The organism is Alcaligenes endophyticus (assembly GCF_026344035.1).
GTDB classification, from domain to species: domain Bacteria; phylum Pseudomonadota; class Gammaproteobacteria; order Burkholderiales; family Burkholderiaceae_B; genus Alcaligenes; species Alcaligenes endophyticus.
Window position 1 is genome coordinate 1 of sequence record NZ_JAPKND010000002.1, and the last position, 56,915, is coordinate 56,915.

Genomic DNA, 56,915 nt, shown 5'->3' on the forward strand with positions numbered 1-56,915 from the left:
GTAAGACAATGGCGGTTTTGACGCTATGGGCCGCATACAATGAGGGGGCTGGGAGCGATCAGTCTGTGATGGCTATTGGCAGGTGGGGATAGCTACGATTTTTAATAACTTAGCGTTAGACAAAGCGTTGATGAAATCATTTGGGAATACCCAGCCGCCTAGAGCGGTTTTTTTACGTCTACAGCCCCTTACGGGGCTTTTTTATTGGGGGTAGCAAATGCCTCGTAAAGGAAGTTTTATGCGTGACGACATAGCGTTTCCAGTGACAACGGGCTCAGCAGTAGCGCTGTACGGCTGGACGCTTCAAGAGGTAGTGCTAATTCTATGGGCGCTGTATGTGCTGGTACTGATTGTGATCAAGCTGCCAGAGCTGACTATCGCCATGGTGCGTATCCGTGGGTGCGTGCAGCGTCGGTGGATAGAGCTAAAAGGGGTATTTAATCGTGCGAAATAAAATAGCTGGGGGTGTGCTGGCAGCAGCGATAACGCTAGTAGCAGCATGGGAGGGAAGGTCGTTGATAGCGTATGCGGATCCGGTAGGAATACCGACTATCTGTGAGGGCTACACGCATGGCGTCAAACTAGGGGATGTGGCCACCCCTGAAAAGTGCGATCAGTTGACACAGCAAGAGGTGCAAAAGGCGCTAGTCGTTGTGGATCGCTCGGTACCACGACAATTACCTGACGGTATGCGCATCGCGTTTGCAAGCTTTGTCTATAACGTGGGGGCAGGTGCATACCAGCAATCTACTTTATTAAGAAAGGTGCGTGCAGGTGACTACGCGGGCGCGTGTAATGAGCTGCCGCGATGGGTGTATGCAGGAGGTCGAAAGCTACGCGGATTAGAGCGTAGACGTTACGCAGAGAGGGAAGTATGTCTATCAAGTCTGGGGTAATTGGAGTCGCTATCGCAGCGGCTCTTTTTTTTGGTCTGCATATGTACGGAGCCAAGCAGTACAGCAAGGGTTACAAGCTGGCGCAGACGGAACACATGGCCGCTGTGGTGCAGGCAGAAAAGCAGGCGCGCAAGATTGAGCGTGAACTAACTGAAAAAATGGAGGTGTTAGATCGTGAGACTCAACAAAAGCTTGAGCAAGTCGCTATTGCTGAGCGTAGTGCTGCTGATGAGCGCGTGCGCAGCGCAGCCGAAGAATATGCAGCCCGCTATCGTAGAGCCACCGCGCTTGCCACAGCTACAGCAGAGCGCGAGGCAGCCGACACCGCCATCCGAATGTTTGCCGAGCTGCTTGGCGGGCTTGATGAGGCTGCGGAAGTCTACGCAGCAGAGGCTGACAGGCGAAGAATAGCAGGGCTGGCGTGTGAGGCGGCTTATGCTAACGCGCAGACGCAGTAAATATTGCGCAGCAGTACAAAAGCCGTTTCAGTAGCAATAGTATGCATAGATAGATGCAACGCCGATGCGGGTATTACTGCACGTAGAGGCTAAAGCCGATATCTGTGGGAGCCTATGCGTAGCAACTGGCATGCGAAGGATCGGCGGTTTAGCGCGCGAGGCAGCATACAATGAGGTTAAGGGGCGTTGCCGGATGCAGATACATAAAAAATCAAAATACAATCAAAAAATAAAGCTAATGAATTTGAAAGGTAATTACGAAATTTTGCCGCGCGGTCAAAACATAATCAAAAAATAGAATTCTAAAATAATGTTGAAAATCAATAAGATAGTTTTTTTTGAGGGGGGCGTGGAGTGGCTGCTCAAAGTTCGATCAAAAGATTATGAGAGCGGATGAGGGGTGATGCGCAAGAAAAAAGCCGCGCTCAATCAAAACATGATCAAAAAGTGCGCGGCGAGTTGTTTTCTGCTACTGGGGTTACGCCCAGGATGGAATGTAGCCTGCTCGCGGGCGTTCTGGATCAGCGGGTTTGATGAGGCCAGCTGAAACGGCTTTGTTGATCACTTTGCTTGCTTGGGCCGCATTTTGAGGCTGGATGCCGAGTCTTGCGCAGAGAGTATTGTTTTTCATCTTTTCACCGCTGAGGACTTTGAGAACAGCATGGAAGTAGCAGGAGCGAATCCTCTCTTCATCGGTCATTTCGGCAAAACTTCTTGGGCCATAAAGAATTACTCTCGTGGAGTCTTCAGCAGCCAAGAACAGAGGAGCAGGGAGTTGGAAAATCTCAGCTTGTGTTAGAACCTTATCTAATCCGCTGCCCTGTTCTTCGCAGAACTTCATCCTTCGCATCAAAGCAGCCAAGGCCTCATTGCGCGATCTTGGAGGAAGATCCACCATTCTGTCTGCCTGCATAAGAGGAACGCCAGGGTTGCTAATTTCTAGCCTGTCTTCAAAGAGTTCAATCAGTGGGCCTGCCCCCCTAATGGACATGTCTTGGTGAATCAGCGCATTTGCAACCAGTTCACGTATTGCGAGCTCAGGAAATAGTGGATGAGATTCACGTAGGGCTTCGCCAATATGTTCATTAGTGGGAAGGAGGCCGTTTATAAAGCTGACGAGACCTTCAAATCCAACGGCATATCCCTTTTGGCCATCTAGTCTATGACTAACTGTGGCCGCCCTGTTTTTCCCTTTGTATGCAACAAACCGCACTCCCTTTCTTTCTATAGCAGAGCCGAACTTGCTCAGTTGGTAGGCGAATAAAACAGCACCTAGGTTGGTTATATCCCAAGAGTTTTTATTCCCCTTTTTTATCAGGCGGTCTGCATTGAGATGCTCCAATATTGCAGTTCTTCCTTCGGGGAGTCTCTGACCGGTATAGCGGAAGTAGCTGGCATAATCCAAGAAGTCTAAAACGTCATCATCGGAAACTCTAGATATAGCCGGTTCGTTTTCCCATTGGTAAGTGCGTAATTTGTTTAACAGTAGTTGGTAACGCTCACTATAGTCCGTAAGCTTCGGCGTGGCGCTACCTATTCTAATATAAGGGGTTTCTTCAAATAAAACAGGAGATCCAGATGCTGCGGGAATTTCAAGAATTACCACTCGCTTATCTTCATAGGTGACAGTTTTAAACTCAAAAGCGATACTAGGCTTTAGCCTCTGAGCAAGCCACATAGGCAGCACCATTCCGCCAACTTTCTTGGTTTCGGGCTGAAAGGTGGTCCCAACAATTTTCTTGGTTTCGTCTTCGATCCCCCATACCAAGTAGCTGTAATCGGTATCTCTGGAGCGGGCAGCATTCGATAAGGCCGAGCAACGCTTTCCGATCATCGCCGGATCGGTGTTGTTTTGCTTGAACTCCAGCCAAAATGTTTCATCGTGCTGCAGAAGCAGCTCGTTGAGAAGGGTGGTGTCGCGTGCGTTTGTCATATTAAGAAAAGAAAAGCCTATGAAGTCTCATTGTAAGTCATACGCAGAAAGCAGTTAGGCAGATGAGTTTTGAATATGTAAGTAGCCGCTAGCTAAATGTGGTAGTAATGTTGCTTGCTGGGCGGTTGTGAGGTGCATTGAAAATAGATGGAATGGGCAAAAAAGCCCGCTCAATGGCGGGCTATGGTTATCCGAGAAGATCGGCTAATGTAGACGCATGCGGGTTGTAGTAGACCATAGCCATTTTTGGATCTGCCCAGCCGAAAATCTTACACAAATCCAAGACACTTACTTTTTTAGACAGTATCGTTGCCGCTGTGTGTCGCGTGTCGTGCCACGTAAACCCCTCCAGCCCAGCTCGTTGTCTGTACTTCCTGAATAACGCATCTAGGCTAGCGGCTTTGACCCCGAACACTAGTTCTTCATCCCATCCTCGCATCCTGTTTAGTAGTTTTATGGCTTTATTAGAAAGAGGGACGTCACGGGGGCGGTTTGATTTTGTTGTGGGCAAATGCACGTGCCTGTCATGCACTTGGTCCCAGCGCATTGATGTTAATTCACCGGCGCGCATTCCAGTTCGCAATGCAAGCATCATGCACACAGAGACGGCTTGGCCAAATGAGTTTGGTCGCCCTTTAGGCGTGTAGTGCATTTGGCGTAGCATGCGCTTAATTTCCCACCAGAGAAGAACCCGTTCGCGGTGCTTGGGCTCTGAGGGTTTGCGAATGTCGCTGCAGGGATTGTTGTCTGTCCAGCCCCATTCTATTCGAGCGTGAACAAAGACTGCTGATAGTAAGCCTAGCTCGCGCAATACAGTACCAGGGGATACAGTACTAAGGCGGGAATCACGGAAGTCGGCAATATGCTTGTTTGTGACGCTAAGTAGCGGCAGATCAAGCGGTAATTTATAGCCCTCAAAAGCTGATAGACGTAACTTTTCCCAGCGCTCACCTTTTCGCGTGGGCGAGACCTCGGCTGCATAGCGTCTGAGTGCGCAACGTAGAGAGTGCTTAAGCCTTGGGTCTGCCTGTAGCTCGGCCCTGATTTGCTCTTCTCGTTGAACCCCCCATATTTGAGCATCACGCTTTGTTGAAAACGTTTTGCTTTCTCTGATGGTTTGGCCGTTGACGGTGATTTTTATCTGGGCTCGATAGCCAGACTGATGTTTTGTGATGCTTGCCATATCCGTACTTGTGGGGCTTTGTGTGGGGCCTTTATGGGGCTTACACTGTTGATTAAGTGCGGATAGACTACCAAATAGGCGCAAGGCTTAAAAGCTAACCTATTGATATTGCTGATTATTGAGCCTCAACGCTCAATAAGAATAACTAAGGTGGTGCCGCTTGCCGGAATCGAACTGGCGACCTTTTCATTACGAATGAACTGCTCTACCAACTGAGCTAAAGCGGCTTGTAGATGGGGACGCAGTGCTGAGTTTTTGCATCAACTGCAGGTGGACCCAGCGTTACGCTTCCCAAAGAAAAAATTATACTAATGCTAAGCTGGGTGTGTAAATTATTTTTTGGCGCAAGGAGTAGTTATGTTGTTAGTGAAAGTGTGTTTGCTATTGGCGGCCTTTGTGCCTTTATTGTCGGCTGTCGCGGCGAAAGCGGGGGCTAAGGGTTTTACAAATAAAGAGCCTCGTCCCTGGTTAGCCAGTTTAGGCGGATGGCGGGCTAGAGCTCACGCGGCGCAAGCGAATGCTTTTGAGGCCTTACCTTTTTTTTATGGGGCGGTATTGTTAGCGTTATGGAGTGGGGCGCAGGCCGCTACTCTGGCAGGCTTAATGGTGGCGTGGCTGATATTGCGAGTGTTGTATTTGTTGGCGTATATCGCTGATAAAGATCGGATACGTTCGTTGATTTGGTTCTTGTCCTTAGTGGTCACGATCAGAATTTTATTTTTGGGCGCTTGACGGTAAGCGGATGACGCACCAGCAGCGAGTGTGTCATCCGGCTTTGCTTAACGCTCGTGCTCAGAGTGATTGAGTTCGGCTCGAGCTCGGATGGCTGAGGGAAAAAGATCCCAGCAAGCCATAAAAATGGCAGCAATCAGTGGGCCTATGACAAAACCATTAAGACCAAAAATAGATAGACCACCTAAGGTTGAAATTAAAATAATGTAGTCAGGAATTTTGGTGTCTTTGCCGACAAGCAAAGGGCGCAATACGTTATCGACCAGACCGATAACAAAGATGCCAAACGAGGTCAGCACGATACCTTCAAACAATTGTCCGGCTACAAAAAAGTAAATAGCGACGGGTGCCCAGATAAGAGAGGCGCCCACGGCGGGTAGTAGCGAGAGTATGGCCATGAGTACCCCCCAGAATAATGCTCCTTGGATATCTAAGAACCAAAAAATTATTCCCCCTAGAGCCCCTTGCGTGGCTGCAACGGCGATATTTCCTTTAATGGTAGCGCGTACTACTGTGGTGAGTTTACGAAATAGATGTGTTTTGTGATCTTCTCCCAAGGGGATGAGCTCACGGCAGTGACGCCCAAGCTCCACGCCGTCACGCAAAAGAAAGAACAGCATGTACAGCATGATGCCTAAGCTAACAATAAATTGAAACGTATTTTGCCCAAGATTCAACGCTTGTTTGGTCAGTGCTTGACCGCTTTCTAAGACAAAACGAGAGAATTTTTGTTGGAGATCGCTGAGGCTTTCTACCCCAATATGTTGCAACAAAGTATGCGCGCTTTGCGGTAAGGCATTGAGAATTTGTTGCAGATAAGCGCCAGGGTTAAGTTGCCCGCTGTCTATTTCTTGATAGAGCTCGGCAATTTGTTGGATAACCGAGCCTGTAATCAAAATAACGGGAATGATGACGATTAAGATAATGATGAGTAAGGTGATGAGTGCTGACAGAGAGCGTCTGCCTTGGGTTTTCGCCAGCAGGTGGCGCTGTACAGGGGCAAATAAAATCGCCAATACGACTCCCCAAAATACTGCGCCATAGAAAGGCAGCAGTATCCAGGCAAAGGCCAGTGACACTAAGGTAAGAAGAATGAGAAAGCTACGAAATTGCAAAATGGCTTTAGTGTTCATGACCATTCCTACATAAACAGGTGTGGGCAGATTGTAAGGTGATTCTGGGCTGGCGGAACGTTACTTACAACTTGTTTTGCTTCTCGGAGTAGGTGGCAGTGGACGGATGTACATGCTGTCACGGGAAGTCGATTTGGTAGGGTGTAGGTCTTTTCTTTGAAAAACAGTGGACTCAGATGAGGATTTCCATCAAAAATCAGTGAGCAGACTGTAACGAAGAGAGTTGTGACGCTGTAAGGCTTAGAGCTTTGCAGCACCTGTACATTGTGGGAAGACGATTCATAACAGTATTCAAATGATCACGTTTACAGAATAAGCCATGAAAGCAGATTACCCACACCAAAGTATAAGGCAACAATTATGACAAGGGAGAGGGCGACCACCATAATGTAATACATGGCTTTAAAGAGCAGTTTTTTTAGAAAGATCATCATGCAATCAAAATCAAATAGTACTAATGTAGACGTGATGTGACTGTTACGCAGCTTGAAGGAGGGGCGTTGTCAGATTGGATATGGTGTGTAACTATACACATGTTAATGCCAGTCCTCGTGTGAAGTAGATCAATCATGGCACGCTGCTTAGCACTTAAAAAAAAAGCCCAGCTAACTAATTAGCTGGGCTTTAGAATTTTGGCTCCCCGAACAGGGCTCGAACCTGTGACCTGCGGATTAACAGTCCGTCGCTCTACCGACTGAGCTATCGGGGAAAGAAGACCGTAACTATAGCAAGTACTTTTTTTCGTGTCAAGAGTAAGTTGCGCTGTAATTCCCCCTGCGCGGGGAAGCCGTATAGAGAACAAGCCTCAGGCTCGGTATATTTGACACGACACTATACTAATGGAGCCGTTTGTAGCGATCGTGGCACTGGTTTTGGGTACTGTTGTTTTGTTTAAGATGAAAAGAGGCCGTTATGCATGGGTAACCGCGGTGCTCACTATCTGGTTACTGCTTTGTTGCTCTGAGCATGGTGGTGTTTGTCGTGTGAGCTATTTTGAAAACCCGTCAAAATAAGATGGATACAACAGCAGAGACTCTTTTTGAGCTTATGCCTGAGCAAGCTTTAGTAGGATCGAAATAAACATGCTTTCGTTATGTGCTGCTAAGTCTTCGTCATGGCACACAGAGTCAGTCTTGAAAAATTCTGTGTTCTTGTAGTGCTTCCACGCGCGAGAGAAAAAACAGTCAGCTATATAGCAAAATAGGCTCTTGGTGCTACGGCGCTAAGGGTCTTTTCTCTTATTAGTTAATGGATTTATTGGACGTTCTTTGAGGATGAATCGTAAACCGACACCCGGTTCGGTAGCGATATAACGCGGATTAGACGCATCGTCTCCTAGCTTGTTTCGCAACTTGCTGACAAGAATACGTAAGTAATGAGCATCTTCTTGATGCGTTGGTCCCCACATCTCTTTGAGGATTGTCGTTTGAGTCACCAATCGCCCAGGTTGCTGGACCAGCAGGGAGAGCAAGGAAAACTCCTTGCGGGCCAGTGAAACGCTGTGTCCATGTAGGCTAACTTCGCGTAATGCGAGGTCGATTTTCAGTTCACCATCATCATAGATGGGGCCATCCGCTTCGGTGCGGGCTGCGCTACGCAAGAAAGCGCGTATGCGAGCCATAAGTTCATCGATACCGAAGGGTTTGGTGACATAGTCGTTAGCTCCCGCGTCAAGTAAAGCTACTTTCTCGTCTTCGCAAGATCTAACGGTCAATACAATGACAGGCACTCGCGACCACTGGCGAAGCTCTTTGAGCACTTCTTTGCCATCCTTATCCGGCAGACCTAAGTCAAGAACGATGATATCTGCTCCTTTACTGGCCAGTAGTGTCAGCCCTTCGGTACCTGTGGCGGCTAAAAGAGTCGTGTAGCCTTGAGACCGTAAGCTGATATCGATAAACTTGCGGATCTGGGGCTCGTCATCGATGACCAGCACGCGTGCGCTTGATGCAGCGACGTGGGTGTCGTTAGTGAGTTCCATTTATGCTCGCCTCGTTGTTGCTGTGCTCGCGCCAGGGTAAGGTGATACGAATAGTAGAGCCGCGCCCCTCTGGGCCAGGTAATGCGGCGACGCTGCCCATGTGGGCTCCTACAATGCCTTGTACAATTGTTAGCCCTAAGCCAGTGCCCTGTTTCCCCCGATCGCCGCGCTCCACACTGTAGAACATGTCGAAGATACGCTGTCGTTCCGCCGCGGGGATACCCGGCCCGCTATCGGTAACGTCAATCTGTACGTGACGCTCTTCTGTTTGACTGACTTTTATCTGTACACATTCTCCGTTGGGGGTGAACTTCGCGGCATTTTCCATCACATTGAATAGCGCCTGCTCAAGCAGTGCTGGATGAACGTGGATGGGCGGCAGATCAGGGGCAATTTTATGTTTAATACGTACATTGGGTTCATAACGCTGTAAGCGCCTAGATGCCGAGCCCACTAGCTCGTCGACACCAATCCAATCGCGCTTCAGGGGCAATCCTTGGTGGCCCAGTCGGGTCATATCCAAGAGGTTCTGAATGTAGCGGTCGAGTCGTTCGCCTTCCATGCGGATGGTTTCCAGTAAATGTTGCTGATCCTCGGGCCCCATGTCTTTGCTGTACCGCGCTAGGCTGTCTGCCGCACCTATCATTGATGAGAGCGGAGAACGCAGATCGTGCGAAACGGAAGACAGCAGTGCGGATCGAAGGCGTTCCGTTTCTCCAGTGACGCGCGCCACTTCAAGCTCGGATACCAAGTGTGTGCGTAGTGCCGTTTGGCCAATATCCTCTACCATGCTTTCCGCCAAGCGCCGCTGTTCGAAGGTGAGTCGCTCCGTATCAGAGGGAAACTTCAAGCCCACTACGCCTAATATATTTTTGTCTGAACAGATTGGTAGAAACCACCATGCAGAGCTGGTCAAGGTGTCGGTATAACGCCCGCTGGCCTGGCCATGTTGCTGCGTCCAGTTGGCAGCCATGACGTCCTTCTCGGTGAGTTCGTCCGCGGTATTGTAGGGGCCAGCCTGAGCTTTAAAGCGTATCCATGCTTGAGCATGTAGTGTGGATTGTAGGACGGTTGACCCCGCTGAGATGACCTGCCCAAGGTCAGCCGCTTGAGCAAGCCGTTGCCCCAGCTTTTGCATTGCTCTGGCATGAGAGTTTGCCGAGCGTAAGGCAACTACCTGCATTCGAAGCCGTGAGGCTAATCGTCCAGCAATCAAGGCTGCGGCCAGAAATAGCAATACGGTAGCTACGCCTCGATGGGCGCTAATCATAAAGGTAAGTCGTGGATCAATAAAGAAAAAGTCATAAGCTAAAAAGCAAAGAGCTGCCGTGATCACAGCTGACATCATCCGTGTGCGGGAGGCGACAAGCATGACTGCAATGAGAAAAATTAGGGATAGATCCTGCAAACCAAGCATTTTTTCCGCCAGGGCAGCTACCCCGACAGCACTTCCGCTGGCTAACATAATCAGCATGATTTCCCGTTTTGGTACATGGTTGCCAGCCATCTGCGTCAGCTTGATAGTTTGTTGTCTAGTTTTAGGCGTGCTGACAATAGTGAGTTCGTATTGTTCACCGCGTTGCAGTAGTTGTTGCGTTAAGGTGCGATTGAAAAATCGGGCAATAGGGCGCTTGCGGGTACGCCCGATGATGATAGAACGTGCGTCGCGCGCGGCAGCCGCATCAAGTAGGGCCTGAGTGACATCAGCGTTGTGGAGCACTTCCGTTTCACCGCCAAGGCGGCGCGCCAGGGCGAACGCTTTGTCGATTTCCAGCACTCGTTGCTGTACATCGCATAGCCTTTTTTTGCATGTGGAGAACGTGCGGACTCGATTTTTTTCGGTCGTGGTTTTTGCGGTTGGGCGACCGGTCTCGACGGTGACCACTGACCAGGGGGCACCGCGTCGCTCCGCTGCCCTAGCACCGGCTCTGACCAGATAGTCGGAGTGACCTTGGCCGTCGATCGCGATGAGCACATGTCGCTGAATGGAAATGCCCCCAAGCCCACGGGCCGTGCGCTTTTCGCGTAGGTCGCTGTCAACATGCTCAGCGACGGTCTGCATCGCTAGTTCGCGCAGTGCCGTCAGGTTAGAGGGGGAAAAAAACGCTTGTAATGCTTGAGTTGCTTGTTCCGGCTGGTACACTTTGCCTTGATTTAGCCGCTCGATGAGTTCCCCAGCGGGCAGATCCACCAAGCGAATGTCACGCAGGCGTTCAAACACGGAATCGGGTACCGTTTCATTGACCCTGACCCCAGTGATTTGGTACACCACATCGTTCAGACTTTCTAGGTGTTGAATATTGATCGTGGTATAGACGTCTATACCGGCGTCTAGTAGCTCCTCGACATCTTGCCAACGTCGTTCGTGGCGAGATCCCCGCAGATTTCGGTGCGCAAGCTCATCAACCAGAGCAATGGTTGGCTTGCGCGCCAGCAAACCGTCCAGATCCATTTCACCGCATTGACGTCCTCGGTAGTCCATCATTTTTCGGGCGAGGATGGGGATTCCTTCGGCCATAGCTTGAGTTTCGCTACGTCCATGGGTTTCGACAATGCCGATCACCACGTCTACCCCTTGCTGGCGGAGTTCGCGTGCGCGTGCGAGCATAGCGTAGGTTTTGCCTACGCCCGGGGCCGCACCTAAAAACACCGTTAGTCGTCCTGCTGTCTGACGCTTCAGTTCGCCAAGCAAGGCGTCAGCTTTAATGGGCTGACTTATTGCCATAGGCTCTCCTTTTGATCGAAGTCATTTCAACGAGTGTAAGGCTAGGTAGTGTGTTGTGGCGCATCGGTCTAAGATTAAGCATGCTCAGAAGAACGGCGTCAGGAGCATGTCGATAAGTTTAATGCCAATAAAAGGGGTAATGAGACCACCGAGGCCGTAGATCAACAAGTTGCGCCGGAGTAAATACGAGGCAGGTTCGGCCCGATATTTCACGCCACGAAGGGCGAGTGGGACTAAGGCGACGATGATCAAGGCATTGAAGATCACAGCAGAGAGAATGGCTGAGCTTGGACTGTGTAGATCCATCACGTTCAGAGCCCCCAATACAGGATAGGTGGCAACGAACGCGGCAGGAATGATAGCAAAGTATTTCGCTAGATCGTTGGCGACACTGAAGGTGGTGAGTGCACCGCGAGTCATGATCATCTGCTTACCCACCTCGACAACACGTAAAAGCTTGGTGGGGTTGCTGTCCAAATCCACCATGTTAGCAGCCTCTTTGGCAGCTTGCGTCCCACTATTCATGGCTACCGCGACGTCAGCTTGAGCAAGTGCTGGGGCATCGTTGGTGCCGTCCCCAGTCATCGCAACCAGGTGGCCCTCGGCCTGATATTTACGGATCAGACGCAACTTGTCTTCAGGTGTGGCCTCAGCCAAGAAGTCGTCCACGCCTGCGTCAGCGGCAATCGCCGCAGCAGTCAAGCTGTTGTCGCCTGTAATCATGACTGTCTTGATCCCCATGGAGCGTAGTTCGCCAAAGCGCTCTTTGATTCCATGCTTGATGATGTCTTTGAGCTCGACAACGCCGATAACTCGCGGTCCCTCAGCCACAACCAATGGCGTGCTACCGAGACGAGAAATATTCATGACAGTCCTGCTCACTGCTTCGGGGAAAGTGCCGCCTGCCTCTTCAACATACGAGCGAATTGCCGAGGCTGCTCCTTTGCGTAATTGCCTATCCTTCATATCGATGCCGCTCATGCGTGTCGTAGCGCTAAAGGCAATGGCGTGCACTCCATCTAGGGTCGGCGGCTCGATAGTGAACCCCCTTTGGGCGAGCAGGACAATGGAGCGTCCTTCTGGAGTCTGGTCAGCCAAGGAAGCTAAGTAGGCTGACTGGGCGACTGCAGACTCTGATAAGCCAGGAGCGGGAATAAACCTTACAGCTTCGCGATTGCCAAGAGTGATGGTGCCAGTCTTGTCGAGCAGCAGTACATCTACGTCACCAGCAGCTTCAATCGCGCGACCGGAGGTTGCCAGCACATTCGCTTTCATCATCCGACTCATTCCTGCAATGCCTACGGTTGAAAGCAATGCACCAATGGTGGTGGGAATTAGACATACCAACAGGGCTATGAGCACTGGGATGCTGATGGGTTGTCCCGCGCCATTGACTTGAACGCTAAAAATAGAGAATGGCAACAGGGTCATGCATACCAGCAGGAATATCAGTGTTAGTGCTACCAGTAAAATGCTTAACGCCAGTTCGTTTGGTGTTTTGCCTCGTTTGGCGCCTTCGACCATCGCGATCATACGGTCAAGAAATGCCTCGCCTGGCTTAGCCGTAACGCGCATGATGATCCAGTCCGAGAGTACGCGTGTGCCCCCAGTCACCGAGCTGAGGTCACCACCTGCTTCACGGATCACGGGCGCTGACTCGCCCGTGATGGCCGACTCATCCACCGACGCACCTCCTACCAAGATCTCTCCGTCCGCGGGTATGCTCTCTCCGGCATTCACCTGAACATAGGCGCCGAGCGGGAGTTCGTCGCTAGGAACAGTCCAGATTGGGCTACCCAATTTAGGCTCTTGCAACACTCGGGCCAGTACAGACTGACGGCAGGCGCGTAGCGAATGGGCGTGAGCTTTACCCCGGCCTTCGGCTAAGGCTTCCGCTGCATTGGCAAAGAGTACGGTGAACCACAGCCAGGCGGCCACTGCAAAGATGAAACCCGCTTGGTCACTGCTATGGTCTTGCCACGCCTGAACGCCCAGGACAGTTGCTAGGATGCTGCCAACGTACACGACGAACATGACAGGATTCTTCATTTGTACTCGTGGAGACAGCTTACGGAACGCTTCGGTCATTATGGTGAACCATGGCAGAGCAGTGGACCGCGGCTTAGACGGTTTTCCGGCGGGCGCAACGTGGTTGGGAGTAGCGATACCTTCTGTTTGGGACATAATCATCTCCTGTCTTATTCAGTTACTGGTTGATCCCTAAGGGCTTTATCCAGAGCGAGATTGAGTTCCAGCACATGAATGCGTGGTTCGCCTAAAACGCCAAACTGACGCTGCACTGTATTTTTTTCTAACAGGGCTAGGACTTCTTGCTCTGTTGCATGACGCTGCTTTGCAACGCGAGGCACTTGCAGGCGGGCATTGGCTACAGATATATGTGGATCAAGGCCGGAGGCAGAAGCTGTGACGGCGTCAACGGGCACCTTTGCATCGGCCGCTAATTCGTTTTCCTCGCGATATAGCTTTACTCGTTGAGCCACTGCCTGCAGCAAGCTCTTGCTGAGGACGCCCTGGTTACTGGCGCCACTGCTTGCTGCGTTGTAGGGCAGTTCAACAGATTGAGATGGCTCATTGGGGTCGGTGCCGAAAGTGGCGCTAGGACGACCATGGAAATACTGCGGTTGTCGGAACCACTGGCCGATGAGGGTAGAGCCGACGGTCTGCCCATCGCGAGTAATCAGACTGCCTTGTGCTTGGTCGTGGAACAGAAGTTGGGCCGCACCGGTGGTTAACAGGGGATACAGCAGACCGGTCACCAGCATGAAAAATACCGCAGAGGCAATTACGGGGCGCGTAATACGATGGAATGCCGATGTCATTGCTGGGTTGACCTGGGTTTTCATTGTCGTCATAGCGACTCCTTAAAAGGTCTGGCCCGTGAGGGTTAGCAGGTGCTTCACGATGGGCCCCAAAGCAAGGGCGGGCAAGAATGTGAGTCCACCCACGATGAGAATGATAAAAACCAGCAGCCCTGTAAACAGTGGCGTAGCGGTGGAGAGCGTTCCAGCGCTGGTTGGCACGCGTTTTTTGGCAGCCATCACGCCAGCGACAGCCAGCATGGGGAGCAAGGTGAAGTAGCGCCCCACGAGCATGGCTAAGCCGATGGTCGTGTTAAAGAAAAGCGTGTTTGCATTGAGCCCCGCGAATGCAGAGCCGTTATTAGCCGTGCCAGAGGTATAGGCGTAAAGCACTTCACTGAAGCTATGAGGTCCAAGGTTGGCCAGGCTTTCCATGGTGGCGGGGGCTAGGCATGCGATGGCTGTGAAGCCAAGGATACTTAAAGGATGGGCAAGCACAGCGAGCATCACGTACTTCATCTCTCGTACTTCCACTTTTTTGCCTAAAAACTCCGGAGTGCGGCCGATCATCATGCCTACTAGAAACACCGTTAAAATGGCGTATGTCATTAGGTTGATCAAGCCCACGCCACCCCCTCCGAATACATTATTGAGCATCATCTGTGCCAAGGGTACGAAACCGCCCATCGGGGTGTAAGAGGAGTGCATCGAGTCTACCGAGCCGGTGGTGGCGGCCGTGGTCACTGCGGCGAACATACTGCTTTGCGCCACGCCAAAGCGCATTTCCTTGCCCTCCATGTTACCGCCTCCTTGGAGCGCGGTCTGCGTCTGGTCTACCCCCAAAGACGTGAGCATCGGGTTGCCCTGATGCTCAGCACTGTAAATCAGCACTAGGAAGCCCATAAACATGACAAGAAAGGCGCTAAAGAACGCCCAGCCTTGAGCACGGCGCGCGATCATGGATCCGAACGTGTAAGTGAGTGCTGATGGAATGAGCAGCATGCTAAGCATGTGTAAGGTGTTGCTGAGCGGGGTAGGGTTTTCGAATGGATGAGCGGCATTCATGGCAAAGAAGCCACCCCCGTTGGTGCCAATGTGTTTGATGGTTTCAAAGCTTGCGATGGGGCCCATGATGATTTGCTGCATGCCACCTTCGAGCGTGGTGGCCATCGCATCGGCGTCTAGCGTTTGAGGTATGCCTTGCCAGACGTAGACTAGCGCCATGACAAAACACAAGGGCAACAAGAGTCGATAGAGTACGCGGGTGAAATCCACCCAATAGTTTCCGATGTCGCCCGTAGATTCACGGCTTAGACCCCGAATAAATCCTCCGGCTGCCGCCACGCCGGTTGTTGCACTGACCGACATTAGGAAGGTGATGACGGCCATCTGCGAGAAGTTGGAGAGGCTGCTTTCGCCTGAGTAAGCCTGCCAGTTAGTGTTCGTGATGAACGATGCGGCAGTGTTGAATGCGAGGTCCGGCGTTTGAGATGCTCGTTGAAGGGAGTCACCGGGCAAGTACTGCTGAACTCTTAGCAGCACGTAGCCCAGCAGCATCATGGCAGCATTACTCAGTACGAGTACTATCCCATACCTTTTCCATGACATTTTCTCGGCAGGGTCGACACCAAGTATGCGGTAGGTCCCAAGCTCAAGGAATGTATGCGTAGAACTGGTGAAAAGACGAGCCATCCATTTTCCAAGCACGACAACCAGAGCTGTCATGATGGAGATGATGAGGATAAATTGAAGAGTGTCGCTAGTCATCGTGGACTCCGATCAGATTTTTTCGAGGCCCACGATGAGCCACGCTACGACGGCAAAGAATCCGCACGTTAATGCTAAAAATAAAACATCACCCATAACTATCTCTCGATTTATTACTACGAGTTGCGTGATCAAAAGCTCTCAGGTTTGATGAGGGCATAAAACAAATACCCCAGTAGCCCGAATGCTATCCATCCGACAATAATGGTCATCATCCACCTTTGTTAAAAATGCTTTGCTACAGGCAAGTTACTAATCCTTGAGCATTCACGTCAGGCATGTTTTTAGCCGTGTGAACAAAGCTCGAAATAGCTTGAGCTTATTATTCTCTTGGAGCCCGTAAATTCTCTATTCCATAACGTCCTTTACGCATAAATTCTGCATAAATTCTTCTCAGACTATGGCTATGGTTGTCGTGAAAATGCAGGTAACAGAGCGGGTGTTGCGATGGATAGCAACCATGAAAGATGGGAGTAGATGGGCTTAACACGGAGGGGGCGCGTAAGGGGTGTTGATGCTTCAGTCGCCGCGGGTACATGATTTTTTTATTATCTTGCGGGAAATTCCGGGCACAAGCATATCACTTGTTAAAACAAAAAGGCCCTTAACGCAATTGCGCTAAGGGCCTTATGTATTCTGGCTCCCCGAACAGGGCTCGAACCTGTGACCTGCGGATTAACAGTCCGTCGCTCTACCGACTGAGCTATCAGGGAATAAGCAAAGACTATAGCATGTATTTTCTATTGATGGCAAGGTTTTACCAAAAATAGTTTAAGCATTGACGTCCACCACGACTTGGCCACGTTTTCTGCGCATGATTTGCAGGCTAGTCTACGCCAAGCGCGCTTACCGATTGTGAGTGCTTAAGGTAGGGGGGCGTAGCCTGAAATAAACTTTTTTATTTCTCCGCTTTCAGGAATGTAAACATGGCGTGATACTTTACCTATGTCAGCGCCGTAAATATGGATGCTGATAGAACTACGGTCAGCGTAAGCATTAGTCACTTTGTGTATGTCTCCAATCGTTGGGGAAACACATTCTGTCATGCCTGCTTCTAAGCGGTTTTCACTAACGGGGGCATATTGGCCATTTGCCAGACGTTCGTATCGTGTACCGATTTCAGCCCCGCGTAGCATGCCAATCACTCCCCAGACGGTGTGGTCATGTACCGGTGTATGTTGCCCAGGGCCCCATACGAAGCTGACAACTGAAAAATGGTTTTCTGGGCAAATATACAGACAATATTGTTGGTAGTAGTCGGGGTGTGTTTGGGTATATTTTTCTTCTAACCAGTCGTCATGTTTTACTAAGTCGGCCACTAAAGGCTCGATTCGAGCCAAGATGGCTGCCTCATCGTTTTGCGCCTCGCGTAAAGCATGGTGGATATGTTCAATAAAACGAGAAAAGCGTAGTTTGTTCATGATGTGTGGTTGGATTGTTCGTTGTAATGGAGGCCTGACTAGCCGCATTGTCAGATTGGGTATAAGATCAATCGCTTATAGAATCTGCTGTCTGTTAACGGTTTTTCATGTCTAGTTCTCATCGTACCCCTGCCGCGGCTACCGACTCTAAAAGCTCACGCTCTTTTTATGTGGGCTTTTGCTTAGCAGGTTTAGGGTCTGTTTTGTTCTCAGCGAAAGCGGTGGTGGCTAAGCTGACGTATCAGTATGGTGTAGACGCCTTGACGGTAATTGGCTTTCGCATGTTGCTGTCATTGCCTTTCTTTTTGTTGATATCCTTATGGCAAATGCATAAGGTGCGCAAAAAAGAAATTCCTGCCTTAACACGACGCCAAGTCGCAGAACTTGTTTTACTAGGTTTTATAGGCTACTACCTAGCTAGTTTATTAGATTTTATCGGGCTCCAGTACATCACTGCTGGATTAGAGCGCTTAATTCTGTTCTTATCGCCCACCTTTGTGTTGTTATTGTCTACGGTATATTTAAAGAAAGAGATTTTTCCACGTCAGTGGGTAGCGCTTGCGCTGTCGTATTTAGGGGTGGCCTTAGTTTTCTTTCAAGACCTCTCTTTTTCGGGCAGTAATGTTTTGCTGGGCTCTGTATGTGTACTAGGGTCGGCCATATCTTATGCGATATATTTAATCCGCTCTGGGGAGTTGATTCAAAAAATAGGTTCTACGCGTTTGGTGGCCTATGCAATGAGTATTTCGGCTGTTTATACCTTGGCACATTTTCTCTTCATACAAGGTTGGGATGGCTTGGTGCAACCTATGCCGGTATATACGTTATCGGTTATTCACGCTATTTTGAATACAGTTTTGCCCACTTTTATGATTATGTGGGCGGTTGAGCGTGTGGGCGCCTCCATGAGTGCTCAGTTGGGCCTGTTAGGACCGGTATCGGTTCTGTTTCTAGCGAGCTGGTTTTTACATGAGCCTATTACCGCAGTGCAGCTTGTAGGAACGGCATTTGTGCTGGCGGGCGCCATGGTGTTGAGTCGACGCCGCTAAGTGCGTAAAAACACACGTAGATTTAACGTTGGTTTTTTTGCTCTAGTTCATCTCTATGAACATCATAGGTAGAAAAGCCTGTCAGATTGTCTGGCATGGCTAGGCGATCACTGTGTTTGAGCGTGTTACGTATATCTTCTAGACCAGACTCCCAGTGCTCCTTCATGGTTAAGGGGCCAAATTGATGATCTTTATAGTGTTGCTCGTAAGGGCGGTTGCGATAGATAAGGTGAATAACGTTATAGCGCTTACTGCTGGCCATTTCTTCGGCCAGCCTGCAGGCTAACTGGCTACTACGCTCTGACTCGGGAATGCGTTCTAGCAAGCTGGAAATAATGTGGCGCATATACTGCAAACGGCGCATTTGTTCGGTGACGTTACGGGTGCGACTAGAATAGCGTACCTCGTTAATTCGGTCGCTGACCTCACCCATATTAGTGGGCACGTTGCCGCGGGCACTCCATAAGTCTACCTGAAAGGCTAAGGTATCTTTGCGTGGTGTTTGCTCCAAAACATATGCCAAAGGTGTATTTGAAACCAAACCGCCATCCCAGTAGAACTGGCCGTCAATTTCTACGGGCGCGAAAGCAGGTGGTAGCGCGCCTGAGGCCATAAAGTGTTCCGCCCTTAGGGTCGTTTTAGTGTTGTCAAAGTAAACAAAATTGCCTGAGGTCAGATTAACGGCCCCCACCGCGATGCGCATAGCGCCATCATTGATGCGGTCAAAATCGCATAGCTCATGCAAGGTGTCGCGTAAGGCAGAGGTATCGTAGTAACTGGCTGCTTCGGGTAAGCCCGGTGAAAACTGCGGCGGAGGAGGAAAACGGGGGCGAAAAAAGCCTGCTTGGCCTTGCAAAACAGCATTGCTCGCGTTAAAGGCACTGATTGCTTCGCGGGTCATGTCGTTAACCTGAAATAAAGCCGCCTGCAGCATATAAGGCATCGTAATGCCGAAGTAAGGCTGGCATATAGTGTCCCAGAACTGGCGTAATTTAGGTACTCGATCAGCTGGTTTGTTGCCAGCGATAATGGCAGTGTTAAGGGCACCAATAGAAATACCCGCAAGGCAGTCTGGTTCTATGCCCGCCTCTTGCAAGCCTTCGTATACGCCAGCTTGGTAGGCTCCTAGAGCTCCACCACCCTGTAGCACTAGAGCGATAGTTTCGTACGGAGGGAGCTCTGTTTTTACTCCGTTTTTGGGCTGAAAGGTTGGCGCTTGAGTCATAGCTAGTCCGAAGTGGGGGCGTCGTATTGATAAAAAGGCGAACCTATTTGCCGCGATGCAGCATTTATAACAGGCCTATCAAGCATATCATTAAGAAATGTCCGCTGTGTGGTGGGAGGGGTGGGCTGCATTGCTTTGCAAATTTTTAATAAAAGCATCCAAAATGGCACCACGGTAACGGTTTTTGTGTATCACCACCGAGAGGCGTCGTTTAAGCTGTAGAAAAGGCGTCTCAAGTACGGTTAAACGTCCATTGGCAACGGCGTCTATAGTGGCTGCCTGCGGTAAGCAGGCGATACCTAAACCTGCAATAACGGCCTGTTTGATGGCTTCGATTTGCCCCATTTCCATCAGGACATGGCCGCTCGGTAAGCTGTTTAGGGCTTGCTCGGTTAAGGCGCGTGATGCAGAGCCACGTTCGCGCATGATCCATGCTGCGCCTGCAAAGTCTTGTTTAGCTAAAGGTCTCACTTGTGCCAGAGGGTGAGTAGGCGCGGCGCAAACGACTAGGGCATCATCGCGCCAGTGCCAGACCTCTAATTGAGCATGATTAACTGGGCCCTCAACGCACGCAATATCACAACGATGTTCCAGTAAGTCTGACACGATATCGTGTGTATTGGCCACACTAACTCGTATCGAAACGGCAGGGTAGTGGGCAATGAAGTCTTTGAGCAGGTCGCCGGCCAAATAATTGCCTACTGTATTGCTCGCTCCTATTCGCAACTCTCCGGCTAGCTCCTTTGTCGCGCCCCGGTCAGGACGAGCTTGAATTTCTCTCAGACGCTCCAGTATTTCCCGTGCATTGGCTAGCAGTTCTTTACCTCGGCCAGTCAACACCATGCGTCCAGGTAAACGATCGAATAACTGCGCTCCCAGCTGTTTTTCCAGCTCGCCTAGGGCCATGCTAGCAGCGGGTTGAGTCATATGTAAGTGGTCTGCGCAGGCGCGTACTGTGCCATGCTCAGCAATACCCACAAAGACTTCGAGCTGCCTTATGCTGATGTGGTTCATGATCAATAATATTTATACTTACGATAAGTAATAATGAATTTTCTTCTTATGACTGAAACTTTACAATAACTTCAAATCATAAGCTCAAGAGAAAAAGTAATGAAAGCCCCGATATCTGCTAGTTTGCCTGCCAGTTTGCATAGCTTTTTTTCCAGCAAGACGCAGACCCACGCGGGCGAGCCGCGTACGCCTTCACGTTTATGGGGCTTGCTGCTTGCTGCAATCGTGGCAGTATGCGCACTGTACTTAGGTGAGCGGTGGCCCATTATAGGCGGCCCGGTCTTTGGTATTGTGGTGGGAATGTTAGTGCGCAATACAGTAGGTTTGGGGCCGTTGTTTAAACCTGGCACACAATATGCCTCTAAGGCTATGTTGCAATGGTCCATTATTGCTCTGGGTTTTGGTTTGAGCTTGCCGCAAATCCTGCATACTGGGGCAGACTCTTTGGTGGTGACCCTGATTACCATCACGGTGGCTTTTGTCTCTGCTTATCTATTAGGCAGGTTATTGCGTATTCCTGAAAAGCTTGGGACGTTGATTGGTGTGGGGACAGCCATTTGCGGAGGGTCGGCGATCGCGGCAGTTACTCCTATCCTGGAGCCAGAAGAGCATGAAATCGCTTTAGCTATCTCGACCATTTTTATTTTTAATATTGTAGCTGTACTGACGTTTCCTTTTTTGGGTCACCTGATGCATATGTCTGACGCCGGTTTTGGTGTTTGGGCGGGCACGGCAATTAATGATACATCCTCTGTTGTGGCGGCAGGTTTTAGCTACAGCAATCAGGCTGGCGATCACGCCACTATTGTTAAGCTAACGCGCGCCACCTTAATTATTCCTATTTGCTTGGTGTTAGCGGGCTTACAGGTTTGGCGACACAAAAAGTCGGGGCGAAAAGTGCAGCTAATGCGCCTTATCCCTTGGTTTATTCTTTGGTTTGTTTTAGCCTCGGCAGTGCGCTCGGCGGGTTTAGTACCTGTGCAATGGTTAGAGCCTTTGCGTTTCGTTGCGCAAAGTTTAATGGTATTGGCCTTGTCGGCTATAGGCTTGTCATCAGACTTACAGGTGATACGGCGTGCTGGACTGCGTCCTGCGCTGCTTGGCTTAGGGGTGTGGTTGGCAGTGGCGCTCAGCAGTTTGGCAGTCCAGCAATGGATAGGCGTTTGGTAAGCAGTTTAGGCAAACCATCCAGCGGGGCTACGGGTAAACGCAACGCCCAAAATATAGACAAACACCAGCACAGCTAATATTGCCGCTATTGCGCGGCTTCGTGCTGTTTTGCCGCGTTTTATCGCATACAGCCCCAAAATAATGTACACCACCAGCAAAACAATTTTGGTCGCCAACCAAGGTTGACCGGCTGCAGCCCCTAACTGCGCTGCCAATGCTAACCCACAGACTAAAAATATAGTATCAATGATATGTGGGGTGATCCGTACAAATTTGAGTTGTAAAGTAGGTGAACCTATAACAGACCAATACGCACGCACAATAAAAAATAGCAAACTTAAACAGGCGGCGGTGACGTGCAGGTGTTTAAGGGCAATATAGCTCATGGAAGACTCCGAGGTAGTTGATCTGCAGTAGGCATCCTGCCGCTTTCAACTCACTCGGTCAAGCCTATAGATGATTACCGGTTTAAATCATAAGGTATTAAGAGGTAATTTTAGATAGCGTCTGCCGAGCGCGTCGGGATCAGGCTCATGGCCAGCACGGATATTAATTTGTATAGCCGGCAAAATAAGGCGTGGCATGCTAAGCCCCTGGTCGCGTGTTTCGCGCATAGTCACAAACTCTTCTTTGCTGACGCCTTGGTGGACGTGGATATTGTGCGCTTTCTGATCTGCGACGGTGCAGTGGTACGTAGCCTCGCGTGATTCTGGCGGGTAGTCGTGGCACATATAAAGCACGGTGTGGTCTGGTAGGCTTAATAGTTGCTGTATGGAATCATATAAGGTGCTCGCGTCACCACCAGGGAAGTCGCATCGAGCAGTTCCTACATCGGGTTGAAAGAGTGTGTCCCCGACAAAGACACCAAGCGATTCTACAAAATAGGCCATATCCGCAGGAGTGTGCCCTGGTACGTGTAAGGCTTGTACTGGAATGCGCCCAATGTAGAAAACTTCTTTGTCTGCGAATAAGTAATCGAAGGGAGTGCCGTCTGTCCGCAACTCGTGCTCTAGCCCAAAAATACGGCTAAAACAGGCTTGAACTTGGGTTATATGTTGGCCTATGGCTATTTTTCCCCCTAGTTGACGTTGTAACCATACAGCGGCTGAGAGGTGATCAGCATGCGCATGGGTCTCCAGTATCCATTCTGTTTTTAGCCCTTGTGCTTGTATAAACGCGACTATCTTAGAGGCTGAGCGCGTATCGGTGCGTGCTGCGGCCGCATCGTAATCCAAAACGGAATCGATAATGGCACATTCTTCTTGCTCAGGGCTATATACCACGTAGCTAAACGTAGAGCTGTCAGGATCGAAAAATGGCTGTACTAGTACTTCAGGCATAGATGACCTCTATCAAGTGCGGTTTTTATAATATATAATATCATATATTGTATTTTGTTTAATTGTTTGAGTGATGGGAGCAATGAATCCAGAAGCACTACAACTGGCCAGCAGCGAGGCAAGTTCCTTGTTGCGTAAATTGGCTAACCCCGATCGACTGCTTATTTTGTGTGCGTTGGCCAAGCAAGAACTAAATGTGGGTCAGCTATTTGAACTATGTCAAATTGCTCAGCCTACTTTATCCCAACAATTGGCGGTCTTGCGCAACGAAGGCTTAGTTCAAGTTCGGCGTGAAGGTAAGTATATGTTTTACAGCCTGCATCATCCCGACGTTTTATTTTTGATGCAAACTTTGTATCAAATTTATTGTGCGCCGAAGGAGGCACAGGATGAGTATTAATTGGTTGGCTTTTACCCCCTGGACTGCGTTGCTAGGTGGCGTACTTATTGGTGTGGCTGCCAGTATGTTGCTCTGGCTAAATGGCCGTATTTTAGGCGTGAGCGGCATTGTGGGAAACCTCATGGCCTCTCAGCAAAAAGATGGTGCCTGGCGTTGGGCATGGTTGGTGGGGGTGCTACTCAGCCCGTATGTGTTTCAGGCGCTAGGAGGCCAAGTGCCGGTACCTGAAATACCTAACTGGATTTGGGTGGTGGTAGCAGGGCTGATCGTAGGGGTAGGGACGAGCATGGGCTCGGGGTGTACTAGCGGCCACGGGGTCTGTGGTTTGGCGCGTTTGTCACGGCGCTCTTTAGTAGCCGTGCTCTGCTTCATGACGAGCGGCTTTGTAACGGTTTATGTGCTTAGGCACGTGTTGTAGCGAGAAAGCATTATGCAAACTATTTTTTTTGCGTCGTTAAGTGGACTGATTTTTGGTTTGGGCCTTCTATTATCGGGCTTAGCCAATCCAGTGAAAGTACAAAACTTTTTGGATCTAGCGGGGCAGTGGGATCCCTCATTGGCGTTGGTTATGGGGGGTGCTATTGCTGTAGCCCTAGTGCCGTTTACGCTGGCGCGTCGGCAGCCCCTAACTTTGGGCACGCATAAGCAAATTATTCAGTTACCCACCTCACAGAAAATTGATCGCCCTTTGTTGCTGGGCGCAGCCTTGTTTGGCGTGGGCTGGGGACTATTAGGAATATGTCCCGGGCCTGCTTTGGTGCTAATGGGCTCGGGGTCGCTCAGTGCGTTATTGTTTGTGGTAGCGATGCTGGCAGGAATACGTCTACAGCAAATGCTGCGACATAAAGTTGCCTAAGTAATATGTGTATAGGGGTGGGTGGTGCTGGACTCTGTGTCCATTAACCTTAGGCTTTGGACAATCCCGCACTGCTCAAGCCCGCCAGGCCGGTGGCAGCTTTGACGCAGCTCACTTAACTGATGGCGTAATAACTGGAGTTCCTGTAAGCGCGTATCGACATGTCGCATGTGTTCTTCAATGAGTGCATTGACAGGGGCGCAATCGCTAGGAGGGTGATCGATATATTCGAGCAAACCGCGAATTTCCTCATGGGTCATATCTAAACTGCGGCAGTTACGAATAAAGCGTAAGCGCTCAAGGTGAGCGGCTGTATAGACACGATAATTGGCTTGCGTGCGTTGGGGCGAAAACATTAACCCTGATTTTTCGTAGTAGCGTATCGTTTCGGGCGTGCAATGAGCTGCTTGCGCTAATTCACCAATTTTCATTCCGGGTTCCTGTTTTAATAGGCTTGACCTTATAGTGGCTTCAGGCTTTCTACTGTCTAACAGTTAAGTAAACCAACGTAGAGACTGACAGTATGAAAACAACTAGTCAAGTGACATCCTCACCTCAGACGCCTGAGCCAAATGTTGCCCAGAGCTCGCACGAGCACGATCATAGCCACGATCATGGTCACAGTTGTCAGCCTACGAATGTTTGTGGCGCGGCGGCATGTGGTGCGGGCGTGGCTGATGGCAGTACGGTACCGCCTAGTACGGATAAGCGACTTTATGTTTATGTCCCCGAGATGGACTGTCCTGCTGAAGAGCAAATGATACGTAATAAGCTCAGTAAACTCAGTGAGGTTCGTGATATAGAGTTTGACTTAATGCAGCGTCAGTTGCTGGTGCATCATGACGAGGGGGCTCGTGACAACATACTAAGCAATCTGCGTGCATTGGGTTTCAACCCAGTGCAGCATAATGAGTCGGTAACGGCTAAACCGCCTGCAGGTGTGTCTGTGTGGCGGATTGCCGCTTCAGTAGGGTTAGCGCTTACAGCGGAGGGGCTAGGTTGGCTAGGCTTGAGTGAGCTGGGTGTTATTGCTGTATCTTTGGTTGCTATTTTATTGAGCGGATTGTCTGTTTATCGCAAAGGATTTGTTGCGCTCAAGAATGGCCAACTGAATATTAATGCCTTAATGAGTATTGCCGTGACGGGAGCGGTATTGTTGCGCCAATGGCCCGAGGCGGCAATGGTCATGTCTCTGTTTACCTTGGCCGAATGGTTAGAGGCTCGAGCACTGGATAAAGCCCGTGTGGCCGTGGATAGTCTGATGCAGCTTAGCCCTGATACCGTGATGGCAAGCCAAGATGGTCAACAATGGCAAAGCATGCCCGCTCAAACGGTGCAAGTGGGTACTTGGCTACGCGTGGCGCCGGGTGAGCGTTTAGCCCTTGATGGCTATTTGCTTGAAGGCTTAGCTATCGTGAATCAGGCGCATATTACCGGAGAGAGTGCGCCAGTTGAAAAAACGCCTGGCCAACAGTTGTATGCGGGTTCGATTAACGGTATGTCTGAATTACGTTATCAGGCCAGCGCAGCTTTTGATCAAACTCTTTTGGCGCGTATCGCTCGCTCGGTTCAACAGGCGCAAGCGAACAAGGCTCCTGTGCAGCGCATGGTGGACCAATTTGCGCGTTACTACACCCCCATTGTTGTACTGCTCGCTGTAGGGGTGGCGCTTTTGCTCCCATTACTTGCCAGTTGGAGCTGGTACGATGCTATTTATAAGGCCTTGGTCTTATTAGTGATTGCTTGTCCTTGCGCTTTGGTTATTTCAACGCCTATTGCTGTGGTGAGCGCACTAGCTCAAGCGGCTCGTATGGGAATCCTCGTCAAAGGAGGAGCGTATTTAGAAAAGGCGCGTCATATACGTTACTTGGCTCTTGATAAGACCGGCACGATAACCAAAGGACAGCCCAGCTTGCAGCATCGTTATGTATTGGCGGAGCCGCTTAGGCAAGCGGTATACCAGCAATGGGCCAAAATGCTGGCGGAACGTTCCGATCATCCTGCCTCTCAAGCAGTTGCTCAAGGGTTAGATGATGCAACACCAAACGCGCAAGATATCGGTGAATTTGAGGCGATACCTGGAGCAGGGGTGCAGGCTAGGTATCAGGGTCAAACCTTGCGTCTGGGCAAGCGCAGTTGGGTGGCCGAGCTTGCTACGACGCCGCAGCCTTTGCTAGCAGCCGATCACGAGGCGGCAAAAATGGGGGCGAGCTTGGTCTATTTGGGGAGTAGTGATGGCTTGTTGATGCTATTTGCCGTGATGGATCAATTGAAAGAGGATGCTCCAGCGGTGATCAAGCAGTTGCACCGCTTAGGCATAGAAACTGCCGTATTATCCGGAGACCATCCTGCCGCTGTGCAATACATGGCGGAGCGTGCGGGGGTTAAGGAGTACCAAGCAAGCTTGTTGCCGCAAGATAAATTAGATTGGGTGACGGAGAAAAGTACTCAAGGTGCGGTGGCGATGGTGGGGGATGGGATTAATGATGCCCCTGCCTTAGCGCGTGCCGACATCGGTATCGCGATGGGGGCCCTAGGTTCAGATATGGCCATAGAGACGGCAGACATTGCGTTAATGGATGATGAACTGCACAAGTTGCCTGCCCTGATTCTATTGTCTCACCGCTTACATCGCGTGCTAGTAGAAAACATTAGTGTGGCATTAGGTATCAAGCTGCTGTTTTTGGTGTTGGCGTTAATGGGCATGGCGAGCATGTGGATGGCGGTATTTGCTGATGTGGGTGCCAGTCTTCTCGTTGTGGTAAATAGTTTGCGTTTGTTAGGCAAAGGCGGCTTGCGACAGGCCTAAACTTAGACAGCTTTGGCGGTAGGGCGTGGACGCCGAGCGCGTGCTATGTCATGATCAAGTATAAATTATTAACGTTCTGACATTATTGCTAAACATGATCGCTCTGTTGCAAGCACAGAAAGCGGGCCTGTTGGCCCCCAAGCACTGGCTCCCCAATATTATTGCTGGCCTGATTGTAGGCATTGTCGCCTTACCATTGGCGATGGCGTTTGCTATTGCCTCGGGGGTGAAACCAGAGCAAGGTATTTATACCGCCATTATTGCTGGACTCGCTGTTTCGGTTTTGGGCGGCAGTAAAGTACAAATAGCTGGGCCCACGGGGGCTTTTATTGTCATTTTGGCCGGGATAGTGGCGCAGTATGGCATTGAGGGTCTGCAAATTGCTACCTTAATGGCAGGTGTGATTTTATTGCTACTGGGCTTATTGCGCCTAGGGGCTGTGATTCGCTATATTCCAGATCCCGTCATCATCGGTTTTACCGCTGGAATAGGCGTCATTATCTGGGTGGGCCAATGGCGTGATTTTTTTGGCCTGCCACAAGTTCAAGGGACGCATTTTCATCAGAAGTTATGGTTTCTGTTGAGTCACATAGGGCAGCTTAATATTGCGACGACGGTTTTAGGAGTATTAGCCCTAGCAATTCTAATTATGGCGCCGCGTGTACGGTGGCTTGCTCGTATCCCCGGGCCTCTGATTGCGCTTATTGTTGTGACCTTGCTACAAGCTTTGTTTCAGTTTAAAGGCGTTAGCACCATAGGCAGCGCCTTTGGTGAAATACCACGCGGCTTGCCTGCCTTTCAGTTGCCTGATATACGTTTAAGTAAGGTGATTGAGCTGATTGGACCGGCTTTTGCGATTGCCATGTTAGGGGCGATAGAGTCTTTACTTTCTGCTGTGGTGGCGGACAACATGACGGGCGATCGTCATGACTCTAACCAAGAGTTGGTCGGGCAGGGGGTCGCTAATATCCTAGCGCCGATGTTTGGTGGTATTGCCGCCACCGGAGCTATCGCACGCACTGCTACGAATATACGCAATGGGGGCACTAGCCCTATCGCTGGGATAGTGCATTGTCTGGTGCTAGTGCTGATTTTAATGGTCTTGGCGCCGCTGGCTTCGTACATACCTTTAACTAGCTTGGCTGCTATCTTGTTTATGGTGGCTTGGAATATGAGTCAGGTGCGTATACTGATTCAGATGCAAAAACGTGCGCCGTGGATAGACCTGCTAATTTTGTGGGTAACATTTGCTTTGACGGTGCTTGCGGACCTAGTCGTAGCTGTCAACATAGGTGTGGTGTTGGCAATGCTGTATGTATTGAAACGCACGGCAGATAGTGTGCAAGTGCGTTTGCAGTCCGAGCGTGAGGTGCGACGTGCGGCTGACTGGCCTAGCACTACTCCTTTACCTGCCCATACTGCCGTGTATAGCATCGAGGGGCCTATGTTTTTTGCCGCAGTGGAGGCTTTTCAGCAAGCAATGGAGAATTTGCCCCAGGATGCACGCTACATCGTATTAAGGCTGAATTACGTGCCGTTTTTAGACGTTACAGCGCTACAGGTTATTGAAGGGGCATTGCAACAGTTGCATGCCCAAAAGCGCCAACTGCTACTTTCCGAGGCGAATGACAAGGTGCGCAATAAGCTTAAGAGAATGGGGGTCATGGGCTTGGTATTTGAGCGTAATGTATATCCCAATCTAGAAGACGCTTTGTGTGCTGTCCAGCGAGCGCAAGTGCAGGCGATGGACGAGTAGGCGTGATGACTTATCACGCGCTATGAGTCTAGTGCTTGATTTTGAACGCTTGCTCACTCATAAAAGCATAACGGACAGCATCAATTAATGAGATAAACACGACGAGTGGTGCGTACACCATAAATAGAATTAAATACAGGATACCTAAGCCTACTTGGCCCAGATAGAAGCGGTGAGCGCCCAGCCATCCCAGTAGCACGGCCAGTATGATAGCGATTTTTTTATGATTGCTTTCTTGACTTAAGCTGTCTTGGCGATTCTTGCTGACCCACATCAAGGCAAGGCCAGCAATGATGGCGGCCACGATGACCTTTAACCAATTATGGCTTAAATAGGCGTGCACCAACTGTATTAGATGAGAAAAGTCTTGTACAAAGTAACCTGTTAACCAGCTAAACCAAGAGGCGAATTGAAGGAAAATGACTTCGCCGAAGGTTAGAGCAAGTAAGGCCGCAATAAAAAAAGCGATGGCTAATACGGTTTTTTGCAACATGGTTTATATCCTGATTATTGAGTTCGTGCTTGGCGTACGGCACGTTCCCATTGATTCATTAGGTGATCCGCTTGATCGCGCGACAGCTTGGGTTCAAAAATACGCTCGGCTTGCCAAGTTTTCTCGATATCAGCACGATCACGATAAATACCTGCTCCTAGTCCCGCTAAATAGGCAGCTCCCATCACTGTCGTCTCAGTGATCTTTGGGCGAACTACGGGAATCCCAAGCAAGTCTGCTTGAAACTGCATCAATAGGTTGTTTTGGCTGGCCCCCCCGTCGACGCGTAGTTGTTGTATGGGGCTATGCTGGCTGTGAGCATTATCATTTTGCATAGCTTGAAGTAACACAGCGCTTTGATAGGCGATGCTCTCCAGAGCGGCGCGAGCAATATGCGCCATAGTGGTTCCCCGACTTAAGCCAGTTAAGGTGCCACGGGCCTGGGCATCCCAGTAAGGAGCACCGAGTCCTGTAAAGGCGGGTACAAATAACACACCGTCACTATGAGGCACACTTGCTGCCAGTGCTTCTACTTGGGGGCTATGCTCGAAAGCGCCCAAGCCGTCACGCAGCCACTGCACAACGGCCCCTCCGATGAATATGCTACCCTCAAGCGCATACTCAGGCTGCTCAAGGGTTTGTGCCGCACTGGTGCTGAGCAAGCCGTGATGAGAAGTTTGGCAGTGGTGGCCAGTTTGCATCAGCATAAAACAGCCGGTGCCGTAGGTATTCTTAACCATGCCAGGGTGAAAACATGCTTGCCCAAATAGTGCGCTTTGCTGATCGCCTGCGACACCACGTATGGGAATAGCGTGTCCAAGATGCTCGGCTGAGCACTGGCCAAAGTCGGCGCTCGATGCTAGTACCTGGGGAAGTAAATTAGCAGGGATAGAGAACAACTCTAACAGTTCTTGATCCCATTGGTTAGTATGAATATTGAAGAGCAAAGTACGAGAGGCGTTACTACGATCGCTTAAATGCGAGGCCCCGTTGGTCAGCTTCCAAAGTAGCCAGCTATCTATGGTGCCACAAGCCAGTTGACCTTGCTTGGCACGGTGTCGAGCACCGGGAATCGTCTCTAAAAGCCAACGCAGCTTAGAGGCGGAGAAGTAAGCGTCCAGAACCAAACCCGTGCGCTGTTTGATAAGGTCTGCTTTACCTTGCGAGCGTAAGGTTTCGCAGAATGCTTCCGCTCGTCTATCTTGCCAGACTATAGCGTTATGCAAGGGCTGGCCTGTTGATTTATCCCATAGCACCGTGGTTTCGCGCTGATTCGTAATGCCAATAGCGGCGATGTCTTGTGGCCGCAGCCCTGCTTGCTGTAATGCTTGTTTGGCCGTTTCGAGCTGGCTATGCCAGATCTCTAGGGGGCAGTGTTCAACCCACCCTGATTGGGGAAAGTGTTGTGTTAGCTCTTGCTGAGCCAAACTAATGATTTCTCCTTGTGGATTGACGACAACGCTGCGAGAGCTAGAGGTGCCTTGATCGAGTGCGAGGATGAAAGTCATAAATAAGAGACAGCTCAGAGAGAGTGGTGGGTAGAGGTGCCATGGTTCAATAAAAGCTAGCGATGTGCACGATCATAAAATTTACCCGCCATAAGGCAGTTATTGTTGACTTAAGGCGGTAAAATGTAGGTAATTACACTTAGGTTGCTACGATTATAAGCCCCCTCTCGGGACTTATACTCTCGCTGTGCGCTATACATCATGACAACACGTAACTCCCCCTTAGTCACTGAACGCTCGCGTTTGTTCTCTGCTCTAGAGCGCAAACAGCAGGTTGATTTGATCATCATCGGTGGCGGAGCCACAGGTCTAGGCCTTGCCTTAGATGCCGTTTTGCGTGGGCTAACGGTAGTTTTACTTGAGGCCTATGATTTAGCTAAAGGCACTTCCTCTCGTGCTACTAAATTAGTTCACGGAGGTGTCCGTTATCTGGCTCAAGGGGATATTTGCTTAGTTCGTGAAGCCTTGCGCGAGCGTAAACAGTTGCTCCGTAACGCGTCTCACCTAGCACAGCCTTTAGCTTTTGTGATGCCCAGTTATAGCCGCCTTGAGATCCCTTTTTACGCGGTGGGGCTCAATGCCTATGATTTACTCGCTGGCCCTAATGGCCTGGGGCACACTCAGGTACTTGCTAGCCGCCGAGTCCAAGAGCTTTTACCTGGCGTGCGTACTGCTGGACTAAAAGGTGGCATTAAGTATTGGGACGGGCAGTTTGATGATGCGCGACTGGCGCTGGCGCTGGCACGTAGTGCGGCCGCGCAGGGGGCGCTCATCCTGAATTATGCACCGGTTATGGACATCCTTCATGATAATGGGCGAGTCACTGGGGTGCGCTGCAAAGATAGTGAAACCGAGCGTGAATACGATATTTATAGTCCCTGTGTAATTAACGCCACCGGAGTATGGGTAGACGACATTCGACAAATGGATGGAAAGTCTGCAGGACGTGAATCACAAGCCATGGTTTCTCCAAGCCAAGGCGTGCATCTAGTGGTGGAGCAACATTTTTTAAATAGTGAACATGCTTTATTAGTACCCAAAACCCGCGATGGTCGAGTCCTGTTCGCGGTGCCTTGGTTAGGAAAGCTGATTTTGGGCACCACAGATACCGCCGTACAACAGCTAGATATAGAGCCTCGCCCCTTGCGTGCCGAAGTTGATTTCATTTTGAGCGAGGCCGGCAAATACTTGCAACGTGCTCCTCAGCGTTCGGATGTGCTAAGTGTTTGGGCTGGCTTGCGACCTTTGGTGAAGCCGCCTAGCAACGAAGGCGGAGATACGAAAAAGCTCAGCCGAGAGCACACGGTTCTTGTCAGCCCCAGTGGATTGGTGTCTGTCACAGGAGGCAAATGGACAACGTATCGCTCTATGGCTGAGAATGTGTTGGAGAAGTGCGTGCATGCAGGGTTGCTGCCGTCTTTACCTGCCAGTCGTACCGCTGACTTTCGTTTAATTGGGTCTCCCCTAGAGAATCGCCACCACTCTATGGCGCATGCTCCCAATCTGGAGGTCTATGGTAGCGAAGCCGATTGGGTGCAAAGTCTGCCCGGCGCAGATATTGAGCTATATCCAGGATTAAGTGTAGCGATGATAAGGTTTGCCTGTCGTTACGAATATGCTCGTAATCTTGAAGATATGCTGGCCCGCCGGTTTCGTTTATTGTTTTTAGACGCGCGTCAAGCTGCTCGCATTGCGCCAGAGGTAGCTAATGTGATGCAAGAAGAACTAGCCTGTGATCCTCAACTGGAGGCTTTTTTACAGCTCTGTGAACAGTACTCGACTGTTCCTTAAGCCATTGTTTACTAACGTTATAGCTCAAAAAAACGTCGCGCTGCAGTAAAGCGTTGCTTAAAATACGGGTTATGTAAAGAGTCTATACGCACGTGCCCTCCACTTGAAGGCGCATTAATGAAGTTGCCGTCTCCTATATATATGCCGACATGCGAGTTCGCCTTCCCTAGCGTATTAAAAAAAATCAAATCGCCTGCTTCTAGCTGATTAAGCGCAATGGCTCTCCCTAGCCGTGCCTGTTCGCCGCTTTGTCGCGGTATCGGCGTAGCGGTTTGGGGTTGAAACACATAGAAGACTAAACCACTGCAATCGAACCCTGTACTCGGGTGTGCACCGCCATAGCGGTAGGGGCTATCGAGCAAGGCGAGCGCATTAAGTGCCACGTCAGCACCTCGGTGGCTAGCAGGCATTGATGAGCGCATCTCGGTAGTACCGCGAGGCCCACCACAGCCAGCGATAAGCATAGTGCTGACCAAGATAATTACGTAATTTACATACAGCAATATATAGCGCCTGTGGGTGAGTACATTAAGTTGCGATATTGAAACTTAATGTGTAAGTCGATGAGTAGGCCAGTGCACCGGTATTTTTGTTCAATCGCGCGCTAGCTAACGCTTATTGGATGATAATAGGTTTGCTGAGGTAGTGGCTTGTCGTTTACCTTTTGTAGGGTTTAGGGTACGTTTTTCGTTTCTTTTGCACCGACTTTGATGCACATCATGTAACAAATGGGTGTTTAAGGCTACATTTCACTCTGTTTCTGTTAACATTTCTGCCTATGTTGATACTATTGATACATAAAAATCGTTGCTTGTATGTTGATTTTGCATGTTTTAAGCGACAAAAAGAATTTTTATGTTAATTAACGTATCTATTGCGGTTTTTTGTGTGGTGCTGGCATAGGGATGTAACAAAACAGCTGTTAAATGTGTTTGTGTTACGCGTTCTATATTAAGAAACAGCTTTTACAAGGAGGGCATCATGCCCGTAACGGATAACTCATTGCTCAATGACATTCGAGAAGTCAACTTGTCGTATTTAATGCTGGCCCAGCGTCTGTTGCAAGAAAATTTTGCAGCAGGAATGTTCAGATTAGGATTTGATGTGGATGTTGCTGAAACCATCGTGCGCTTGTCGCCAGCACAGCTAGTGAAGTTGGCGGGGTCGAACTCTTTAATTTGTGCTTTTCGTTTCAACGACTATCAATTACTGAGTGCGTTGACTCAAGATGTGTTGGGCGGGGTGTTGCAGCAAGCGCACTCTACCATTTTATTATCGCAAAAGTCGTTTGCTGAGTCAGCTGTCTAAAGGCATTACATCGTTGCTATGAGTACAAAAAGCGTCGCTAAAGAGGCACAAGAGATACAGCTTGCCAGCGATATGATCGTTTTGGGAGCCCGCCTGCAGGTATTACAGGCCGAAACTTCCTTAAGTTACGACCGCCTGGCGCGTTTGTATCGCGAGATCCGTGGCTGTTCACCGCCTAAAGGAATGTTGCCGTTTTCTGTCGATTGGTTTATGACATGGCTACCCAATATTCACTCCAGTTTGTTTTACAGTGTTTTTCGTTATTTGGAAAAGCATGCGCAGTGTGAACGGCCGCAAGCACTGATCCAAGCATATCGCTTGTATCTAGAGCAATCAGAAGCTGGGCGTATAGATAGTTCTGAAGAGCCGGTTTTGAGCTTTACACGGGCTTGGATGCTATTGCGTTTTTTTGATAGTGGCATGGTGCAGTTGTCATGTTGTGAGCGCTGTAGTGGCGCGTTTGTCTCTCATGCTCATGATCCTCACGTGGGTTTTATTTGTGCTATATGTCGTCCTCCTCCAAGGGCAGGTAAAACTCGTAGAACCAGCCGAGCTAAGCCTAGTCCACGTAATGAGTTGCCCCCGAAAGAAGCTAAGCAGCTTAAAAAAAGTGGGTCTGGAGCGATGCCAATGGAGTCTGTGCCGGTGTTAGCAGCCCTCCCAAGTAGTAAGGCTGAGGTCTAGGCTTGGCGTAGCGCCGCTGGTTGCTATAGAGCAAGCTGTTTTATTTATAAGCCTTAATCTAACGGTGAAAAGGCCGCTTAAAGGGCTTTTCTAGTGGTTGCGAAACCGGTCATTATTAGTGTGTGTACGTACAACTAGGGCATAGCAGTGCTATTACTGATTGGTTACCTTATTGTTTTTGTGTCTGTGTTCGGCAGTTTTGTCGGATTAGGCGGACATTTAGGGGCTTTATTTCAGCCTCTGGAGTTCACGTTAATTGCTGGTGCAGCGCTAGGTGCTTACTTCGCTTCTAATAGTGGCAAGTCGGTTAAAGCACTGGCAACGGCGATTCCTAAAGCTCTAAAAAGCTCACCCTATAACAAAGCGCTTTATATGCAACTGATGGGCTTGTTATACGTGCTGCTTAATAAGGCACGGCGCGATGGCATGATGTCTATCGAAAGTGATATTGAAGACCCCGCCAATAGCCCCATCTTCGCCGAGCACACCAATGTGCTGAAAGACCCTGTGCTAATGAACTTTATCCGGGATTATCTGCGGCTTATGATTAGCGGCAACATGAGTTCTTTAGAAATAGAGACACTCATGGATCAGGATATAGAAACCTATCAGCACGAATGTAACGTACCTGCTCGCGCTTTACGAGAGGTTGCCGATGCCTTACCTGCGTTTGGTATTGTGGCGGCGGTGTTGGGGGTAGTGAAAGCATTGGCCTCAGTTGATCAGCCACCTGCTATTTTGGCAGACTTAATTTCCAAGGCGATGGTGGGTACTTTCTTGGGTATTTTGTTGGCCTATGGCTTTGTGGCACCTTTGGCAGCGACGGTAGAGCGTCGTAGTGCCGATGCCACTAAGGTACTCGAATGCATAAAAGTGACCTTGCTCGCCAATATGAATGGTTACCCGCCTCAGCTCGCTATTGAATTTGGACGGAAAGTGTTGTTCTCGACTGAGCGCCCCTCCTTCGAGGAGCTGGAAGGACATGTCCGTCAGGCTCGTGCTTTGGGTAAGCGAGAATAAGGCTGCTTTATGAGTCGCTATCCAGATAGGGTCGTTATCCGGCGTAAAAAGAAAGTTGAGGCGCCTCATCACGGAGGAAGCTGGAAAATTGCTTACGCCGACTTCATGACAGCCATGATGGCTTTTTTCTTGGTGATGTGGATACTGACACTTGTACCCAAACAAGAACTCAAAGAAATTGCCGATTATTTTCGTATGCCTCTCGTTGATGCCGTGACCGGGGGCACACGGGCAGAGCATTCACGCAGTGTGATTCCCGGCGGCAACCCTAGTGTAGTACCACAAAAACATCCGGGCCAAAATTTCGGTGATGTCTATGGTGACCGCCAAGATGCTGAACGTCTGGAAGATTTAAAACATGCTCTAGAAGAGCTGATTGAATCTGATCCAATACTACGCGAATTTCGACCGCAATTGGTATTGGATATGACCGAAGATGGTTTGCGTATACAAATTGTTGATCATCAAAAGCGGCCTATGTTCGCCACAGGTAGCGCCATGGTGCAACCTTACATGCGGGTTATTTTACGGTCACTAAGTAAACCTGTGAACGATTTGCCCAATCCCATACAAATTAGCGGGCATACCGATTCCTCTCAGTATGCAAGCGGCGAGCGTTTATACAGCAACTGGGAGCTCTCAGCCGACAGGGCTAATGCGGCACGGCAAGAAATGGTGGCGGGTGGTCTGAATGAAGAGAAGGTAAAACGAATTTTAGGCCTAGCTGATACGGTCAGTTTAATTAAAGATAATCCTGCAGCAGCCGTAAATCGGCGTATTAGCATTTTAGTGCTCAATCAACGAGCTCAGCGCAGAATTGATGCTGAGGCCAGTCACGAGGTTGGTGATACAGACTGGCGTGATACAAGTCATGACGGGGCTATAAATGTAAATATACCAGGCTTGCCGCAGTTGCCTGAGCTACCACCTCTTATACCGGTGCAATAGTAATCGCTGATGGACTGGGTGCTAGAGCCTCGACTCGTTTGCGAGCTTGTTTATCAATAAGGATATGTGCATGAGCACTGGCGTAGACCTAAGTCAGTTTTATGAGACTTTTTTCGATGAAGCTGATGAACTATTGGCCGACATGGAAAGCCTGCTTTTAGAGCTTGATCTTGAAGCGCCTGATAGTGATCAGCTGAACGCGATTTTTCGTGCCGCCCACTCGATCAAAGGAGGGGCCAGCACTTTTGGGTGTTTTGGAAAGCTGGCAGAAACCACGCATCTATTGGAAAACCTGCTTGACCTGGTGCGCAATGGCGAAATGAGCCTGCGTAAAGACATGATTGATCTCTTCTTGGAAACCAAAGATGTGTTGACGGAGCAAGTAAGCTCTTATCGCGAGGGTGGAGACCCCGACGAAGATGCCTACCAGCGTATTTGTGAGCAGCTACGTCAGTTGGCGCTCGAGCAAAAAGGCATATTGAGTACCGCAGACGGTTCCGTTGACCTGGCTGTTGTCCAGCAGCAAACGGCGCAGCAAGCCCCGCTTGTTGCAGAGCCAAACACGCCTACAGGTACGTCTACACTTCATATTGCCTTGCGTGCAATCAGTAAAGCTGATCAAAAAGTCTTACTGGAAGAAATGGAACTTATGGGGGATGTGTTAAAAAGCAACCAGAGCGACGATAGCTTAGACATTTGGCTTAGCTCCACCGTAAGCTCCGAAGATATTCAAGCGGTATGTTGCTTTGTGGTCAACGCAGATCAGTTAACGGTCCAGCCTGTGCAGAATTTACCAGCTGGCGCAGCGTTGTTAACCCCGCCCCCTCAAGTGGCGTCAGAAGTGTCACCCGAGTCGATGGCTCCGGCCGTAGTCGCTGAAAAAGCAAGTGGTGCTCCAGTCAAAGCTAAAGCTAATGACAAGGCTCCCGCAGCGAAAGAGTCGAGCACGATACGAGTGGGTGTAGAAAAGGTTGATCAAATTATCAACCTAGTTGGGGAACTGGTGATCACGCAAGCGATGCTGGTGCAAACCGCCTCGACGCTAGACCCTGTAGTACATGACCGTTTACTGAATGGTATTGAGCAATTCGAACGAAATGCACGTGACCTCCAAGAGGCTGTCATGTCGATTCGCATGATGCCTATGGACTACGTGTTTAGTCGCTTTCCGCGCGTAGTGCGTGAAAGTGCAGCCCGCTTAGATAAGCAGATCAAGTTGGTGACCAAAGGGCAAGCAACCGAACTAGATAAAAGTCTCATTGAGCGCATTATTGATCCCTTAACCCACTTAGTGCGCAATAGTATTGATCACGGCATTGAAACGCCAGAGCAGCGCGTTGCAAAAGGAAAAGACCCAGAAGGTGTGCTCACCCTTTCTGCGCAGCATCAAGGCGGGCATATTATTATCGAGGTCATTGATGACGGGGCAGGTCTAAATCGCGACAAAATTTTGTCTAAAGCCCTCGCGAATGGTTTAGTTGCTAATGAAAATATTAGCGATGATGAAGTGTGGCAGTTGATTTTTGCCCCAGGCTTTTCCACTGCAGACAAAGTCACCGAGATATCAGGTCGAGGTGTAGGGATGGATGTGGTGCGGCGAAACATCCAAAGCATGGGTGGGCATGTGCAGTTGTACTCACGCCCTGCGGCAGGGACGACGACGCGTATTGTATTGCCGCTGACTTTAGCTATTTTAGATGGCATGTCGGTGCAGGTGGGCCAAGAAGTCTTTATCCTGCCTTTAGCCCATGTTACGGAGTCTATGCAGCCCACCCCCGCGCAGTTAAAGCGTGTGTCTGAAACCGATAGGGTCATGTTGGTACGGGGGGAGTATCTGCCCCTGATCTCCTTGCGGGAAGTGTTTTCCGTTGAAAACGGTGAAGTAGACGAGACCAAGGCTATCGCCGTCATTTTGCAAGCGGAGGACATGCGCTTTGCTCTGCTGGTGGACCATTTAATTGGTCAGCATCAAGTGGTGGTGAAAAACTTAGAAGCGAATTATCGCAAAATTCCAGGTGTTTCTGCCGCCACTATTTTAGGCGATGGCAGTGTGGCGCTTATTGTTGATGTGTTTGCATTACAGCGTTTGGCACGTGATCGTGCTGTAGCGTCGAACTGAATATTCGGAGAACTTCATGTCCTATGATAATTATCAAAATCCAGATCTAGCTGAGGGTTCGGGTAAAGAGTACCTGGTTTTTACCTTAGCCGAACAAGAATATGGCATCGATATTCTGAAAGTTCAGGAAATTCGCGGCTACGACACCCAAACTGTGACACGGATTGCAAATGTGCCCAGCTTTATAAAAGGGGTAACAAATCTACGTGGGGTAATCGTACCTATCGTTGATCTGCGTGTACGTTTCAATATGCAAAACGTGGAATACAACCACCAAACCGTCGTAGTGATCTTGAACTTACACGAACGAGTAGTGGGGATTGTCGTTGATGGTGTCTCTGATGTGTTGGTGCTTCAAAACTCACAAATTAGCGCCGCACCAAGTTTTGGGGCCGCATTTTCTACAGAGTACTTAACGGGAATTGGTACCTTAGGAGAGCGGATGTTGATCTTGGTCGATATAGAAAAGCTCATGACTAGTGAAGAAATGGCCTTGGTTGATGGTGCCATTGCGTAGTGTGAAAACAGGTGTAGCCAATAGCCACGCCTGAGCCTCGGGTTTCTATCAATAACAAGGTGTGTCTTATGTTTGGTGGATTACGTTTGGTGAATCTTAAAGTCAGAACCAGCCTGATTCTTGTATTAGTGTTTTTTCTGTGCATGCTTTTGGCAGGGGCGGCTCTAGGCATATTGTCGCTGCGTGCTAATAATTTAGCGTTAGAAAACTTAGTGAGTAATCAACGCATAGCGAATCAACTCACTAAAGCTGTGGAAAGCTATAAAGATACGCAAATTCAATTGGGCAGGGCAGCAGTCAGTTTTGTGGTTAATAGTGATCAGCAAAACCAAGATGTTATGCAAGAGTGGGGGGCAACGTTGGCCCGTGAGGAGCTGCTTAGTACAGATACGCAAGAACTCTTAACCTTAGTGCGAGAGTCATTAGCGACAGCCCGCTCAGATTTTTCGATTTACCAGCGTGAGGCAAACAGCCTAAGTAAACGGCATGAGGCCATAGATAGAGTAGACAGCGCTTATGTCTCATTACTTAATAGCGGTATTGCTCCCTTAATTGACTATTTAGAGCAGGGGCAAATTTCGGACTTTCGCACCTATTTGACTGGCACGACGAAATTGCTTGAAGACGATATGTACAGCGCCCTAGGGAGCTTATCGCGCCTGCAGCAAAGTCTCATTGAGCAAGAGTACCAAAAAGAAGCTAAACAGTATCAGCTTGTCATTAGCCTAGTGGGCTTTGCGATGGCTCTATGTTTACTTATCGCCTTCTTAGTGTATGTGTTTCTTAACCGTATGGTTCTGCGCCCTTTGCGGGTAGCGGGTGAACATTTTGATCGTATTGCCAGCGGAGACCTGACCAAACGTATTGATGTGTTTTCCAGCAATGAAATTGGTGTGTTGTACGAAGCAGTGCGGCGTATGCAATTGAGTTTGCAACGTATGGTGCAAACAGTACGTGAGGGCGTAGAGGAGATTAGTCTTGGCTCCCAAGAGATTTTTGCCGGAAACACCGATTTAAGCAGTCGCACTGAAGATCAAGCCGCCTCTTTGCAAGAAACGGCAGCGAGCATGGAAGAGTTGTCTAGCACAGTGCGACAAAATACCGACAATGCGCACGAGGCTGATCGAGTCGCCAAAGGCGCGGCAGCGGTGGCGCAGCGTGGTGGTGAAGCCGTTACCAAGGTGATAGATACCATGGAAGAACTCTCCGCTAGCTCTGGGCAAATCTCGCAGATTGTGAGTGTGATTGACGGCATCGCTTTTCAGACCAATATTCTGGCTTTAAATGCGGCCGTAGAGGCCGCCCGCGCAGGTGAGCAAGGCAAAGGGTTTGCTGTGGTGGCAGGAGAGGTACGGTCTTTGGCACAGCGCAGCGCCCAGGCAGCGCGGGAAATAAAAGGGCTCATCGAAGAGTCTCTTTCTAAAGTTCAGGCAGGGACGCGTCAGGTCGACGAGGCAGGTGAAATTATGCAAGATGTCGTGTCTGCCGTTCAGGGCGTAACGACCATCATGGCCGAAATCTCTAGTGCCTCCAGTGAGCAGTCAGAAGGTATTGATCAAGTTAACCGCGCAGTCATACAAATGGATGGAGGGGTGCAACAAAATGCTGCATTAGTACAGCAGGCGGCTGCGGCGGCGGGCTCCTTACAAGAGCAGGCCAGTCGGCTAGCCTCAGCGGTAGCGGTTTTTCGTATCAATGGTAACGAAGTCATAGATGTACCGTTCGATGATGAGCAATTGGATCATGGTTCAGGTTCACACACTGTGCCCTTGACGTCTTATAGCGGAGCTTTAGCCAGCTCTTGATTTATGAATAATTCTGTAAGTTCTTATGCTTACGCTTTGCCGGTACTGCCTCTAGCGTCTAAGGCTGATTCTGATCGAGCGGCACGCCTACTAAAACAAAATACGGGTATTGTTTTAGGCGCTCACAAAGAGGACATGATGGCGCGCACTTTGGGAACGCGTACCTTAGCCTGTGGTTTAGATCGAGTTGATCATTACTTGGATTATTTGGAAAACTCAGGTGAAGAGCCTGAGTGGACCAATTTTGTTAATGCTTTCACGATTAACCATACTGCTTTTTTTCGCGAGCAACATCATTTTGATATTTTGGCCGATTTCATTAGTGCTAGGCCTAAGCCTATAGATATTTGGTGTAGTGCGGCGTCCACTGGTGAGGAGGCCTACTCTATAGCAATGACAGTACGTGAGTCGTGCGTTGCGCCCGATAGTAACGTTAGTATTCTGGCTACAGATATCGATACTGAGGCTATTCAGAAGGCCAAACTGGGCATTTATACGCACGAGCGTATTGAGCCCGTTGAGCAGGCATTTAAGCAAAAATATTTTCTGCGAGGCAAGGGTAAACAAGAGGGCTTTGTGCGAGTAAAACCCGTGTTGCGTAATATGTTGCAGTTTGGAGTAGTGAACTTAAATGGATCGAACTGGCCTAGCAACAATAGTTTTGACGTGATTTTTTGCCGAAATACCATGATTTATTTCGATAAAAATGCTCAGGTTCGTCTGTTAGAGCGTTTTGCTGCCGCCATGAAACCTGGCGGTCTATTGTTCGTAGGGCACTCTGAAAATTTCTCCCATTTAACTAAGGCATTCCGCCTGCGCGGGCAGACGGTTTACGTGCGTAACTGAAGCAGCGATATTTTAAAAGGTTGTTTTTGTGGCGATGAAGAAGATTGGTGTGTTATGCGTTGATGATTCTGCTTTAGTGCGCAGTCTAATGCTGGAAATTATTAATAATCAGCCTGATATGGAAGTGCTAGCGGTTGCTCCCGATCCATTGGTTGCTAGGGAGCTAATAAAACAGCACAATCCTGATGTCTTGACTCTGGATGTGGAAATGCCTCGCATGGATGGCCTTGATTTCTTAGAGCGTCTGATGCGTTTGCGGCCTATGCCCGTGGTCATGGTGTCCTCCTTAACAGAGCGCAATTCTGAAGTGACGCTCAAAGCCTTGGAATTAGGGGCGGTGGATTTTGTCACCAAGCCCAGGCTAGGATTACGGGATGGCTTGCTAGAGTATTCGGAGCTGATAGCGGATAAAATTCGTGCCGCGGCCATGTCAAAGCCTAAGCGTATTGAACGCCATGCTGCCCCTGTTGCTCGTGCGAAAAGCTTGTCTGGTCATTTTTCCACTACTGAAAAGCTGATTATGATTGGAGCCTCCACAGGGGGCACCGAGGCGATACGCCAAGTGTTAGAGCCTATGCCTGCGAATTGTCCAGCCATCATGATTACGCAACATATGCCAGCAGGTTTCACACGCTCTTTCGTCAATCGATTAGATGGCTTATGCGCCATGCAGGTGCATGAGGCTGAGGACGGACAACGTGTGCTACCAGGCCACGTTTACTTGGCTCCTGGTGGTGTGGCACATATGAAACTAGCTCGTTCGGGTGCGAATTACGTAGTTAAATTAGTCGATTCCGAACCGGTGAATCGCCATCGACCTTCCGTAGACGTATTGTTTAAATCCGCAGCAGAAGTGGCCGGGCGTAACGCGGTAGGGGTAATCTTGACAGGCATGGGCAAAGACGGTGCGCAAGGTTTGTTAGCCATGAAAAATGCAGGTGCAGCCACCTTTGCGCAAGACGAAGCAAGTAGTGTCGTATTTGGTATGCCCAGAGAAGCCTTGCTAGTGGGGGCTACCGATATTGCTTTGCCGTTAACGCAAATTAGCGAACGTTTATTAGCGAGTGTTGGGGGCTATGGACACCGCGTGTAAGGCTAGACAGGCTTAGCTATTAATTCTATGGAGCGTAATAAATGGTACAAAAAAATATAAAAATTCTGGTAGTGGACGATTTCCCCACCATGCGTCGCATTATCAAGAATTTGCTCAAAGACTTGGGCTACGAGAATGTAGACGAAGCAGAAGACGGGCAAATAGGGCTTGAGAAGTTGCGTAACGGCAACTTTGATTTCGTGGTGTCTGACTGGAATATGCCAAATCTCGATGGCCTCGAGATGCTAAAGCAAATTCGTGCTGATGCGGCTTTGAGTAAATTGCCCGTGCTGATGGTGACAGCGGAAGCTAAAAAGGAAAATATCATTGCCGCTGCCCAGGCAGGGGCGAGTGGTTATGTGGTGAAGCCTTTCACCGCCGCCACGCTAGAGGAAAAGCTAAATAAAATATTTGAGAAGATGGGCAATTAAAGGAGAGTAGACATGACGGATGATAAGGCTGTGGAGCCGCAATCTACTTCCCCTGATCTGGTTTACCGTATCGCTAATTTAACGCGCCTGCTGCGTGATAGCATGCGGGAACTGGGACTAGATCAAGCCATTAAAGATGCAGCTCATGCTATACCCGACGCACGCGACCGCTTGCATTATGTGGCCTGCATGACTGAGCAGGCGGCCAATCGAGTACTCAACGCAGCAGAGCAAACGCAACCCTTACAGGACGGCTTGCAAGAGCAAGCCAAGTATTTAGATCAGCAATGGCAAGCATGGTTTGATGAGCCCAAAGACATTAACGAGGCTCGTGACTTAGTGCAGCAAACACGCAGTTATCTGCAAGAGGTACCGGTGGTTACCCAACAAACTCAGGAAAATTTGTTGGAAATTATCATGGCGCAAGATTTCCAAGACCTAACCGGACAAGTCATTACTGGCATGTTAGGGGTCGTCAGAACCATAGAGACCGAACTCTTACAAGTATTGATGGAAAGTGTGCCCGCTGAACGTCGCGAAGAAGCTAATAGTTTATTAAATGGTCCGGTTGTATCCAGTAAAGCGGTAGAAGTGGTGACCAGTCAGGATCAAGTCGATGACTTATTGGCCAATCTAGGGTTTTAAAGTTTGCCACCAGGGGCATGCGCATCTGTTCCCCGTGTAGTTAGGGCTGTTTGCCTTTAGCAGCCCTTGAATAGCCCTGCTTTCATCCCTTTACTCACGGGATAGCTAGGGTTGCTTGTTCAGTAGAATAACTGGCATGACAAGCTGCGTCTGTAGGGTTTATTCGGCCTAGGCGTTGCGGCCTGTAACTTCGATTCCTGCTCAAGCGCAATGGCTGAAGATAGCGATTTAGAAAAAACAGAACCGGCCTCTCCTCGACGCATTGAGAAAGCGCGTGAAGAGGGGCAGATCGCTCGTTCCAGAGAGCTTAATACCTTTCTGTTACTGGCTGTTGGAGTGGCCATACTCTGGTTGGGGGGCGGCTATTTCTATCATAATTTGCGTCTGCTGATGCGCAATAGCATGTGGTTTGATCCTAGGGTGGGCACTGATACTGACGCAATGGTAATTGTCGCGGTAGAGGGAGCTTTTCACGCCTTATTAAGCATGAGTCCTTTATTTGCAGCCTTAGTGGTGGTGGCCGTATTGGCCTCTGTCGCCTTAGGTGGCATGATGTTTTCATTGAAGTCCCTAGAGCCCAAATTTGAGCGCTTGAGTCCTCTCAAAGGTATAACGCGCATGTTCTCGGCGCAAACCGTGATCGAGCTGGTCAAAACTTTGGCCAAGGCGGGCCTGATAGGCAGTGTCTCGGTGTATGTGATTTGGGCTCAACGAGAACAAATGACCAGCTTGATGTTTGTCGAGCCGCGTGAGGCCTTAGCTGTTGGTATAGGGTTGGTAGCTCGGTGTTGCGCACTGATTGTGGCGAGCTTACTTATTATTGTGTTAATCGACGTGCCCTGGCAGTTGTGGTCCTATTACAAAAAGCTGCGCATGTCGCGGCAAGATGTAAAAGAAGAACATAAAGAAAGCGAAGGGGATCCACACGTTAAAGGACGTATTCGGCAACAGCAGCGAGCCATGGCGCGTTCGCGCATGATGGCGCAAGTGCCAACGGCGGACGTGGTGATTACAAACCCTACTCACTACGCCGTAGCCTTGAAGTATGAACAACAAAGCGGTGGGGCCCCTAAAGTTGTCGCTAAAGGTTCGGGCTTTATCGCTTTACGTATACGTGAATTAGCCGCTGAGCATCGCATTCCACAACTTGAGGCCGCACCACTTGCTAGAGCACTCTACTTTAACGTGGAGCTCAAGCAGGAAATTCCGGATCAGTTGTATTCAGCCGTGGCAGAAGTTCTTGCCTGGGTGTATCAGCTCAACAATTGGCAGCGTCAGGGTGGCGCTAGGCCTGCGCAACCCGATCATTTAACTGTGCCGCCTGGAATGGATCAGCGCGTCACGGCTAACCGTACTACTAGTAACCATGAATAATTTTCTGGCTTTATTGAAAAACCACAGCGGTCACCATGCTCGTCTTCTAGCAGGGCCGGTACTTATTCTCATGGTCATGGCCATGATGATATTGCCTTTGCCACCCATGCTATTGGACTTATTGTTCACGTTTAATATTTCCTTGGCCGTGATGATATTGCTAGTGGCTATGTTTACAAAAAAGCCATTGGATTTCTCCGCTTTTCCTTCTGTATTGCTGTTTGCCACCTTGTTACGTTTAGCGTTAAACGTGGCCTCGACACGGGTTGTATTGCTGCATGGGCACGAGGGTCCAGACGCTGCAGGCCGTGTGATCGAGGCGTTTGGCCATTTTTTGGTGGGCGGAAACTTTACGGTGGGTTTAATTGTTTTCATTATTTTGGTGATTATTAATTTCATTGTGATTACCAAAGGGGCAGGGCGCATTGCCGAGGTGGGAGCCAGATTCACCCTTGATGCCTTGCCGGGTAAACAAATGGCAATTGATGCAGACTTAAACGCAGGCCTTATAGGTGAAGAGGAGGCTCGCAGCCGCCGTAAAGAGGTGTCCCAAGAGGCTGAGTTCTACGGTTCCATGGATGGTGCCAGTAAGTTTGTGCGCGGTGATGCGGTAGCAGGCCTGCTGGTTATGGTGATTAATATTATCGGTGGCCTTGTTATCGGTGTGGCACAGCATGATATGTCGTTTGCAGCAGCCGGTAAGACCTACACCTTGCTCACTATTGGTGATGGCTTAGTAGCTCAAATTCCTGCATTGATTATTTCTACGGCGGCGGGTGTCGTGGTGTCGCGTGTTGCGACTGACGAAGACGTTGGGCAGCAAATGGTTAGCCAGTTGTTTCGCAACCCTACTGTCTTGTTTATTACTGCCGGCATCTTGGCGTTAATGGGCATGATACCCGGCATGCCTAATTTTGCTTTTTTAAGCTTAGCATTGTTGCTCGCCGGTTTGGGCTGGATGCTACATAAGCAACAGCTAGAGCGTGTACAGGCGCAACAAGAACCCGATGAGCTACAGCAAAATACGGCGGATGCCGCTGCTTCTGAGGCGAGTTGGGATGATGTGTCCATGATGGATCCACTAGGCTTACAGGTGGGCTACCGTTTAATCCCTTTGGTGGATCATACTCAAGGGGGCGAGCTATTGCACCGCATTCGCAGTTTGCGTAAAAAATTCGCTCAAGATATCGGATTTCTGCCGCCGGTAGTGCATATCCGTGACAACCTAGAGTTAAAGCCTAATGATTACCGCATCTTGTTGTATGGCGTAGAGGTAGGGCAGGGGACGGCGAGTCCGGGGCAATGGCTGGCTATTAATCCAGGTGGGGTCACTCTAGAATTACCCGGTACGGTCACTACTGACCCTGCTTTTGGCTTGCCTGCAGTGTGGGTGGATGTTGAACTGCGCGAGCAAGCACAGATCTCCGGCTATACAGTGGTTGATGCTAGCACTGTAGTGGCGACGCATTTGAATCATTTATTGCATCGTCATGCAGGCGAACTGCTAGGCCGCCAAGAGGTTCAGCAGTTGTTGGAGCATCTAGGCCGCGAGGCGCCGAAGATGATCGAAGATCTGGTGCCGCAGGTCATTGGTTTGGGGCAGTTGCTGAAAGTGTTACGTGGTTTACTCGAGGAAGAAGTACCCATTCGCGATATGCGTACGATTTTGGAAACCTTGGCTGAGCACGTGCCACGTTTGCAATCCCAAACGGCAGCGGGAGTTATGTTAAACGAGAGCGCTGAGCTTTTAGCTGCCGTGCGGGTGGCCCTAGGTCGTGCGATTAGTCAACAATGGTTCCCCGGCGAGGGGGAGATGCGCGTGATTGGATTGGATGCACGTCTAGAGCGTGTATTGACGCAAGCGATTAGTAGCAGCGGGGCGTTGGAGCCCGGTCTGGCCGATACGGTACTCAATGAGGCAGCACAGGCGTGTACCTACCAAGAGCAACATGGAGACCCCGCTGTGTTGGTGGTGCCACCCATGCTGAGAGCCTCTTTATCGCGCTTTTTGCGCCATCATTTGCCTCAGTTAGGCGTCTTATCGAATACCGAAATCCCTGATGATCGTATGGTCAGAGTAACAACAATAATTGGTCAATCTGCATGAATATAAGCCGTTTTTTTGGTATTACCAGCCGTGAAGCGATGCGTCAGGTGCGCATGGCCCTGGGTCCCGATGCGTTAATTGTCTCCAATCGTAGAGTGGGGGGAGGGGTAGAGATCCTTGCCGCTGATGCGAGCGGCGTACCGCCAAATGCTTCAGCTCCTGTTACCCCTACAGTTGCCATAGAACCTTCGCATGGTTCGTTAAAAAGCACCCCTGGGAGACAACCGGACTATGGTAACGCTTCTGAAGCAGGTGTTTTACACGCCATAGGTACGTTGCAGGGGGCCTTGGAAGGTAGGCTGGATGAGCTGCTGTGGAGCCATCAAATGCGCCACACGCCTGTTGCCTTAAGCTTGTTTCAGCAATTGCTGGCTAGTGGTTTTAGTATTACTTTATTACGTGCGCTCTTGCGTCGTTTGCCCGAAACCCTCGGCGAACGAGCGGCTATGCAATGGGTGCGCGCTGAGCTAGAGCAGCGTTTGCCTATGCTGCGGAGCGAAGAGCAGTTGTGGCAACCGGGGCTGGCGCTAGCCTTAGTTGGGCCGACAGGGGTTGGCAAAACCACTACCTTGGCTAAGCTTGCCGCTCGCGCTGTCCGTCGCTTTGGTCCAGAACAAGTAGTGCTGATCACGACAGATACTTATCGCATTGGTGCACATGAACAGCTCAAAATTTATGGTGACCTACTGCGCATACCGGTTCACGTTGTGCAAGATGCACAGCAGTTACGCCAGGTCTTACTGGCACAGCGTCCGGATCAACTGATTTTGATTGATAACGTGGGGATCAGCCAGCGTGACCAGTATGTACTAGAACAAGCCAGCTTACTGGCTAATACAGGTCGACGAATTCAGCGTTTACTGGTGTTAAACGCGGGCAGTCAGGGTGATACCTTAGATGAGGTCGCACGTAGCTACAGCAAAGACGGAGGCACGCCCTTAATAGGTTGCATTATTTCTAAGCTCGATGAGGCGATACGTCTAGGAGCCACCTTGGATACTGCAATACGTTTTAAGTTACCAGTGCATTATGTGTCGGATGGGCAAAAGGTGCCCGAGAATTTACGTTATCCCAGTGCTGCCGACTTAGTAGGCCTAAGCTTACAAAGCAGGCATCACAATGCCGCCTTGTTCACGCCCAGCCAAGCCGACTTAGCAGCTATGCTTAATCATGACAGCCGGGTTGATGTGCAGTATTTACAACGCGAACACGAGCGTCGAGTGGCGCTATTGCCTAAGTTGTTGGCGGCAGCAACGCCCACTGATTTTGGGATGCTATCGGTTGAGCAAACGAGCGCGGCCTTAGGCATGTTAGATGATAGTGCGCTTTTTACCGAGGCTTTTGATCTTTGGCGTGCGGCTTCAGACCTATCGGCGCAAGGTGCTACTGAGCACAATGCTTCAGTTTCGCAGCGCTTGCTACAGACGGCCTTACAAGAGCTCAGTGAGCCGCTGCAGCAGCCTGCATTGGTCTCACATGTTCTGCGTGCTTCAGCACCAGGGCAGGCCGAGCAACAGCTATTTAGTACCGTATTCACTCCTACAGGCCAAGTTTTATGCACACCTTATTATCAAACATTGGGTGCTGCGAGTTGGTCAAATTCGTTGGGTGAGCAAGCATTAGAGCAGCGTTTGCCTATGCAGGCTATCTGTGCTGCCATGAATGACATTCAAGCGCTGAGTGCAGCACATACGATTTGGCATTTGTGTAGTGCAGGTACGCCAACCCAAGTGCGTTTACTATTGGCGCAGCCTTGCAATTGGATTGCCCATATATCACCCACGCAAAAAATCTGGCATAAGGGCATAGCGACCTTGCCTTCTGCAATCGCCAAAGAGGTAGTGTTTGATGCCGTGCCGGACTTGGCCTCCAGTATACGGCTACAGGGCTGGGAAGATATGTTCTTGGGTGAGCTAAGTTTGTGGTACGCCAGTACTCCTGTGCAATATAAAGCGCGGGGCCAAGAAGATGTAGCGCTACATATGTTAACGCTCAGAGTAGTCCGACGCTCTGACGGGCAACTGCTTAAAAGTTTTTACGCTTTGTACCATCATCAGTACGGGCCTATTTTAAGTTTTCCGCAGATGGCAGCAGGTGTCTTAGCGTCAATTACCTATCAGGAAAGTTTGCGTTGGCACAACGCCATGCAGACTCATTTACAGGGGCTAGGAGTTCAAGAGCCTCACCCTCTATTAGTGGCGCAGTTGAGCTTGGCTGCTGCTAATGTGGTGTATGGTGCAGATAATCAGCTTGTGTGTCGTGTGGCGGCTGCTTTATTAGGCACAAAACAATTAAAAAAATCGCAAGCAGTGCCTGCCTTGCTAAAATTGTTGATATTAAAAGAGGCAATAAGCTAGCCCAGTGAGTAAAAAGGCTCACAGAGTGTGTCTTTTTGCAGTAGCGCTAGTGGATTACGCTTTGAATGATGTGTTGCCTAAAGCGGCGCTAGTGGGGCGGCCATGAGCAGTATAAAAACTGTTTTTCCCCGTGATGGCTGCTAGCGTGTCTAACGCTTGTTGGTTGTTATTGAGAAAAATATGAATTAACGCCCCGTTATTTTCATTTTGTTGGCGGGCGGTTGCACTTAGGCTAATCAAGGTTTGGACGGCGTCAGCGAGTTCGGGCACTTGTAGGGCTAAGGCCTGCAAGCCTTCCGCATCAGGACCTAGTTCAAAAGACTGCAAATATTGGTGACGTTCGTGATCTAACTTAATAATGTCGGCAAGCAGTAGGTTTTTTTGTTGAGTAATGCTGGCCAACGCTTCGGGCTCAAAAGAACGTAGTAATAGCTCGTGTTCAGTTTGGGCGACATGCAAAAATTCGTGCAATGTTGCAATGTGACGTTCTAGGCAGTGAGCGAGATCAGAGTGCGGGGGCATAGTGGATAGGTAGGCGCGGGCCTGTTATTTCATGAGGTCTCGTGCAGTGGCTAGTAAGCTATCTGCAATGTTACTGGTATCAATTTTTAGTTCGCCTTTCGCAATGGCAAGCTTAATAGCGGATACTTTTTCCATATCGATGTCGTGACTGGGCGACTGCAATTGTGCCAGCTGACGACCCGCTGCGCTGAGATCAACAGCGTGGCTACTTTGCTGGGGCGTTGTGTACTTGGCCGCCTGCTTGGCGCTGTTTGTAGTGCTGCCAACGCTGGTGCGTTCGACGACTGTTTTGCTGGGCGTTGGGCTGATTTTCAAGGTGTTCTCCAATAGGGGCAGTGGCTTGCTCTCATTGTAACGGCATCTAAATAAATTACTTTAGCGTTCGGGATGGGCGTTGTAATCATTCTAATTACATCAGTACCTGAACGGTGCTTGAATCTAGCACGGTGGCCGAAATAACCTGCCCAGAGCTTACTCGCACTTGAATTTGGCTCCCTGGTGATCCAGTTTGTAGGGCTTGACCTTCACCGCTGATCACAAAACCGATTCCGCGTGCAATGGTACGCACGGCTTGACCGCGCACAATCGCTTGCGGGTCACGTAGTGTATTTTGACGAATTAGACTGCCTGAGTTGATGCGTTGGCTAGCCACAAAGCCGATGATTTGGCTGGGGTCTGACAGCGCGCCATTAGGAAGGCGTAAAAGATCTCCTTCGCGTGCCACTAAATCGTCTAGGCTAATTGTCTCGCCTAGGGCGATAGTGCGATTACTGACATAATAAAAGCCTTGAATGCTTAACGTGGCGGGCACGGAGGTAGTCCAAGGGCTAGTAGGATTTAAGCAACGCAAGCCTATGCTCATGCGTGTGCGCAAACGCGTACCACTGGTAAAAAAAGCTTGAATATCGGAGCAAGCTGCCTGTTCGCGTAAACGACTGCTGTCTATGTGCACTTGTGCTTGGCCCGGGATGGTTTGGGCTTGCTCAAGCAGAAAGTCGTGAGCCACTTTGCTTAGGGTGGTGATATCTGTTGTCGCACCGACCATGCTGCTAACAAGTAGGCAAGTGATTGAAGCAAAGAGAGTACAAAGGCGCTTGATGGTCAGCATGGGGGTTATTGTAAACAGTGGATTCAGGCTTCAAGGCTTGAACTGGCGCTAAAATCACTCGCTGTTTTCCACTTTGTTAAGTACTAAGGCTGACTAAGATATTGCTACGGTGGGCAAAGGATTGTGCGTGCGCATATTTCTTGCCCAGTTTTGATACATCAGCCCAGAGTACAGCATGATTGATCGCATCAGCGCCGATTTGCAATTTTATCAAACTGCCTTGTCTGTTCGGCAGGAGCGCCAAGAAATATTGGCCTCTAATATTGCTAATGCCGACACCCCTCATTACAAGGCTCGTGATCTCGATTTTTCCACGGCTATGAAGCACGCCCTGAATGAGCGTAAGCGTTTAGCTGACACCTCCTTAACACTAACTTCCGCTCAGCATATTCCGGCCCAGGCGCATAGCCCAGCTCCTACTCAGTTGCTGTATCGCGTGCCTGTGCAGGCCAGCATGGACGGAAATACGGTCGAAATGGATGTAGAGCGTATGCAGTTCGCCGATAACACCATGCATTATCAAAGCTCTATCAATATTTTGTCGCAACGCATTAAAGGCCTTATGGCTGCTTTGCAACAATAACCAGGATAGCTCATGAGTTCACTTTCTATTTTCCAAATAGCAGGCTCGGCCCTAAATGCGCAGTCACAGCGTATGAACGTGGCCGCAAGCAATATTGCTAATGCTGATAGCGTGGTGGGTCCTGATGGACAGCCCTATCGTGCACGTCAGGTGGTATTCCAGGTCGCACCATTGGGCCAAAGTGATCAAGTGGGTGGTGTCCGCGTAGCGGCAGTGACACAAAGCGATGCGCCTATGCGCCTACAGTACGACCCTAAAAGCCCTTATGCGGATGAGCATGGTTATGTACACATGCCTAATGTCGATGTGGTAGCCGAAACGGTCAATATGTTGTCCGCCTCTCGCTCTTATCAAGCCAATGTGGAAGTAGTGAACACCGCTAAAAGTTTAATGATGCGCACCTTAACGATAGGGCAATAAAGGAACGGCATATGTCTATGGTGAATGGCACGACCAATCAGGCCACCACGTCAATGGGTGCCAATAGCTTGCGCTCGCAAGATTTGATGGCAGACACGCAGGATCGTTTTTTAACTTTATTAGTCACTCAACTGCAAAATCAAGACCCGCTAAACCCGCTGGATAATGCACAAGTCACGTCGCAAATTGCGCAAATGTCTACGGTCAGTGGGATTAAGCAATTGAATAATACTCTGCTCGCTATTACAGGCCAAATGGATGTCACACAGTCCATGCAGGCAGCAGGCTTAATAGGCAAAGAGGTACTAGTGCCGGGTAACAAGATATCACTCGGCGGGGGCGAGGGCAATAAAGTGGCGACACCGTTTGGTATTGATTTGTATAAGCCGTCCACCAGTACCGATGTACAAATTTTGGATAGCAGCGGAAAAGTGGTACGTACTCTTGAGCAAGGGCCTATGGCAGCTGGTGTGTACTCCATCAGTTGGGATGGCTTAGACGATAACGGTCAGCCCTTAGCAGATGGCTCTTATCGGGCACAGGTGGTGGCGACTAATGACGGCGAGTCTGTCATGGCCGAACCGCTAACGTATGGCAAGGTGGGTAGCGTGGCCTATACCTCGTCTGGGTTGCAGCTAGATCTAGGTTTGGCAGGTAGCCATTCCTTATTAGATATACGAAAAATTATGTAGCGTGAGCCTAAAAGCTTTAGGCACCGTCAGTATAAAGATAAAGGATGAACAGCAATGAGTTTTGGGCAAGGCTTAAGCGGCTTAAATGCTGCCTCACAGAATCTGGATGTTATTGGTAATAATATTGCAAACGCTGGAACGATAGGGTTCAAGTCGTCTACGGTATCGTTTGCCGACGTCTATGCCAACTCTCGTGTTGGTTTAGGGGTTCAAGTATCCGGCGTTAATCAACGCTTTTCTATTGGTAATGTGTCGACCACCGGGAATCAGTTCGACATGGCCATAGATGGCGCTAAGGGCTTGTTTCGCCTAGAGCAGCCTAATGGAGCGGTGGTGTATTCACGCAATGGTGAGTTTGGCCCTAATAAAGAGGGTTACTTAGTCAACGCCCAAGGTTTCTACTTGACCGGCTACGGGCCAGGCACCAACACCGTGCAGCGGATACGCGTGCCTGAAGGTAATATTGCCCCGAAAGCTACTGAGAATATGCGTCTGCAGATGAATATGCCAGCCAATGCGGTGGCAATTGATGCAACGACGCGCCCTTTTGATCGTAACGACGAAGCCAGTTACACCCAAGCGTTTAACTACAACGTGTATGATTCATTAGGGAATTCGCACATCGTTACTCAGTATTATATAAAGCGCGAGGCTAACGCGGCGGGTAATAGTGAGTGGGACATTCATTATTACATGGGTGATAATGCGATTTCTGTGTCTAATCCCGCCGATCCCAACACGCCACTCACAAGTCATAAAATGGAGTTTGATACCGCAGGTCGTATCTTACCCGCCTCAGAACTTGCGAAGTTCGTTATCGCTCAGCCTGGCGGCGCGAACTCCCCAGCAGCATCGTTAGAGTTTGAGATTAACTACCAAGGCAGCACCCAGTTTGGTGGAGGCTTTAATAGTGGTAGCCCCTTTCAGGACGGCTATGGCACGGGGGAGTACGCGGGGATGTCCGTGACTAGCGAGGGCACCATCGTCGCTGCGTATACGAATGGCGAAAATATGAACATGGGTGCCATTGTTCTGGCGAATTTTACCAATTTGCAAGGCTTGCAAAATATAGGCGGCAATGCGTGGGTAGAAACGGGCAGCTCTGGCCAGCCTGTTTTAGGGCGCCCCGGCGAAAGTGGTTTGGCCACCATCAAAGGTCAGGCGGTGGAAGAGTCCAACGTTGATATGGGGCAAGAGCTAGTCAATATGATTGTTGCTCAACGCACTTATCAGGCTAACGCGCAAACCATTAAAACCCAAGATCAGATGCTCCAGACTCTGGTCACCCTGCGCTAGGTTTACTAACCATGGATAGGTTAATTTACACCGCCATGAATGGCGCCCAGCGCATTCTAGAGCAGCAGTCGGCCATTACGAATAATTTGGCGAATGTGAACACAAGCGGATTCCGCGAGCAACTGGCGATTTATCGCTCGGTGCCGGTGGAAAGCCCCGATACTAGGACGACCCGGGTGGCAACGGTAGCTGCTACACCAGGCAGTAGTTTTGAAGCTGGGGCGATGGCCGAAACAGGTCATGCCTTGGACGTCGCGATACGGGGTGAGGGGTGGTTCGCCGTGCGCACTTCCCAGGGAGAGGCTTATACCCGCGCTGGAGACCTGGCGGTGAATGCGGACAATCTGCTCGTGACCCAGGCAGGCTTACCCGTGCTATCGCTGGATGGTGCTGAAATTCAAATACCTAACCAAGGAACGGTGACTTTTTCTAGCGATGGTCAAATAACGGCTCTAGGTGCGGGCGATAACCCGCGTGATATCCAGGTGGTAGCGCAGTTGAAACTGGTGAATCCTCCTACGGGAGATTTACGACGCGGGGATGACGGTTTGTTTCGATTGGCTCAAGGGGGCGCAGCGCAAGCTGATCCCAGCGTGAGCATGGTGTCTGGTTTTATAGAAAAAAGTAACGTCAACCCAGCAGAGGCGATGGTGGGCATGATAGCTAATGCACGCCGCTTCGAGATGCAAATGAAAGTCATACAAGACGCTAATACCAATGAAGAGCGTGCCAACTCCATTCTTTCGTTTAATAGTTAATGTTGCTCCGACCCAATAGTAAGGAAGTTAAATGATACGTTCATTATGGATTGCCAAAACAGGTCTGGAATCGCAGCAGACTAATATGGATGTTATTGCCAATAACTTGGCAAACGTCAATACAGTGGGTTTTAAGCGTACCCGCGCTGTGTTTGAAGATTTAATGTATCAAACACTGCGTCAACCTGGCGCTCAAGTGGGGGCTGCAAATCAATTGCCCTCGGGTCTGCAATTAGGGACTGGAGTGCGCACCGTGGCGACTGAGCGTATCCATACTCAGGGCGATTTAAAAAACACTGGCCATAGCCTGGACATAGCGATTCAGGGTAGGGGGTTTTTGCAAGTTGAAATGCCTGATGGCACGTTCGCCTATACCCGTGACGGTAGTTTGCAAATTGACCAAAACGGACAACTGGTGACAGCCGGAGGCTACCCGATACAACCGCCTATTAATATCCCTGATAATGCACTGGAAATTACCATTGCCCGTGATGGAACTGTTTCGGTGACTCAGCCTGGCGACATAGGCGCAAGCGTAGAGGTAGGGCAGTTGCAGTTGACCACATTTATTAATCCTACTGGTTTGCAAAGCATGGGCGAGAACCTATATGCCGAATCAGATGCTTCGGGCGCGGCCAATTTTTTACAGCCTGGCATGGATGGTGCAGGTTTGGTTCTGCAGGAATATAACGAGACCTCAAACGTGAATGTGGCTGAAGAACTGGTGAATATGATCACCACTCAGCGTGCTTACGAAATCAATAGCAAGGCGGTACAAACTTCTGATCAGATGTTAGCGCGTCTGGCACAGTTGTAAAAGGTATATGGGTTGGTGATGAGCAGCTTTTCACACATTCAGCGGGGCGTTGTGATACTAGGGTTATGTAGCCTTACTGCATGCGCGTTAGTACCCCCCGAGCCTATAGTCACAGGCCCCTTAACGGCTCCTCCACCGGTACCCCCGCCTGCTACGGCCTTAGCTAACGGTTCGATTTACCAGCCCACCGTGTACGGGAATTATCCATTGTTTGAAGATAGGCGCCCCCGCAATGTAGGCGATATTGTCACTATTCTTATCCAAGAGCGTACCAACGCCGCGAAAAATGTCTCCACGGCAACCGATCGCAACGGCAGTGCAGGCCTAGGGTGGGATCCCGCCCCTGATTTCTTACCGTCTGCGTTAGGCAGTAAGCAAAACTTCGGTGTAAAGGGCAGTAATGCAGCCCAAGGCAAAGGATCCAGTCGTGCCGATAACACTTTTGCGGGGACACTCACGACGACGGTGGTTGGCGTACTACCTAATGGGAACCTGCAAGTAGCTGGAGAAAAGCAAATTGCTATTAATCGAGGCAGTGAATATATACGCTTCTCGGGCGTGGTCGACCCTCGCTCTGTAACGGGTAGTAATACGGTCTCATCGACTCAGGTGGCGGATGCACGCATCGAATTCCGTAGTAAAGGGGTCATGGATGAAGTGCAAACTATGGGTTGGTTACAACGTTTCTTTCTTAATATTTCCCCCTTCTGATGCGTAGCTATCCATTCTCTCTCTCTCTAGACGCGGCGAGTTTTAGGCAGGTCATCACTCAAGTGTGTGTGGCATGCGGCCTGTTGTTTGCTCTGCCTACCGCTTCGTATGCGGCGGAACGCATCAAAGATTTGGCCAGTATACAAGGCGTGCGTGATAACCCCTTGATTGGGTACGGTTTAGTGGTCGGCTTAGATGGCAGTGGAGACCAGGTTAGGCAAACCCCTTTTACTCAGCAAAGCCTGACCAATATGCTGTCGCAGTTAGGGGTTACCATTCCCCAAGGCAGCAATAT

Annotated in this window: 55 protein-coding genes and 3 tRNA genes (1 of these 58 running past the window's edge); 34 read left to right on the top strand and 24 right to left on the bottom strand. The window is 49.8% G+C overall.

What is annotated here, in order from left to right:
* The first annotated feature begins 238 nt into the window (after window positions 1-238).
* From OSH01_RS04395 to OSH01_RS04405, 3 genes are read left to right on the top strand one after another with little or no spacing between them, the layout of a single operon-like run.
* Window positions 239-454 carry a hypothetical protein gene (locus tag OSH01_RS04395; RefSeq protein ID WP_266122865.1) on the top strand — a complete coding sequence of 72 codons (216 nt, stop codon included), beginning with the start codon at window positions 239-241 and terminating at the stop codon, window positions 452-454.
* Complete coding sequence (locus tag OSH01_RS04400; protein WP_266122866.1) at window positions 444-896, top strand: lysozyme; 453 nt, start codon at window positions 444-446, stop codon at window positions 894-896. The genes OSH01_RS04395 and OSH01_RS04400 overlap by 11 nt, the downstream gene beginning before the upstream one ends.
* Complete coding sequence (locus OSH01_RS04405; protein WP_266122867.1) at window positions 875-1,354, top strand: DUF2514 family protein; 480 nt, start codon at window positions 875-877, stop codon at window positions 1,352-1,354. The genes OSH01_RS04400 and OSH01_RS04405 overlap by 22 nt, the downstream gene beginning before the upstream one ends.
* Window positions 1,355-1,832: 478 nt before the next feature.
* Here OSH01_RS04405 and OSH01_RS04410 read toward each other — a convergent pair whose 3' ends face one another.
* From OSH01_RS04410 to OSH01_RS04420, 3 genes are all read right to left on the bottom strand, one after another.
* Entirely contained in the window at window positions 1,833-3,287 is a 1,455-nt protein-coding gene (locus OSH01_RS04410) for an ATP-binding protein (protein ID WP_266122868.1), read from the bottom strand.
* 187 nt (window positions 3,288-3,474) lie between these two features.
* Window positions 3,475-4,470 carry a tyrosine-type recombinase/integrase gene (locus OSH01_RS04415; protein WP_266122869.1) on the bottom strand — a complete coding sequence of 332 codons (996 nt, stop codon included), beginning with the start codon at window positions 4,468-4,470 and terminating at the stop codon, window positions 3,475-3,477.
* 151 nt (window positions 4,471-4,621) lie between these two features.
* Window positions 4,622-4,697 (bottom strand) — tRNA-Thr (locus OSH01_RS04420).
* Window positions 4,698-4,827: 130 nt separating this feature from the next.
* Here OSH01_RS04420 and OSH01_RS04425 point away from each other — a divergent pair.
* Window positions 4,828-5,202: an MAPEG family protein gene (locus tag OSH01_RS04425; RefSeq protein ID WP_266122870.1), complete on the top strand. Its 375-nt coding sequence runs from the start codon at window positions 4,828-4,830 to the stop codon at window positions 5,200-5,202.
* A 47-nt stretch (window positions 5,203-5,249) separates the two neighbouring features.
* On the opposite strand, the gene OSH01_RS04430 is transcribed toward OSH01_RS04425, so the two are convergent.
* From OSH01_RS04430 to OSH01_RS04470, 10 genes are all read right to left on the bottom strand, one after another.
* Window positions 5,250-6,335 (bottom strand): AI-2E family transporter, encoded by a 1,086-nt coding sequence (locus OSH01_RS04430; protein ID WP_266122871.1) that lies wholly within the window; start codon window positions 6,333-6,335, stop codon window positions 5,250-5,252.
* Between the two features lie 633 nt (window positions 6,336-6,968).
* A tRNA-Asn gene (locus OSH01_RS04435) sits at window positions 6,969-7,044 on the bottom strand.
* Window positions 7,045-7,557: 513 nt separating this feature from the next.
* Entirely contained in the window at window positions 7,558-8,316 is a 759-nt protein-coding gene (locus tag OSH01_RS04440) for a response regulator (RefSeq protein ID WP_266122872.1), read from the bottom strand.
* Entirely contained in the window at window positions 8,303-11,041 is a 2,739-nt protein-coding gene (locus OSH01_RS04445) for a sensor histidine kinase (protein WP_266122873.1), read from the bottom strand. Before OSH01_RS04445 ends, OSH01_RS04440 begins: the two co-directional genes overlap by 14 nt.
* 84 nt (window positions 11,042-11,125) lie before the next feature.
* A complete protein-coding gene (gene kdpB / locus OSH01_RS04450; protein WP_266123257.1) occupies window positions 11,126-13,129 on the bottom strand; it encodes a potassium-transporting ATPase subunit KdpB in 2,004 nt (667 codons plus the stop codon).
* Window positions 13,130-13,239: 110 nt separating this feature from the next.
* Window positions 13,240-13,914: a potassium-transporting ATPase subunit KdpC gene (kdpC, locus tag OSH01_RS04455; protein ID WP_376918120.1), complete on the bottom strand. Its 675-nt coding sequence runs from the start codon at window positions 13,912-13,914 to the stop codon at window positions 13,240-13,242.
* A gap of 9 nt (window positions 13,915-13,923) precedes the next feature.
* Window positions 13,924-15,627: a potassium-transporting ATPase subunit KdpA gene (kdpA, locus tag OSH01_RS04460; protein WP_266122874.1), complete on the bottom strand. Its 1,704-nt coding sequence runs from the start codon at window positions 15,625-15,627 to the stop codon at window positions 13,924-13,926.
* Window positions 15,628-15,758: 131 nt separating this feature from the next.
* The gene (gene kdpF / locus OSH01_RS16500) at window positions 15,759-15,842 is read right to left on the bottom strand and encodes a K(+)-transporting ATPase subunit F (RefSeq protein ID WP_376918131.1); all 84 of its coding nucleotides are present in this window, start codon (window positions 15,840-15,842) and stop codon (window positions 15,759-15,761) included.
* A 422-nt stretch (window positions 15,843-16,264) separates the two neighbouring features.
* Window positions 16,265-16,340, bottom strand: a tRNA-Asn gene (locus OSH01_RS04465).
* A gap of 150 nt (window positions 16,341-16,490) precedes the next feature.
* Window positions 16,491-17,048 carry a cysteine dioxygenase family protein gene (locus OSH01_RS04470; RefSeq protein WP_266122875.1) on the bottom strand — a complete coding sequence of 186 codons (558 nt, stop codon included), beginning with the start codon at window positions 17,046-17,048 and terminating at the stop codon, window positions 16,491-16,493.
* A 107-nt stretch (window positions 17,049-17,155) separates the two neighbouring features.
* Here OSH01_RS04470 and OSH01_RS04475 point away from each other — a divergent pair, with 107 nt between their 5' ends.
* On the top strand, window positions 17,156-18,097 hold the full coding sequence (locus OSH01_RS04475) for a DMT family transporter (RefSeq protein ID WP_266122876.1): 942 nt from the start codon (window positions 17,156-17,158) through the stop codon (window positions 18,095-18,097).
* Window positions 18,098-18,119: 22 nt separating this feature from the next.
* On the opposite strand, the gene OSH01_RS04480 is transcribed toward OSH01_RS04475, so the two are convergent.
* Together OSH01_RS04480 and OSH01_RS04485 are read right to left on the bottom strand one after the other, a co-directional pair.
* Window positions 18,120-19,322: a patatin-like phospholipase family protein gene (locus OSH01_RS04480; protein ID WP_266122877.1), complete on the bottom strand. Its 1,203-nt coding sequence runs from the start codon at window positions 19,320-19,322 to the stop codon at window positions 18,120-18,122.
* Window positions 19,323-19,412: 90 nt separating this feature from the next.
* Window positions 19,413-20,336: a LysR substrate-binding domain-containing protein gene (locus tag OSH01_RS04485; protein WP_266122878.1), complete on the bottom strand. Its 924-nt coding sequence runs from the start codon at window positions 20,334-20,336 to the stop codon at window positions 19,413-19,415.
* A 99-nt stretch (window positions 20,337-20,435) separates the two neighbouring features.
* On the opposite strand from OSH01_RS04485, the gene OSH01_RS04490 reads away from it, so the two are divergent.
* Complete coding sequence (locus tag OSH01_RS04490) at window positions 20,436-21,506, top strand: YeiH family protein (protein ID WP_266122879.1); 1,071 nt, start codon at window positions 20,436-20,438, stop codon at window positions 21,504-21,506.
* 5 nt (window positions 21,507-21,511) lie between these two features.
* Here OSH01_RS04490 and OSH01_RS04495 read toward each other — a convergent pair whose 3' ends face one another.
* Both OSH01_RS04495 and OSH01_RS04500 read right to left on the bottom strand, forming a co-directional pair.
* Window positions 21,512-21,892, bottom strand: coding sequence for a SirB2 family protein (locus tag OSH01_RS04495; protein ID WP_266122880.1), 381 nt, complete (start codon window positions 21,890-21,892; stop codon window positions 21,512-21,514).
* Between the two features lie 87 nt (window positions 21,893-21,979).
* The gene (locus OSH01_RS04500; RefSeq protein WP_266122881.1) at window positions 21,980-22,846 is read right to left on the bottom strand and encodes an MBL fold metallo-hydrolase; all 867 of its coding nucleotides are present in this window, start codon (window positions 22,844-22,846) and stop codon (window positions 21,980-21,982) included.
* A gap of 82 nt (window positions 22,847-22,928) precedes the next feature.
* Here OSH01_RS04500 and OSH01_RS04505 point away from each other — a divergent pair, with 82 nt between their 5' ends.
* Genes OSH01_RS04505 through OSH01_RS04515 form a run of 3 tightly spaced genes read left to right on the top strand, consistent with a single transcriptional unit; the run spans window position 22,929 to window position 24,102 of the window.
* Complete coding sequence (locus tag OSH01_RS04505; protein ID WP_266122882.1) at window positions 22,929-23,246, top strand: ArsR/SmtB family transcription factor; 318 nt, start codon at window positions 22,929-22,931, stop codon at window positions 23,244-23,246.
* Window positions 23,236-23,664: a YeeE/YedE family protein gene (locus OSH01_RS04510; protein WP_266122883.1), complete on the top strand. Its 429-nt coding sequence runs from the start codon at window positions 23,236-23,238 to the stop codon at window positions 23,662-23,664. Before OSH01_RS04505 ends, OSH01_RS04510 begins: the two co-directional genes overlap by 11 nt.
* 12 nt (window positions 23,665-23,676) lie before the next feature.
* Window positions 23,677-24,102, top strand: coding sequence for a DUF6691 family protein (locus OSH01_RS04515; protein ID WP_266122884.1), 426 nt, complete (start codon window positions 23,677-23,679; stop codon window positions 24,100-24,102).
* On the opposite strand, the gene cadR is transcribed toward OSH01_RS04515, so the two are convergent.
* Window positions 24,099-24,533, bottom strand: coding sequence for a Cd(II)/Pb(II)-responsive transcriptional regulator (gene cadR / locus OSH01_RS04520; protein WP_266122885.1), 435 nt, complete (start codon window positions 24,531-24,533; stop codon window positions 24,099-24,101). The two genes, OSH01_RS04515 and cadR, sit on opposite strands and share 4 nt — an antisense overlap.
* Before the next feature lie 92 nt (window positions 24,534-24,625).
* Here cadR and OSH01_RS04525 point away from each other — a divergent pair, with 92 nt between their 5' ends.
* Window positions 24,626-26,911 carry a heavy metal translocating P-type ATPase gene (locus OSH01_RS04525; RefSeq protein WP_266122886.1) on the top strand — a complete coding sequence of 762 codons (2,286 nt, stop codon included), beginning with the start codon at window positions 24,626-24,628 and terminating at the stop codon, window positions 26,909-26,911.
* 94 nt (window positions 26,912-27,005) lie between these two features.
* Window positions 27,006-28,667, top strand: a complete 1,662-nt coding sequence (locus tag OSH01_RS04530; RefSeq protein WP_266122887.1) for a SulP family inorganic anion transporter — start codon at window positions 27,006-27,008, stop codon at window positions 28,665-28,667.
* A gap of 28 nt (window positions 28,668-28,695) precedes the next feature.
* Here OSH01_RS04530 and OSH01_RS04535 read toward each other — a convergent pair whose 3' ends face one another.
* The gene (locus OSH01_RS04535) at window positions 28,696-29,160 is read right to left on the bottom strand and encodes a TM2 domain-containing protein (protein WP_266122888.1); all 465 of its coding nucleotides are present in this window, start codon (window positions 29,158-29,160) and stop codon (window positions 28,696-28,698) included.
* A 14-nt stretch (window positions 29,161-29,174) separates the two neighbouring features.
* Entirely contained in the window at window positions 29,175-30,668 is a 1,494-nt protein-coding gene (gene glpK, locus OSH01_RS04540; protein WP_266122889.1) for a glycerol kinase GlpK, read from the bottom strand.
* 201 nt (window positions 30,669-30,869) lie between these two features.
* Here glpK and OSH01_RS04545 point away from each other — a divergent pair, with 201 nt between their 5' ends.
* Window positions 30,870-32,459 (top strand): glycerol-3-phosphate dehydrogenase/oxidase, encoded by a 1,590-nt coding sequence (locus tag OSH01_RS04545; RefSeq protein WP_266122890.1) that lies wholly within the window; start codon window positions 30,870-30,872, stop codon window positions 32,457-32,459.
* 17 nt (window positions 32,460-32,476) lie between these two features.
* Here OSH01_RS04545 and OSH01_RS04550 read toward each other — a convergent pair whose 3' ends face one another.
* Window positions 32,477-32,923: a C40 family peptidase gene (locus OSH01_RS04550; RefSeq protein WP_266122891.1), complete on the bottom strand. Its 447-nt coding sequence runs from the start codon at window positions 32,921-32,923 to the stop codon at window positions 32,477-32,479.
* 517 nt (window positions 32,924-33,440) lie between these two features.
* Here OSH01_RS04550 and flhD point away from each other — a divergent pair.
* The 14 genes from flhD (at window position 33,441) to flhF (ending at window position 49,713) form a co-directional block, all read left to right on the top strand.
* Entirely contained in the window at window positions 33,441-33,767 is a 327-nt protein-coding gene (gene flhD, locus OSH01_RS04555; RefSeq protein WP_266122892.1) for a flagellar transcriptional regulator FlhD, read from the top strand.
* 18 nt (window positions 33,768-33,785) lie between these two features.
* Window positions 33,786-34,451: a flagellar transcriptional regulator FlhC gene (gene flhC / locus OSH01_RS04560; protein WP_266122893.1), complete on the top strand. Its 666-nt coding sequence runs from the start codon at window positions 33,786-33,788 to the stop codon at window positions 34,449-34,451.
* A gap of 147 nt (window positions 34,452-34,598) precedes the next feature.
* Window positions 34,599-35,471, top strand: coding sequence for a flagellar motor stator protein MotA (motA, locus tag OSH01_RS04565; protein WP_266122894.1), 873 nt, complete (start codon window positions 34,599-34,601; stop codon window positions 35,469-35,471).
* Window positions 35,472-35,480: 9 nt separating this feature from the next.
* Window positions 35,481-36,419, top strand: coding sequence for a flagellar motor protein MotB (gene motB, locus OSH01_RS04570; protein ID WP_266122895.1), 939 nt, complete (start codon window positions 35,481-35,483; stop codon window positions 36,417-36,419).
* Between the two features lie 70 nt (window positions 36,420-36,489).
* Complete coding sequence (gene cheA, locus OSH01_RS04575; protein ID WP_266122896.1) at window positions 36,490-38,538, top strand: chemotaxis protein CheA; 2,049 nt, start codon at window positions 36,490-36,492, stop codon at window positions 38,536-38,538.
* 16 nt (window positions 38,539-38,554) lie between these two features.
* The gene (locus OSH01_RS04580; protein WP_266122897.1) at window positions 38,555-39,055 is read left to right on the top strand and encodes a chemotaxis protein CheW; all 501 of its coding nucleotides are present in this window, start codon (window positions 38,555-38,557) and stop codon (window positions 39,053-39,055) included.
* A 68-nt stretch (window positions 39,056-39,123) separates the two neighbouring features.
* Window positions 39,124-40,860, top strand: a complete 1,737-nt coding sequence (locus tag OSH01_RS04585) for a methyl-accepting chemotaxis protein (RefSeq protein ID WP_266122898.1) — start codon at window positions 39,124-39,126, stop codon at window positions 40,858-40,860.
* A gap of 3 nt (window positions 40,861-40,863) precedes the next feature.
* Entirely contained in the window at window positions 40,864-41,706 is an 843-nt protein-coding gene (locus OSH01_RS04590; RefSeq protein WP_266122899.1) for a CheR family methyltransferase, read from the top strand.
* Between the two features lie 34 nt (window positions 41,707-41,740).
* Entirely contained in the window at window positions 41,741-42,799 is a 1,059-nt protein-coding gene (locus tag OSH01_RS04595) for a protein-glutamate methylesterase/protein-glutamine glutaminase (RefSeq protein WP_266122900.1), read from the top strand.
* Between the two features lie 41 nt (window positions 42,800-42,840).
* The gene (gene cheY / locus OSH01_RS04600) at window positions 42,841-43,230 is read left to right on the top strand and encodes a chemotaxis response regulator CheY (protein WP_266122901.1); all 390 of its coding nucleotides are present in this window, start codon (window positions 42,841-42,843) and stop codon (window positions 43,228-43,230) included.
* Window positions 43,231-43,242: 12 nt separating this feature from the next.
* Window positions 43,243-43,875: a protein phosphatase CheZ gene (cheZ, locus tag OSH01_RS04605; protein ID WP_266122902.1), complete on the top strand. Its 633-nt coding sequence runs from the start codon at window positions 43,243-43,245 to the stop codon at window positions 43,873-43,875.
* Window positions 43,876-44,085: 210 nt separating this feature from the next.
* Window positions 44,086-45,249 (top strand): flagellar biosynthesis protein FlhB, encoded by a 1,164-nt coding sequence (gene flhB, locus OSH01_RS04610; protein ID WP_266122903.1) that lies wholly within the window; start codon window positions 44,086-44,088, stop codon window positions 45,247-45,249.
* A complete protein-coding gene (gene flhA / locus OSH01_RS04615; RefSeq protein ID WP_266122904.1) occupies window positions 45,242-47,356 on the top strand; it encodes a flagellar biosynthesis protein FlhA in 2,115 nt (704 codons plus the stop codon). Before flhB ends, flhA begins: the two co-directional genes overlap by 8 nt.
* Window positions 47,353-49,713, top strand: coding sequence for a flagellar biosynthesis protein FlhF (gene flhF / locus OSH01_RS04620; RefSeq protein ID WP_266122905.1), 2,361 nt, complete (start codon window positions 47,353-47,355; stop codon window positions 49,711-49,713). The genes flhA and flhF overlap by 4 nt, the downstream gene beginning before the upstream one ends.
* Before the next feature lie 54 nt (window positions 49,714-49,767).
* Here flhF and OSH01_RS04625 read toward each other — a convergent pair whose 3' ends face one another.
* The 3 genes from OSH01_RS04625 to flgA all read right to left on the bottom strand — a co-directional run bounded on the left by OSH01_RS04625 (window position 49,768) and on the right by flgA (window position 51,280).
* Window positions 49,768-50,235, bottom strand: a complete 468-nt coding sequence (locus OSH01_RS04625; protein ID WP_266122906.1) for a flagella synthesis protein FlgN — start codon at window positions 50,233-50,235, stop codon at window positions 49,768-49,770.
* Between the two features lie 24 nt (window positions 50,236-50,259).
* The gene (gene flgM, locus OSH01_RS04630) at window positions 50,260-50,550 is read right to left on the bottom strand and encodes a flagellar biosynthesis anti-sigma factor FlgM (RefSeq protein ID WP_266122907.1); all 291 of its coding nucleotides are present in this window, start codon (window positions 50,548-50,550) and stop codon (window positions 50,260-50,262) included.
* A 94-nt stretch (window positions 50,551-50,644) separates the two neighbouring features.
* On the bottom strand, window positions 50,645-51,280 hold the full coding sequence (gene flgA / locus OSH01_RS04635) for a flagellar basal body P-ring formation chaperone FlgA (protein WP_266122908.1): 636 nt from the start codon (window positions 51,278-51,280) through the stop codon (window positions 50,645-50,647).
* A gap of 238 nt (window positions 51,281-51,518) precedes the next feature.
* Here flgA and flgB point away from each other — a divergent pair, with 238 nt between their 5' ends.
* The 8 genes in view from flgB to OSH01_RS04675 are tightly spaced (at most 54 nt apart) and all read left to right on the top strand, a layout consistent with a single transcriptional unit that may run on beyond the window.
* Window positions 51,519-51,926 (top strand): flagellar basal body rod protein FlgB, encoded by a 408-nt coding sequence (gene flgB, locus OSH01_RS04640; protein WP_266122909.1) that lies wholly within the window; start codon window positions 51,519-51,521, stop codon window positions 51,924-51,926.
* Window positions 51,927-51,938: 12 nt separating this feature from the next.
* Window positions 51,939-52,346 carry a flagellar basal body rod protein FlgC gene (gene flgC, locus OSH01_RS04645; protein ID WP_266122910.1) on the top strand — a complete coding sequence of 136 codons (408 nt, stop codon included), beginning with the start codon at window positions 51,939-51,941 and terminating at the stop codon, window positions 52,344-52,346.
* Window positions 52,347-52,357: 11 nt separating this feature from the next.
* Window positions 52,358-53,038, top strand: a complete 681-nt coding sequence (locus OSH01_RS04650) for a flagellar hook capping FlgD N-terminal domain-containing protein (RefSeq protein ID WP_266122911.1) — start codon at window positions 52,358-52,360, stop codon at window positions 53,036-53,038.
* Between the two features lie 54 nt (window positions 53,039-53,092).
* A complete protein-coding gene (flgE, locus tag OSH01_RS04655; RefSeq protein WP_266122912.1) occupies window positions 53,093-54,334 on the top strand; it encodes a flagellar hook protein FlgE in 1,242 nt (413 codons plus the stop codon).
* A gap of 11 nt (window positions 54,335-54,345) precedes the next feature.
* Entirely contained in the window at window positions 54,346-55,092 is a 747-nt protein-coding gene (flgF, locus tag OSH01_RS04660; protein WP_266122913.1) for a flagellar basal-body rod protein FlgF, read from the top strand.
* Between the two features lie 31 nt (window positions 55,093-55,123).
* Entirely contained in the window at window positions 55,124-55,909 is a 786-nt protein-coding gene (flgG, locus tag OSH01_RS04665) for a flagellar basal-body rod protein FlgG (protein ID WP_266122914.1), read from the top strand.
* A gap of 18 nt (window positions 55,910-55,927) precedes the next feature.
* Complete coding sequence (locus OSH01_RS04670; protein WP_266122915.1) at window positions 55,928-56,620, top strand: flagellar basal body L-ring protein FlgH; 693 nt, start codon at window positions 55,928-55,930, stop codon at window positions 56,618-56,620.
* Window positions 56,620-56,915, top strand: partial view of a flagellar basal body P-ring protein FlgI gene (locus OSH01_RS04675; RefSeq protein ID WP_266122916.1) — the 5' portion only. It continues 862 nt past the right edge of the window; only the first 296 of its 1,158 coding nucleotides appear in the window; the start codon lies at window positions 56,620-56,622; its stop codon lies beyond the right edge, outside the window. The genes OSH01_RS04670 and OSH01_RS04675 overlap by 1 nt, the downstream gene beginning before the upstream one ends.

Coding starts and splice junctions, on each gene's coding strand:
- OSH01_RS04395 (WP_266122865.1), top strand. CDS start 239: ATGCGTGACGACATAGCGTTTCCAGTGACAACGGGCTCAGCAGTAGCG.
- OSH01_RS04405 (WP_266122867.1), top strand. CDS start 875: ATGTCTATCAAGTCTGGGGTAATTGGAGTCGCTATCGCAGCGGCTCTT.
- OSH01_RS04410 (WP_266122868.1), bottom strand. CDS start 3,287: ATGACAAACGCACGCGACACCACCCTTCTCAACGAGCTGCTTCTGCAG.
- OSH01_RS04415 (WP_266122869.1), bottom strand. CDS start 4,470: ATGGCAAGCATCACAAAACATCAGTCTGGCTATCGAGCCCAGATAAAA.
- OSH01_RS04425 (WP_266122870.1), top strand. CDS start 4,828: ATGTTGTTAGTGAAAGTGTGTTTGCTATTGGCGGCCTTTGTGCCTTTA.
- OSH01_RS04430 (WP_266122871.1), bottom strand. CDS start 6,335: ATGAACACTAAAGCCATTTTGCAATTTCGTAGCTTTCTCATTCTTCTT.
- OSH01_RS04440 (WP_266122872.1), bottom strand. CDS start 8,316: ATGGAACTCACTAACGACACCCACGTCGCTGCATCAAGCGCACGCGTG.
- OSH01_RS04445 (WP_266122873.1), bottom strand. CDS start 11,041: ATGGCAATAAGTCAGCCCATTAAAGCTGACGCCTTGCTTGGCGAACTG.
- kdpB (WP_266123257.1), bottom strand. CDS start 13,129: ATGACCGAAGCGTTCCGTAAGCTGTCTCCACGAGTACAAATGAAGAAT.
- kdpC (WP_376918120.1), bottom strand. CDS start 13,914: ATGACGACAATGAAAACCCAGGTCAACCCAGCAATGACATCGGCATTC.
- kdpA (WP_266122874.1), bottom strand. CDS start 15,627: ATGACTAGCGACACTCTTCAATTTATCCTCATCATCTCCATCATGACA.
- kdpF (WP_376918131.1), bottom strand. CDS start 15,842: ATGATGACCATTATTGTCGGATGGATAGCATTCGGGCTACTGGGGTAT.
- OSH01_RS04470 (WP_266122875.1), bottom strand. CDS start 17,048: ATGAACAAACTACGCTTTTCTCGTTTTATTGAACATATCCACCATGCT.
- OSH01_RS04475 (WP_266122876.1), top strand. CDS start 17,156: ATGTCTAGTTCTCATCGTACCCCTGCCGCGGCTACCGACTCTAAAAGC.
- OSH01_RS04480 (WP_266122877.1), bottom strand. CDS start 19,322: ATGACTCAAGCGCCAACCTTTCAGCCCAAAAACGGAGTAAAAACAGAG.
- OSH01_RS04485 (WP_266122878.1), bottom strand. CDS start 20,336: ATGAACCACATCAGCATAAGGCAGCTCGAAGTCTTTGTGGGTATTGCT.
- OSH01_RS04490 (WP_266122879.1), top strand. CDS start 20,436: ATGAAAGCCCCGATATCTGCTAGTTTGCCTGCCAGTTTGCATAGCTTT.
- OSH01_RS04495 (WP_266122880.1), bottom strand. CDS start 21,892: ATGAGCTATATTGCCCTTAAACACCTGCACGTCACCGCCGCCTGTTTA.
- OSH01_RS04500 (WP_266122881.1), bottom strand. CDS start 22,846: ATGCCTGAAGTACTAGTACAGCCATTTTTCGATCCTGACAGCTCTACG.
- OSH01_RS04505 (WP_266122882.1), top strand. CDS start 22,929: ATGAATCCAGAAGCACTACAACTGGCCAGCAGCGAGGCAAGTTCCTTG.
- OSH01_RS04510 (WP_266122883.1), top strand. CDS start 23,236: ATGAGTATTAATTGGTTGGCTTTTACCCCCTGGACTGCGTTGCTAGGT.
- OSH01_RS04515 (WP_266122884.1), top strand. CDS start 23,677: ATGCAAACTATTTTTTTTGCGTCGTTAAGTGGACTGATTTTTGGTTTG.
- cadR (WP_266122885.1), bottom strand. CDS start 24,533: ATGAAAATTGGTGAATTAGCGCAAGCAGCTCATTGCACGCCCGAAACG.
- OSH01_RS04525 (WP_266122886.1), top strand. CDS start 24,626: ATGAAAACAACTAGTCAAGTGACATCCTCACCTCAGACGCCTGAGCCA.
- OSH01_RS04530 (WP_266122887.1), top strand. CDS start 27,006: ATGATCGCTCTGTTGCAAGCACAGAAAGCGGGCCTGTTGGCCCCCAAG.
- OSH01_RS04535 (WP_266122888.1), bottom strand. CDS start 29,160: ATGTTGCAAAAAACCGTATTAGCCATCGCTTTTTTTATTGCGGCCTTA.
- glpK (WP_266122889.1), bottom strand. CDS start 30,668: ATGACTTTCATCCTCGCACTCGATCAAGGCACCTCTAGCTCTCGCAGC.
- OSH01_RS04545 (WP_266122890.1), top strand. CDS start 30,870: ATGACAACACGTAACTCCCCCTTAGTCACTGAACGCTCGCGTTTGTTC.
- OSH01_RS04550 (WP_266122891.1), bottom strand. CDS start 32,923: ATGCTTATCGCTGGCTGTGGTGGGCCTCGCGGTACTACCGAGATGCGC.
- flhD (WP_266122892.1), top strand. CDS start 33,441: ATGCCCGTAACGGATAACTCATTGCTCAATGACATTCGAGAAGTCAAC.
- flhC (WP_266122893.1), top strand. CDS start 33,786: ATGAGTACAAAAAGCGTCGCTAAAGAGGCACAAGAGATACAGCTTGCC.
- motB (WP_266122895.1), top strand. CDS start 35,481: ATGAGTCGCTATCCAGATAGGGTCGTTATCCGGCGTAAAAAGAAAGTT.
- cheA (WP_266122896.1), top strand. CDS start 36,490: ATGAGCACTGGCGTAGACCTAAGTCAGTTTTATGAGACTTTTTTCGAT.
- OSH01_RS04580 (WP_266122897.1), top strand. CDS start 38,555: ATGTCCTATGATAATTATCAAAATCCAGATCTAGCTGAGGGTTCGGGT.
- OSH01_RS04585 (WP_266122898.1), top strand. CDS start 39,124: ATGTTTGGTGGATTACGTTTGGTGAATCTTAAAGTCAGAACCAGCCTG.
- OSH01_RS04590 (WP_266122899.1), top strand. CDS start 40,864: ATGAATAATTCTGTAAGTTCTTATGCTTACGCTTTGCCGGTACTGCCT.
- OSH01_RS04595 (WP_266122900.1), top strand. CDS start 41,741: ATGAAGAAGATTGGTGTGTTATGCGTTGATGATTCTGCTTTAGTGCGC.
- cheY (WP_266122901.1), top strand. CDS start 42,841: ATGGTACAAAAAAATATAAAAATTCTGGTAGTGGACGATTTCCCCACC.
- cheZ (WP_266122902.1), top strand. CDS start 43,243: ATGACGGATGATAAGGCTGTGGAGCCGCAATCTACTTCCCCTGATCTG.
- flhB (WP_266122903.1), top strand. CDS start 44,086: ATGGCTGAAGATAGCGATTTAGAAAAAACAGAACCGGCCTCTCCTCGA.
- flhA (WP_266122904.1), top strand. CDS start 45,242: ATGAATAATTTTCTGGCTTTATTGAAAAACCACAGCGGTCACCATGCT.
- flhF (WP_266122905.1), top strand. CDS start 47,353: ATGAATATAAGCCGTTTTTTTGGTATTACCAGCCGTGAAGCGATGCGT.
- OSH01_RS04625 (WP_266122906.1), bottom strand. CDS start 50,235: ATGCCCCCGCACTCTGATCTCGCTCACTGCCTAGAACGTCACATTGCA.
- flgA (WP_266122908.1), bottom strand. CDS start 51,280: ATGGTCGGTGCGACAACAGATATCACCACCCTAAGCAAAGTGGCTCAC.
- flgB (WP_266122909.1), top strand. CDS start 51,519: ATGATTGATCGCATCAGCGCCGATTTGCAATTTTATCAAACTGCCTTG.
- flgC (WP_266122910.1), top strand. CDS start 51,939: ATGAGTTCACTTTCTATTTTCCAAATAGCAGGCTCGGCCCTAAATGCG.
- OSH01_RS04650 (WP_266122911.1), top strand. CDS start 52,358: ATGTCTATGGTGAATGGCACGACCAATCAGGCCACCACGTCAATGGGT.
- flgE (WP_266122912.1), top strand. CDS start 53,093: ATGAGTTTTGGGCAAGGCTTAAGCGGCTTAAATGCTGCCTCACAGAAT.
- flgF (WP_266122913.1), top strand. CDS start 54,346: ATGGATAGGTTAATTTACACCGCCATGAATGGCGCCCAGCGCATTCTA.
- flgG (WP_266122914.1), top strand. CDS start 55,124: ATGATACGTTCATTATGGATTGCCAAAACAGGTCTGGAATCGCAGCAG.
- OSH01_RS04670 (WP_266122915.1), top strand. CDS start 55,928: ATGAGCAGCTTTTCACACATTCAGCGGGGCGTTGTGATACTAGGGTTA.